The following is a 57671-nucleotide window of genomic DNA, read 5'->3' on the forward strand; positions in this document are numbered from 1 at the left end:
TCCGGTGCGATCGGCTGCGCGTCGTGGGTCGCGCCCGTGGTGCTCGCCGGCGACCTCGCCGGCCGCCTGTGGGTGACCGATCCGCGCACCGCCCCCGAGCCGCTGCAGCAGCGCGTCATCGAGCGCTTCGCCCTTGTCGTGGGACTCGAGCTACTCAAGTGCCGGCACGTGGTCGATGTGGAGGCGAGGCTGTCGGGGGATCTCATCGGCGACCTCATGCGCTCGGAGGGACCGCAGCACCGCCCCGGCGTGATGGACCGGGCCGCAGCGCTCGGCATCGACCTCGACACGCCGAACGTCCTCGCGGTCCTCGTCGCCGACCCGCCCGAGGGCGTGGCGCGGTGGCCGGAGCTGGTGCGTGGAGCCGTCGAACCCGGCGCGCGAGCCCTGGTCGGCCGCTACGACGACGTGCAGGTGCTGCTCCTTCCGGCGGAGCCGGACCCGCACCCGCGGCTGCAGCGGGTGCTGCGGCAGGTCCAGCAGTCCGTCGGTGAGCGCGCGGTGGTGACGCTCGTTGAAGGGCCCGAGGCGACACGGCCGGGGGAATACGCGGCGGCGTACCGGATCGCGGCCGGGGCCGCCCGCCTGCGCCGCGCGCACCGTTCAGGCGGGTTTGTGGACGTGCGGGACCTGGGGCTGTCGGCGCTGCTGCTGGAGGCGGGCACCCCGGAGGCCCTGCGCCGGTTCGCGGATCGCCTGCTGGAGCCGGTGGTGGCCCACGAGGCCCGCCGCGGCGGTGACCTGCTCGCAACTCTGCGGAAGTGGTTCGCGACAGGGTGCGCGGCGCCGGATGCAGCGGCCGCTCTCGTCATCCACCCGAACACGGTCACCTACCGCTTGACCCGGATCGAGCAGCTGACCGGGCGGAGCCTGCGCCGGCCCGACGCGCGGCTGGAGCTGCAGCTTGCGCTCACCGTGCGCGACATCGTGCAGCTGGACGATCTGTAGCGCCAACGCACCCGACTTTGTCACCGCGACCAGGGAACGCCCGGTGTTCCTGGCTCCTCCGACATGGTTCGTCCATCGCGACCACATCAGGATCGATCGGCAGTGGTCGAGCCTGCGCCTGGCTCGACCCGTCGAGGAGGCCGCTGTGCAGTCACCGCCGTTCCCTTCCGCCACTGCGCGACGCACTCGAGGTGAGTGCGGGTGAGCGAGCGCGTCGCCGTCGTCACCGGGGCGAACCGGGGGATCGGGCGAGCCGTCGCACTGGCGCTGGCCGCGGACGGTTTCGCGGTGGCCACAACCGCCCGGGACCCGGGGACCCTCGCCGACACCATCGCTGAGATCGAGGAGCGGGGCGGGCGGGGCGTCGCGCTCGCCTGCGACGTCGGTGACGAGAGCTCGGTGGCGGCCCTCGCCGCGCAGGTGCTCGACCGGTGGGGCGGCGTGCACACGGTCGTCGCCAACGCCGGCGTCGCCGGCCCCACCGCGCCGATGCACGAGATCCCCCTCGCCGAGTGGCGGGAGTGCGTGGTCACCGACCTCGACGGCGTGTTCCTCACGTTCCGCGCGTTCGTGCCGTCGATGATCGCGGCCGGCGCCGGGGTACTCGTCGGGATCTCGTCGATGACCGGGAAGCGCCCGCTGCACGGCCGCACGCCGTACGCCGCAGCGAAGATGGGCGTGATCGGGCTGGTCCGCACGCTGGCGCTGGAGCTGGGGCCGCACGGGATCCGGGTGAACGCCGTGTGCCCGGGGGCGGTGGCCGGGCCGCGCATCGACGACGTCGTGCGCCGGCAGGCCGCGGCCCGCGGGATCAGCGAGGCCGAGGCGCTCGCCGCGTTCACCGGCTCCTCCCCGCTCGGCCGGCTCGTGGAGGCCGACGAGGTCGCGCGCGCCTGCGCCTTCCTCGCCTCCGACGCCGCGTCGTCCATCACCGGCGAGGACCTCAACGTCACCGCCGGTGTCGTCATGTACTGAGATCCAGGAAAGGAGCACGTTGCAGATCATCGATCTGTCACAGGACATCTACGAGGGTATGAAGGTCTACCCGGGCCACCTCAAGACCGTGCAGTTCGAGCACGTGACGCACGAGGAGACCGGACCGCGGTTCGACAGCGGGTTCTCCTTCCAGACCACAGGGTTCTTGCTCAACGACAACGGCCCGACGCACGTCGACTCGTTCTCGCACCTGGACCCGGACCCGGAGGCGGAGACGATCGAACGCATGCCACTGGAGCTGTTCTTCGGCGCTGCGGTGTGCCTGGACGTCACCGAGTTCAAGGCACAGACCGACATCACGGCCGAGGACCTGGATCGCGTGGAGGCGGACTCGGCGGTAGAGGTCCGGCAAGGCGACATCGTGCTGTTCCACACCGCGGCGTGGAACCGGTACGCCGGTGACAAGCGGTACCTGACCGACTTCCCGGGGCTGGGGGAGTCGGCGAGCGAGTGGATCGTGCAGCGCGGGGTGAAAACATTCGGGGTGGACAGCCCGACGCCGGACAACCCGGTGAGCACCAGCTATCCCTGTCACATGATGTGCCGGCGTGAGCACATCACGCACTACGAGAACCTGGCCCACCTGGACCAGGTCGTGAACACGCGGTTCACCTTCGTCGGGTTCCCGCTCAAGGTGCGCGGGGCGCACGGTGGCCCCACCCGCGCAGTGGCGCTCGTCGACTGAGCCGAGGCGGCGCCAGGAGCGAGACAGTGGGGGCGTCGCACAATCCGGCGCCCCCGCCCGCTCACCGCTCGCCGCGGCGCAGCGAGCCGACGACGAGGCGGTCGACGCTCGCGTCGAGGGCATCGTCCTCCCCGAGCGGCGCGAACGCGCGCAGCATGTCGCGGATCTCGGCGTGCACCCGCGGGTCGCCTGCACGCAGCATCGCGACCCGGTCATCGACGTCGCGCCGCAGGTCGTCGGGGGACTCGACGACTGAGCTGAGCAGGCCGAGCTCCATCGCGCGGGTTGCCGGCAGCGCCTCCCCGGTGGCCGTGAGCCAGAAGGCCTGCCGCTCGCCGACGACGCGTGGCAGCCAGGCCAGCACGAGGGCGGGTGCCAGGCCGATCGTCACCTCCGGGAAGGAGAAGCGTGCGCCGGCCGTGGCGACCGCGACGTCGCAGGCTGCGACGACGCCCACCCCGAAGCCCGCGGCGTCGCCCTGCACCTCGGCGACTGTGACCATCCGCGTGCGGCGCAGAGCCCGCTGGACCGACACCAGGACCCGTGCCTCGGCCTGCAGATCACCGGGCGTGGAGCCGGCGCGCTCGCGGCCGAGGCAGAACACCTCGCCCCCGGAGCGCAGGCGCAGCACGTGGGCCCCGCCGGGTGGGTGGTCGAGCAGCGCGACGAGCTCGTGGCAGAGCTCGATCGTCCACAGGTTGGCCGGTGGCCGGTCGAGCTCGGCGACGATCACGCCGTCCGCGACGGCGGAGATCTCCAGGCCGCCCATCAGTTCAGCCGTCCCGTCGCGCGTCCGCCGTACCAGTCGACGTCGTCGGGGGCCGTACGGACCGTGATTGCGCGGACGTGCGTGAAGTCGTGGAAGGACTCCCAGCCGCCCTCTCGACCGATGCCGCTGTCCTTCAACCCACCCCAGGGAGAGGAGGGATCGAGTCGGTGGTGGTCGTTGATCCACACCATGCCCATCTCCAGCTGCTCGGCCACCCGATGCGCCCGAGCGACGTCGCGGGTCCAGATCGCCGAGCCCAGCGCGAACGGTGAATCGTTGGCCAGGCGCACCGCGTCGCCCTCGTCGTCGAAGGGGATGGCGACGACGACCGGGCCGAAGACCTCCTCCCGGGCCACCTGCATGTCGTTGGTGACGTCCGCGAGGACCGTGGGCTGCACGAAGTAGCCCCCGGGGAGGCCGGGGACCTGCGCGGCCTCCCCGCCGGTCACGAGCCGGGCGCCCTCGGCCACGCCGTCGCGGATGCGGGTGAGGATGCGGGAGCGGGCACGTTCGGAGATGACCGGGCCGAGCTGGGTGTCCGCGGCCGCCGGATCGCCGAGCCGGATCTGCTCGGTGATCCGGGCCAGCGCGTCGACCACCTCGTCGTAGCACTCCCGCTGCACGAGCAGGCGGCTGCCGGCGATGCAGGTTTGGCCGGCCCCGATGAAGGCGGCGAACGCCGCGCCGCGGGCGGCCACCTCGACCGGTGTGTCGGCGAAGACGAGGACGGGCGACTTGCCGCCGAGCTCCAGGGTCGCTTTGGCGAACCGCCGGGCGGCGGCGACGGAGATCGCGCGCCCCGGTTCCGTCCCGCCGGTGAACACGACCTTCCCGACCCGGGGGTGCTCGGCGAGTGCGGCGCCGGCCGTCGGACCCAGCCCGGTGATGACGTTGAGCACACCGGGCGGGACCCCGGCGTCCGCGGCGATGTCGCTGAGCAGCAGCGCGGTGAGCGGAGTCTGCTCCGAGGTCTTGAGCACCACGCTGTTGCCGGTCGCGAGGGCGGGCGCGAGGCTCTTCGACGCGATCATCATGGGGTGGTTGAACGGCGCGAGGATGCCGACGACGCCCAGCGGGAAGCGGCTGGTGTAGGAGTGGTAGTCGCCGCGAAGTGGCACGACCGCGCCGCGGTCGGCGAGCAGCAGCGAGGCGTTGTAGCGGTACCACTCCGGCAGTCGCGTGATCTGCGCCCTCGTCTCGGTGATCGGGCGCCCGTTGTTCGTCGTCTCGAGCGTGTACAGGTCCTTCATGCGCGCCTCGATCCCGTCCGCGAAGCGGTGCATCACCCGGGCGCGGTCGTGGGCGGCGAGCCGGCTCCAGGTGCCGGACCGGAAGGTGTCGGCGGCGGCGTGGACGGCGCGGTCGACATCGTGCTCGTCGGCGCTCGCGACCCGGACGATGACCTCGCCGGTCGCGGGGTTGATCACGTCGATCGGGGCCGCGCTGCCCTCGAGTACCTGGCCGCCGATCCGCAGACCGGTTGCGAGCGGGGCGGCGGACAGGTCCAGAACGGACGGTGGCGGGGTCGTGAGGCTCACAAGCCCTCCTCGGGTCGGGGTGTGGGGGAGTACGTGCTCGCCCGAGACGCCGCGGCGGCCGTCACAGCTGCCCGCCGGTCTGCGCCAGGATCTCGCGGACGCGCCGCTTCGCCAGGTCGGTGTAGCGGTAGACCCCGGCCCGGGCGCCGGTGGCGGCCCCCTGCTCGATCCCTTCGGTGAGCTGTCGTTGGGCGTCGATGAACGCCTGCGACGTCACCGGGGTGACACCGAAGCTGCGGGTCATGACCGTCTTGATGCTCAAGCGGCCGAACGCGGCAGTGAGCGCTGGATTGTGCGCCAGCGAGACCAGGGCCTCGTGGAACGCGTAGTTCGCGTCGAGGTAGCGGTCGAAGTCGACGAAGCGGTCCCCGACGAGCAGCGCCGCCATCTCCTCGAACCTGCTGCGCAGCTCGGCCAGCTCGGCCGGCACCACGCGGCCGACGACCATGTCGATGACCCCGAGCTCGATCGCGCAGCGCGCCTCGAACGTCTCGTCCGATGTGCGCGTGTCGAACGGCACGATGACGTAGCCGCGGTCGGGGTCCCGGCGCACGAGCCCGTCGGCCGTGAGCCGGGTGAGGGCGTAGAAGGCGGCCGGCCTCTCGACCTGCAGCTGATGGGTGAGGTCGTCGAGCTGGATCACGGTGTCCGCGCCGTACATCCGCTCGAGCAGCTGCTGGCGTGCCCGCTGGTAGACGGCGTCGTCGCGGGCGAACTCGAAGCGACCGAAGCCGCCGCGGAAGTAGGTGAGCGGGGTGCCCCTCGCCGCGGTGGCACCTACCACGCGGCCGAGGAAGACGCGGTGTGTCCCGCCCGTCACCTCCTCGACGACCTCGCACTCGATGTGCGCCAGCGCGTCGGCCAACAGCGGCAGGCCGAGGGCGCCGTCGACGACCTCGACCCCAGCGAACTTGCGGTCGCTGCGCACGGCGAACTGCTGGGCCAGGTGCTCGTGGCCCTGACCGAGCACGTTCACCGCGTAGGCGCCGGCCCGCGCGACGGCGGCCGAGGTCGGGGAGGACTTGTTGAGACAGGCGAGCATCATCGGCGGGCTCAGCGACAGGGAGGTCACCGAGCTCGCCGTCATACCGAATGCGGCCTGCGGAGTCCGAGTCGTCACGACCGTCACGCCGCTCGGGAGGTGTCCCACGACGTGGCGGAAGGTCTCCGCATCGCACGCCGGGAGATCCGGCGTCGGTGAGGTCGTCATCGGGAGAACCGTCCTTCCGGTGAAGTGTCGGTCGCCCGCCAGTACACCCGCTGCCTCGGGCCCGGGGGATGGCGGACGGCGTGAGACGAGCGGGCTGCCGATGGCGGTCGGCGTGAGCCGGGGCCGACGCGTTGGCCGTGACTCACGGGTGCCGTCATCGGCCGAGGGCCAACTTCACCGGCGCAGACACTGCCGCTGGGCCCTGATCGGCCTTGACTGGGGCGACCGCGGAGCCGATGCCAGAGGAGGCCGTCGTGAGACTGGGCTACTTCGCCATGCCGATGCACCCGCAGGGACGGGAGTGGTCGGACACGCTGCGGGAGGACCAGGAGGCGGTCGTGCTGGCCGACCGGCTGGGGTTCCACGACGCGTTCATCGGCGAGCACCTCACCGACCGCCACGAGAACATCACCAACAGCCTGCTGTTCCTCGCGACGCTCATCCCGCAGACCACACGGATCGCGCTGGCCACCGGCACGACCAACCTGTCGCACATGCACCCCGCGCTCGTTGCCGTGCACACCGCGATGTTCGACCACCTCTCGGGTGGCCGGTTCATCCTCGGGGTCAGTCCGGGGGCGCTGCCGTCCGACGCGGAGCTGCTCGGGCTGCTCGACGAGGACCGCAACCAGATGTTCGCCGAGGCGATCGACGTCATCCTGCGGATGTGGGAGCTGGACCCGCCCTATGACATCGACCTGCCCGGCAACCGGTTCCGGGTGACGACCGCGAGCACGTACGACCCCGAGCTCGGGGTCGGCGTCGTCGGACGCCCGCTCCAGCAGCCGCGACCCGAGGTTGTCGGAACGGTCGTCGCCCCCTTCTCCAAGGGCGTCGTGGCGATGGGGGAGCGCGACTTCCACCCGCTGTCGGCAAACTTCCTACTGCCGCAGTGGGTCGCCACCCACTGGCCCAATTACCTGGAGGGCAAGCAAGCGGCGGGAGCAGCGATCACCACTGCCGACTGGCGGATCGCGCGGACCGTGTTCGTGTCCGACGACGACGCCGTGGCCCAGCGCTACGGGCGCTCCGATCCCCGCAGCCCGTACCGCTACTACTACGAGAAGATGCTGACCAAGATGGCCAAGCTCGGCCGGCTCGGACTGTTCAAGTCCTCGCGGGAGCAGCCCGACGAGGAGGTCACGCTCGACGGCGTGCTCGACGACCTGGTGATCTGCGGTACGCCGGACTCCGTGGCGGAGCAAGTCCTCGCGTTTCGCGAGCAGACCGGCGACTTCGGGGAGCTCGTCTACGCGGGTCTCGACTGGGTCGAGCCCGACCTGGCCCGCAAGTCGATGGACCTCATGGCCACGAAGGTGATGCCGCAGGTCAACGACGCCCTCCGGGCGAGCGGCGGCGCGGTCACCGGCGGGACGGGGGCCTGACGTGGGGGTACCGACCGAGAACGGCGCCGGGAGCGCGCACCACGACCGGCTGCCGCCGGTGCCCGAGGACCGGCTGGCGCCCGAGCAGCGCAGGGCGCTCGCGGACATCACCGCGGGCCCGCGCGGCGCGGCGGTCGGGCCCTTCGTGCCGTTGCTGCGCAGCCCCGAGCTTATGACCCGGCTCCAGCACACGGGGGAGTACCTGCGCTTCGGCAGCCCGCTCGACCGGAGGCTGTTCGAGATGACCATCCTGTTCGTAGCCCGCTGGTGGGACCAGCGGTTCGAGTGGGGCTTCCACCATCCGCTGGCGCTCGCCGCCGGGCTCGACCCGGCGGTCGCCGACGCCATCGCCCACGACCGGCGCCCTGACGAGACGGACGAGGCGGCTGCGGTCGTCTGGGACCTGCTCGACGAGCTGCACCGCACGAAGGGCGTCACCGACGCCACCTACGGCCGTGCGCTGGCCGAGCTGGGCGAGGCCGGAGTCGTCGAGCTGGTGGCCACGGCCGGCTACTACACGACGCTCGCGATGGTCATGAATGTGGCGCGCACGCCTGCACCCGATGGGCCTGCCTTGCCGGACCGGGACGCGGTGCGCGAGGGCAGGCGATGACCGGCGCGCCGCTGCCGGCGCCGGTGCTGCACGCGACCGGCGAGGGCCCGCCCGTGCTCCTCCTGCACCCGCTGGGGGTGGATCGATCCTTCTGGGACGGGGTGGTGCCCGCGCTCGCCGGGTTCGAAGTGCTGAGCTACGACTTCCCCGGGCACGGGGAGGCGCCGGTTCCCGAGGACGCGTACACGGTCGAGGACCTGGCAGCACAAGCGGCCGCGCTCATGGGCCGGGACGGCCGCAAGCCGTTCGACGTCGTCGGGGTGTCCCTCGGCGGCCTCGTCGCCCAGCGGCTCGCGGCCTGCCATCCCGAGAGCGTCCGGCGTCTCGTCGTCGTCGACGCCGTCGCGGTCTACCCGCCGGTACTCCGGCGGCAGTGGCGCGACCGGGCCGTCCGCACGCCCGTCGACGGGCTCGAGCCACTGCTCGAACCGACCCTCGGACTGTGGTTCACCGCCGGCCTGCTCGCTCGAGGCGGGCCGGCGGTCGAGCAGGTGCGCCGAACGTTCCTCGCCGGGGACCCGCGCGGATACGCGCGCGCCTGTGAGGCCCTCGAGGCGGTCGATCTGACCGGCGAGCTCGGCCGCATCACGGCTCCCACGCTGGTCGTCTGCGGCGACGACGACGCCCCTCCCTTCCTCGCGGCGGCAGGCGAGCTGGCCGAGGCGCTCCCCGACGCGCGGCTCGCCTGGCTCTCGCCGGCCCGGCACGCGGGCGTGCTCGAGCAGCCTGAGCAGTTCGTGCGGGCCTTGCTCGGGTTCCTGGGTGAGGAGAACGGGCTGTGAGCGGCGACCCGGTCGGTCTCGTCGGTCTCGGGGTCATGGGTTCGGCGATGAGCGCGCACCTGCTCGCCGCCGGTTTCCCGGTGGTGGGCTTCGACATCGATCCCCGCCGTCGTGCCGAACACGCCCAGCGCGGTGGGACGGTCTGCGACAGCCCAGCCGACGTGGCCCGGGGAGCCGACGTCGTGGTCACCTCGCTGCCGAGCGCCGCCGCGCTCGTCGCGGTGCTCGACGGGGAGGGCGGCCTACATGCGGGGCGTCGGTCCGGCCTCGTCGTCGTCGAGACGAGCACCCTCGCGCCGGAGGCGAAGCAGGACGGACACGACCGGGCACGGGCGTGGGGCGCGACGCTGCTCGACTGCCCGATGAGCGGGACGGGGCAGCAGGCGCGCGACGGCGACCTCGTCGCGTACGTCAGCGGCGACGCAGCGGCCACGCGGCGGGCGGCGCCGGTGCTGGCGGCATTCACCCGCGCGCAGCACGACCTCGGCGCGTTCGGCCGGGGGACGACCATGAAGCTCGTCGCCAACCTGCTCGTCGCCGTCCACAACGTGGCCGCGGCCGAGGCACTGCTGCTCGCCGAGCGCGCCGGGATGGACCTCGACCAGGTTCTCACCGCGGTCGGCGACGGGGCAGGCGGGTCCCGGATGCTGGCGGTGCGTGGTCCGCTCATGGCGGCCGGCCGCTACGCCGAGGCGACCGCGACCGTCGCCACCATGCGGAAGGACAACGAGCTGATCGCGGCGTTCGCCGCGGAGGTGGCCAGCCCGACACCGCTGTTCTCCGCCGCCGCCGTGCTCTACCAGGCCGCCGTCGCGCAGGGTCGGCTGGACGAGGACACCGCGTGCGTCTTCGGCGTCCTGCAGCGGCTAGCCGGGCGATGACCGGCGTCGGCTCGGCGCGCTCCTCATGGAGCGGGGTCCAGCAAGCGCAGCAGGCGCAGGGCGACCTGCAGCTCGGTGCGCCGTTCCGGCAGAGGGTGCCCGAGGAGTTCCTCGGCCTTGTGCAGCCGGTTGCGGACCGTGTGCTCGTGCAGCTGCAGGTGCTCGGCGGCCGCGACGTGCGTACCCAGGCGGAAAGACGCGTCCAGGGTCTCGCGAAGCCGCGCCGCCTCCGGGGTGTCGTGCGCGAGCGGACCCAGCGCGGCGCGGACGAAGCTGCGGGCCCGGTCCGGTTCCCGCATGAGGAGGATCTCGAGTGCCACATCACGGTGCTCGAGCACCTGGGGCGCCCGTGTCGGTTCCGCAGCCGTCCGGATCGCCTCCACGTCCTGCGCCTGCTCGAGGGCGTGGCGGAAGCCGGTCAGCCCGGGCTGGGGCTCGCTGAGCGAAGCCTCCACCCCCGCGGCGAGGAGCGCGTCGCGCAACCGCTGCGCGGTGTCGCGCGTCCACCCGCGCGTGCGTCCGAGCCACACCGCGGTCCGTCTGAGGTCGAGCGGGTGGACGAGGCTCTGCCGCACGCCTGTCGCGGCCCGCAGGCCGATGACGAGCCGACCGGCGAGCCCTTCGACCACTGCAGGCAGCACGACCGCGACGTGCGTGGCGGTCAGGTCGTAGTCGAGCGTCAGCAGGTCCGACGGGGGCAGCGAGAGGAGCTCGCCGCGCAGGATCTCGCGCACCAGCCCCTGGCGCACGTGCGTGCGCGAGCGGTTGAGGGCCTCGTCGGCCCGGGCGTAGTGCTCCGCCACCTGCGACGCCACGTGGTCCTGGTAGTCGAAGATCGTGACGGTCAGGTGGGCAAACGCGCGCAGGGCCTCGTCGCGCGGCACCCCCCTCGCGTCGGCGACCGCCCGCAGCCGGTTCGCCCACTCCTGCCACATCGTGAAGAAGCCGACCCGGTAGGAGCGCTGCAGCGCCGTCTGGGGGATCCGCAGCCGGGCCTGGACGCGCGCGAACTCGAACGGCTGCTCGAGACGCACCTGCGCCGGCGCGAGCTGCCCGCACAGCACCTGCTGCAGAGCGTGCAGGTTCGCCCGCACGCTCGCCCGGAGGTGGTCGGCGAACTCCGCGTCGTCGGCCAGGCTCGGGAACGCGACCGCGATGTCCCGGCCGACCACCCGCTCGCAGAGCTCCTGCAGGTCTACCCCCGCGGCCATCTCCCGGACCCACTCGGGCAGCGGTTCGCGGGCGCGCTCAGCGAGGAAGAGGCCGGCGTCGCTGACCATGGCGCACCTCCTCGGTCCCCCGTTCCCCCATCCCTTTGGAGGTCGTGCCCGTGATCCCGAGCGACGGATGGACGGTCGGCTCATGACCGTGCCGGGGATGGGGAGGCTCGCCGAGACGCGGCGACCGAAGGTCGCGGTGCTGGGCGGATCGCTGATCGGGCTCACCGCCGCGCTGGTGCTCCGAGACGTCGGTTGCGACGTCGACGTCTACGAGCGCTCCCGTGCGCCGCTGGAGGGCCGGGGCGTGGGCATCGTGCTGCACCCCATGACCGTGCGTTACCTGCTCGACCACTCGCTGCTCGACCTGGGCACTGTGAGCACGTCGGCGGCGTGGCACCGTTACCTGGACAGGGACGGGGCGGTGCTCTCCGAGGACCGCCGCCGTCACCACTTCACGGGCTACAACACGCTCTACGGCAGCCTGCTGGCCGCGTTCGGCCGTGAGCGCTACCACCTCGACCACGAGGCGACCGGCATCGCGCAGGACGACGACCGGATCGAGCTGACCTTCGCCGACGGTACGAGCGCCTCGTGCGACCTGCTCGTCGCGGCCGACGGCGTCTCGTCGTTCGCCCGGCGCGCAGTGCTGCCCACCGTCGAGCAGCGCTACGGCGGGTACGTGGCCTGGCGGGGAGTCGTCGACGAGCGCGAGTTGACGCCCGCGACGTCGGCGGCGCTCGACGACTCGCTGACCTACCACGTGGGCGCAGGAACGCACGCCCTCACCTACCCGATCCCGAACTACCACGGGGTGGTCGACACCGGCCGGCGGCTGATGAACCTGGTCTGGTACCGCAACGTGCCCGAGGGCGAGCCGCTGGCCGACCTGCTCACCGACCGGGCGGGCCGGCGCCGCGACGTGTCCTTGCCCCCCGGTGCCGTCCGCGACGAGTACCTGAAGGAGCTGCGCGAGATCGCCCTCTCCGACCTGCCGCCGCCCGTCGCGGAGGTCGCGACCCGCAGCGCGACACCGTTCGTGCAGGTGATCCTCGACGTCGAGGTACCGCACATGGCCTTCGGCAGGGTGTGCCTCGTCGGCGATGCCGCCTTCACCGTCCGCCCGCACGCCGCGGCGGCGACCGCGAAGGGAGCGGCCGACGTCTGGGCGCTGGCCGCAGCGCTGGTCCGTCACGACGGCGACGTCGAGGCCGCACTGGGTGACTGGGAGCCTCCGCAGCTCGAACTCGGGCGAGCCCTGCTGAGGCGCAACCGCGACCTCGGCGAGGGCGCTCAGTTCCGCGGCGACTGGGTGTGTGGCGACCCGGCGCTCACCTTCGGGCTGCATCGGCCGGGGGACTCTGCCGACATGCACCTCTCGTGACTCCCAGGCGATGGGCCGCCCCGTCGACGTCCTGTTGATGACGTCCCCTCGATTCCTCCGGGCCTTCGCCGAACTGTGGAACAACAAGCACCGGCAGTTCTTCGGCTGTCACTTGATCGCCAGCGCGTTCAGCGGGGAGCCCGCAGCCCCCGTGATGGGAAGCGTGGGGGCGGTGAGCATGAACTCGTAGACGCCGTCTGCGGCGCAGTCCGCCCCGATCGCCTGGAGGTCCCAGATCTCTCCGAACGGGATGCCCATGTGGACCAGGGCGACGACGTGCAGCGGCTGGAACAGGTCGATCTCGTTCGGCCGGACCTCGCAGCCCCAGGTGTCCGTCGCGAGGGCCGCGACGTCATGGGCGTGCAGCCACGGCGCGGTGTGCAGAGACAACCCGGGCGCCGGGCCGCCATTGTAGTCGCCCCAGTCGCCGCGTCGCGTCTCCGTCATGCCGGTACGCACGATGAGGGCGTCCCCGGTGCGCACCTCGACGCCCTGCCGGGCCGCCGTCGCGTCGAGGTCGTCGGCGGTGATCGTGTACCCGGGGTCCAGGCAGTCGACGCCCTTGTGACGGGCCACGTCGAGCAGGACGCCGCGCATCACGAAGCTCGTCTGCGTGACCTCGATGCCGCAGCGGCCGGCGCCGCTCGCGGTGACGTGCCCGGCGTCGAAACCGTTGTACATCTTCCCCTTCCAGAAGATGTGGGCGAGACCGTCCCATTGGCTGCCGGCCTGGTTGGGGGCGACGAGCACGTCATCGGCGAACCCGAATCCCTTCGACGGGCCGAAGCCACCGGGCAGCGGGTCCTGCTTGCCGGCGACGTAGTCGGTGCCGGTCGCGGTCATCATGTTGAGCGGGTTGGCGCGGAAGCCGCCGGACTGTGGCCCCTTGAGGTCCAGCGGCAGGGTCATCGAGACGACGCGGCCCTGGCGCACCAGCGCGGCGGCCGCCCTGACCTGCTCCGGGCCGACGTGGTTCAGGGCGCCCAGCTGGTCGTCCTCGCCCCACCGCCCCCAGTTGGAGTACTTGTCGATGTAGTCGTGGATGATGCCGTCGCCGTCGAAGGGGACGTCGTCGGTGGGGGGCATGGATCCTCCTGGGATGGGATGGCGGGTCTCGGGAACGGAGCCGGCCTTGTACTCACATCTCGTGGGCCACGGGGAGCACCTCGCGTGCGAACAGGTCCATCGACGCCATGATCTTCTCGTGCGGCAGCCCGCCCATGTGCATGAAGAGCATGACGCTCTCGATCCCGAGCTCGCGGATCGCTTCCAGACCGGAGATGATCGTCTCCGGGCTGCCGAAGAGCACGCTGGAGCGCAGGTCGGCGTCGAGGTCGAACGGGCTGCGGCCCCCCGTCTCGCGGCCCTCCGTCCCGCGCTGCCGCAGCCGGTCGGCGTATCCGAGGAACTCCCGGTACGGGCCCTCGGCCTCGGCCCACGCCTGCGCATCGGTGGGCGCGAGGTGCGTCGCGCGGGCCAGGTAGGCACGGGCCCGCTCGGGCCCGCAGCCGGCGTCGGCCAGCGCGTCGGCGTACCGCTTCATCTGCCCCTCGGTGACGGTCAGCGAGGTGCCCTGGGGCAGCAGCACTCCCCAGTCCTGGGCGGCACACATCGCGAGACCGCCGGGGCTGTCGGTGGCCACCCACAGCGGCGGGTGCGGCTGCTGGAAGGGGCGCGGCTGGGGTGCGGCGTCCTCGAAGGAGAAGTACGTCCCGGAGTGGGAGGCCGGACCGTCCGCGGACCAGACCAGGCGGAGCACCTCGAGCGCTTCGTCGAACATGGCGTTCTTCTCGGCGATGTCGACCCCGAACCCGCGGAACTCGCCCGGCTGGTAGCCGCGCCCGATGCCGAGGTCGATCCGGCCGCCACTGAGCTGGTCGGCCGTGGCGGCCGCTTCGGCGAACCGCAGCGGGTGGTGCAGGGGAAGGACCGAGACCGCCGTTCCGAGCCGCACGTGGCTGGTCCGTGCGGCCAGGTGCGCGAGGACCATGAGGCTGTCGGAGACGATGCCGTGCCGGCTGAAGTGGTGCTCGGTCAGCCACACCGAGTCGAAGCCCAGCGCGTCGGCGTGGCAGGCTTGCGTGAGTGCCTGCGCGTACCGGTCGCTCTGGTCGCTGCCCTCCGGCCACTGGATCGAGTGGAACAGGCCGATCTGCATGGCACCTCAGCTCTCTCCGGGCGGTCTTCGGCCGCGTGTGAGCACCGGCACGGGCGGGCGCGCGGGCCGAGGCGATGACAACACGACGGCGCACGCTTCTAGCTTGTGCTGGGCCACAAGTTTTCCGCCGCCGATCTGTGGCTTCTCCGTACCCTTCTCTCCCGCCGTCTCTCGTAGGGTCACCGCACCGGAAACGGCGAGAGGTGGATCACATGCGGGCAAAGGTGCTCGTCATGGCATGCGCGGCACTGCTGCTGTCCGCTTGCGGCGGCTCGGTCGCCGGTGGCTCCGACGGCGGGGGCGAGGCCGCGTCGGGCGAGCCGCTGAGGATCGGCGTGCTCACCGGCGTCACCGGTGCCTACGTCCAGCTGGGGGAGGAACAGCGCAATGGCGCGGAGCTGGCCGTCGAGCTCCTCGGTGGCATGGCCGGTGAGCGCCCGATCGAGCTCTCGGTGCGCGACACGCAGCTCAAGCCCGACGTCGCGCTGCGCGAAGCGCAGTCCCTGGTGCAGGAGGAACGGGTCCACTTCCTGACCGGTTGCGTCTCCGCCGCCACCACGCTCGCCATCAACCAGGTCGCCAAGCAGGCGGGCGTGCCCTACCTCGGCGCCTGCCAGACCGAGCAGCTCAACCGGCCGCCGAACTTCGATCCGGCCGTTACCTACCACCTGGCGCCGACCCCGTCGCAGGCGATCAAGGCCGCGTCGCCGTTCCTGTGCGAGCAGCTCGGCAAGCGGGTCTTCCTGCTCCTGCCCGACTACGCGTTCGGCCATGAGCAGGAGGCCGCCTACGCCGACGCGATCCCGGCGCAGCCCGGCTGCGGCGTTGCGGGCACGGCGTTCTTCCCGCTCGGCACCACGGACTTCAACCCCTTCATCCCCACGATCGAGGGCTCGGGTGCCGACGTGCTCGTCTTCGGGGGCGTCGGGCGCGACCAGGTGAGCTTCCTGCGGCAGGCCGCGCAGTTCGGCCTGACCGAGCGCATCAGGACCTTCCTCACGCTGGAAGATCTGACCTTCGACGAGGAGCTCGGGTTCGACCTGATCGACGGCACCTACGCCATGGCCGCCTTTTACTGGAACGTCGACGATCCGGGTGTACAGGAGTACGTCGAAGCGTACCGCTCGGAGTTCGGGCGCCCGCCCGGCGGTTACGGCGTCTACCTCTACAACGCGGTGCACATCATCGCGGAGCAGGTCGCGGCCGGGAACGAGGCGCCCGAGGCGTTCCGCGGGGCGCTCGAGGGACTGGAGGTGAGCCTCGGCCAGGGGGACATGACGATCCGCGAATGCGACCACCAGGCGCTCGCCCCCGTGTACATCCTCGAAGGGCTGGGCGCCGACGAGGCCGAGAGCCGCGGCGGCGACCCGACTTTCGGCCTGCGTGCGGTCGCCGAGACGGTGCCGGGCACCGAGGAGTTCGCACCGACCTGTGACGAGGTCTCGGTGGAGTTCAAGCGGTCGTCCTGACCGGCGCGCCCCGACTTCGGCACCGCCCACCACCTGGAGACCATCCGATGGACCAGCTGATCTCCCAACTGATCCTGGGCCTGGTCAGCGGAGCGCTGCTCGTTCTGCTCGCGCTCGGCCTGAACCTGATCTTCGGACTGCTCGAGTTCATCAACTTCTCGCACGGCGCGCTCTACATGGTCGGCGCCTACATCACGTCCTACCTGACTGTGGCGACCGGGAGCATCTGGTTGTCGCTGCTGGTCGTGCCCGTCGTCATGTTCCTGCTGGGCGTGGTGCTCGAACGCACGCTCATCCGGCCGATGTACGCGCGGGACCAGATCGACGCGCTGCTGCTGACCTTCGGCCTCACCTACGTGATCATCGAAGGGATGCGGATGATCGCCGGCTCCGGCGGCCGTCCGGTGTCCGCGCCCCGGATCCTCGACTTCCAGGTCGACCTGGGGGTGGGTCGCCCCGTCCCGGCCTACCTGCTGTTCGTCGTCGTCGCCGTCGGGCTGGTCGTCGGCGGGCTCTGGCTGTTCCTGCAGCGCACGAACGTCGGCCTCATCGTGCGGGCGGGCATCCGTGACCACGTGATGATCCGGGCGCTCGGAGTCCGGTTCGGCCGCTACCGCACGCTCGTCTTCGCGCTGGGGATCTCCGTCGCGGGCATCGCGGGCGTACTCACCGGGCCGATCACGGGCGTTTACCCGGAGATGGGGGCGGACGTGCTGATCCTCGCGTTCGTCGTTGTCGTGGTCGGCGGCATGGGCAGCTTCTGGGGCGCGGTGGCGGCCGGTCTCCTGATCGGTCTGCTCGTCTCGGTGACCACGCTCTACGCGAGCATCTACGCCGGGATCGTGCCATTCGTCCTGATGATCCTGGTGATGACGTTCCGTCCGCGCGGCCTGCTGGGGGCGACATGACCGACGTGACCCCGCGGACGACCGGCGGCGGGCCCGCCGGGAGCCCCGCGCCGCGCGCTGCCGCGCGGCGCACCGGTGCCGTCCCCCGGCGGTGGGCATGGGGGCAGCTCGGACTGTTCGTCGTCCTGGCCGGGGTCGTGATGTTCACGGTGCCCAACCCCAGCCTCGCCATCGGGATGCTGATCTACGGGCTCTGGGCCTCCGGGCTCAACCTGCTCGTCGGCTACGGCGGTCTGGTCTCCTTCGGCCATGCGCTGCCTTTCGCGTGGGGCGGCTACGCCGCTGGGCTGGTGCTGCTGAACCTGACCACCAGCGCCTGGGTGGCCCTGATCGTGGCGGCGTCCGCGATGGCGCTGCTCTCGGTGTTCGTCGGCGCCGTCTGCCTGCGACGCAGCGAGATCTACTTCTCGATGCTGACGCTGGCGTTCGCGCAGCTCGGCTTCTTCGTCGCGCTCCAGTGGAACACCGTGACGGGGGGTGATGACGGCCTGGCCGGCATCCCGGTGGCAACGCTGTGGCTGCCCGGCACGACGCTGCAGCTGAACGCGCTCGCCGACCCCTTGACGTTCTTCCTGTTCACGGCGGCCGTCGTCGCCGTGGTGTTCGCCGGTCTGATCCTCTACACCGAGTCCCCGATGGGACGCGTCCTGCAGGCCATCCGGGAGAGCGAGGAGCGAGCGCGCGGATGTGGCTATAACACGAGGCTGGTCCAGCTCGTCACGTTCGTCGTCGCCGGTGCGGTCGCCGGACTGGCCGGCGGCCTGTTCGCGATGCTGAACAACTTCGTCGGCCTCCAGCCCTACTGGCTGCTCTCGGGCATCGTGCTGGTGATGGCGATCCTCGGGGGGCGCGGATCGCTGTTCGGGCCGTTCCTCGGCGCGGTCGTCTACCTGCTGCTCGAGAGCACCCTCAGCAGGAACTTCGCGTCCTGGCAGCTCGTGGTGGGAGCCGTCTTCGTGGTGTGCGTGCTGGCGTTCCCGCAGGGCCTGTGGGGGATCATCACAGCGATGCTCCCGCGCATGCGGTCGGCGAAGCTCCGGAGGGCACGATGACGGACCTGATCCTGCGGGCGGCGGGCCTCGACAGGTCGTTCGGCGGTATCCATGCCATCAACGACGTGACCCTCGAGATCCCGCGGGGCAGCCTGCATGCCGTCATCGGTCCGAACGGCTCCGGCAAGACGACGTTGTTCAACCTCATCACGGGGCACACCCGTCCGGACGCGGGGCGCGTCGAGTTCGACGGGCACGACATCACGGGGATGTCCTATGCCAAGGTCGCTCGCAAGGGGCTCGCGAAGTCGTACCAGATCACGACGGTCTTCCCGCTGCTCACGGTGTTCGAGAACGTCCGGATCGCGGCGCAGACGGCCACCCACTCATACGTGTTCTGGCGGCCCGCCGACGGCATCACGTCCGTGGTGCGGCACACGGAGGAGGTCCTCGAGCGCATCGGGCTGGCGCACGAGCGGGAGACCGTCGCAGGCAATCTGTCCCACGGGGACCAGCGCAGGCTCGACCTCGCGATCGCCCTCGCGACATCACCCCGGCTGCTGCTGCTCGACGAGCCGACCGCCGGCATGAGCCCGACGGAGACCGACGCCACCATCGAGCTCGTCCGCGAGCTCAACCGGGACCTGACCATCCTGATGATCGAGCACAAGATGGACGTCATCCTCAGCATCGCCGAGCGGATCACGGTGCTGCACCAGGGCGAGACGCTGTTCGAGGGCGATCCGGAGGCGGTCAAGGCGCACCCCGAGGTCCAAGAGGTCTATCTGACGGGCAGCCTGTGAGCGCCGCCGCGCCGCAGGGCGCTCCCGAGCATCCGCCACTGCTCGACGTCGAGGACGTCCACGGCTACTACGGGCTCGCGCACGTGCTCCAAGGCGTGTCGCTCTCGGTACGCCCCGGAGAGCTCGTGGCCCTGCTCGGCCGCAATGGGGCCGGCAAGACCACCACGGTCAAGGCGGTCATGGGCATGGTGGCGGTGCGTGCCGGGCAGATCCGCTTCTCCGGGCACGATTTCGTCGGCCTGCCGACCGAGCGGGTGGCGCAGCTCGGCGTCGGCTACGTGCCGGAGGACCGGCGGATGTTCCCCGGCATGACGGTCCGGGAGAACTTCCGGCTCGCGGCGCTCGGTGCGCGCGTGCGGAAGGCGGAGCAGCAGGCCGCCCAGGACCGGGCGCTACAGGTGTTCCCGCAGCTCACCGACCACCTGGACCGTGTCGCCTCCCGCCTGTCCGGGGGGCAGCAGCAGATGGTGGCCGTCGGCCGGGCCCTCATCTGTGGCAGGAAGCTGCTGCTGGTCGACGAGGTGACGCAGGGTCTCGCGCCCAACATCGCCACCGAGATGGGACGCACCTTGCGTCGCGTCGCCGACGAGGGGCGCGGCGTCCTGCTGGTGGAGCAGAACAGCCAGATGGCGCTGGAGCTGGCCGATCGCGTCTACGTGCTCGACCAAGGCGTGGTCGTGGCGTCCGGCGAGGCGGCGCAGATCCGGTCGGACCCGACGTGGCTGGAGCAGTTCCTCACGTTGTGACGAACCCGAGGGGACGGGACGACGCATGGCCGAGCTCGGGGTCGCCCTACTCACGTTCGCGGCGGGAACGCGCGAGCTGGTCGGCCTTGGTCGCCGCGCGGAGGAGCACGGCTACGTGGCGTGCTACACCACGGAGTCGCTGACCGACACGTTGTCGATCGATCTCGCCATCCTGCTGCGTACCTCGCACATCCGGGTCGGCAGCTTCGTCGCCGTCACCTACCTGCGCCATCCCGTCGTCGCGGCGCAGATGGCGGCGACCGCAGCCGACCTCTCCGGGGGGCGCTTCGTGCTGGGCCTCGGACTCGGGCACAAGGTGCGCGTCGGCGCGTTGGGCGTGACGGCCGGGAGGGCGGCGACGGACCTCCCGGCGTACGTCCAGGACGTGCGGGCGGTCCTCGACGGGCGCGGCCGCGAGCGGTACCCGGACCTGCCGGCGCAGGTCTACCAGGGGAGCGTGCTCGACTTCCCGACGCCCGAGCACGCCGTGCCCGTCCACACCGCCGCGGTCGGTCCGCGAATGGCGGAGGCCGGCGCCGCCGTCTCGGACGGCCTGATGCTCTGGCTCGTCCCGGGAGCCGGCATCGCCGAGCTCGTCGCCGCCGGCGCCCGGGGGCGGCGGGGCGCGGGGCGCGACGGCTCGTCCCCGGTCGAAGTCGCGGTCCACACCTTCGTCAGCGACGACGTCGCCGCCGCGCGCGAGTCCGCACGCGCCTCGCTCGGCTACTGGCTCGGGCTGCCCGCCTACAACGCCGCGCTCGCCAGGGCCGGCTATGAACGCGAGGCGGCAGGCGTTGCCACGGCGTTCCGGGCCGGCGACCAGGCCGGGCTGCATGCCGCCATCACAGACCGGCTCGTCGACGAGTACTGCCTCGTGGGGCCGCCCGCCCGGTGCCGCGCCCAGCTGGAGAAGTGGCACGACGCCGAGGTCGCGACCGTGGCCCTGGTGCCCCATCCCGTCGTGCGCGGGGAGACCTACGCCGAAGGCGTGTACCGCAGCCTCGCGGCGCTGGCACCGCCCTGAACCTGCAGTGCTACGCGAACTCGTCCCGCAGGATGTACAGGCCGCCGCCCGATCGGTCCGTGACGAACACGAGCCCGTCCTCGGTGACCGTCAGGTCGTTCAGCTGGATGGCCGTGGCACCGGGCGCGGGTCGTGGCACGTAGTACCCCACCTCGGCCGGGGCCGCCGGATCGGACACGTCGATCACACGAAGGCCCGCGTTGAAGTACGTCAGGTGCACCCGGTTCGGGGACCGGTAGGTGCCCGGCCGCATCTCGTGGACGTTGTGCGGGCCGAACCGGCCGCCCCGGCCACAGAAGTCGCCGGCCGGGACGGGGAACGTCGACAGGACGGTCGGGTTCTGCTCGTCGGAGATGTCGACCACCCGGACGTGCTTCGGGAAGATCCCGGCGCACCCGTCGTCCACGGACTCGTCGGTGACGACGAGGAGGTCCCGCCCGGGTAGCGGCAGCGCCGAGTGGGTCGCGCCGCTCTCCGCGGGATCGAACGGGAGGTGGCTCACCAGCTGGGGTGCGCTCACGTCCGAGATGTCGAGGATCACCAGGCCGGCGTCCCACCAGGTCGCGTAGGCGCGGTCGCCGCGCAGGTTGGCGTGGTGGTGGGCGTAGCGGCGCCCGGCGTTCCAGCTCGGCTCCTCCCCGGCTCCCGTCCGCATCCCCGGGAACCACCACCTGCCCACTTCCACGGGACGGGCCGGGTCCGAGGCGTCGGCGATGATCAGGAACTGGTCGGAGTAGCCCCGGTCGCTCCCGCTCATGTAGACGTAGGGCGGGTCGTAGGTCATCCGGTGCGTCCCCTTGCCGGGGGTCGGGAAGAAGCCGACCTCCCTGGGCTTGCGGGGGTCGGAGATGTCGAAGAACGCGAGGCCGGCGCTCCACTCCTGCGCGTCCGGCTCCGCCGGGTTGCGCTCGTGGTTGACGACGAGGACGTCGTCAGCCACCTGGACCTTGTGCGAATGCGTCCCGGGGGGCGTCTCCAGCTGGGCGACGACGGCCGGGTGGGCCGCATCGGAGACGTCGACCACGGAGGTGCCGATGCGGTCGCCGCCCATGTGAGCGACGTACGCGTAGTCCCCCTGGACGTTCACGTGCATGCAGTCCCCATGGCCGTTCAGGTCGGTGTGCCCGACGGCCTCGATGTTCCAGGAGTCGTCCTCGAGCAATGTCGGCTGGGTACTCACGGCTGGGCTCCCTCGACTGGAGTGCGGGTATGTGCGGGTCGGCCGGGCTGTTGCTGCTGCCGGTCGGGCGCGTCGTGGACCAGGCCGGTGACTCGGCTCTCGAGTTCGGTGAAGTCCGTTCCGAACACGTTCCGAGGGCGCTCGAGCCCGACCTCGAGAACGTCCTTGATGCGCCCCGGGTTGCCTTCGAAGACCACGACCCGGTCCGCCAGGAAGACGGCTTCGGAAATGTTGTGCGTGACGTAGACGACGGTCTTGCCGGTTTTCTGCCAGATGTCCGAGAGCAGCTGCTGGAGCTCGTCCCGGGTGAAGGCGTCCAGCGCGCCGAACGGCTCGTCCATCAGCAGCAGGGGAGGGTCGTAGGCGAGCGCACGAGCGATTGCCACACGTTGCTTCATGCCGCCGGAAAGCTCGTGCGGATAGGCGTGGGCGAACGTGTCGAGGCGCACGAGGGCCAGGAACTCCATGGCTCGCTCGTGACGTTCCGGCTTGGGTGTGCCGGTCACCTCCATCCCGAACTCCACGTTCCGCAGGGCCGTCCGCCACGGGAAGAGCGCGTACTCCTGGAATACGACTCCTCTGGCCAGGGTCGGCGAGCGGGCCGGCTCGTCGCCGACCCTGACGGTGCCCGTCGTCGGCGCCACGAAGCCGGAGATGACGTTCAGCAAGGTGGTCTTCCCGCAGCCGCTCGGGCCCAGCAGGCAGACGAACTCCGACGGCTCTATCTCGAGGTCGACCTGCGACAGCGCCCTGAAGGTCTTGCCTTCGGTGTCGTAGTCGACGCTCAGCTCGCGGATGGAGACGCCTTCAGCCTGTCCGTGCCGGCTTCGGGCCTTCTGTTTCCTGGCCACCATACCCCCCTCGTTCGGGTCCTTCCCGTACCGGTCACTGGCCGCCGGCTTCTTGCACCATTCCCCAGCGCACCACCGTGTATCGCTCGACGCGCTGGATGAGAACCCGCTCCATCAGGAACCCGATCAGGCCGATGATGAATATCCCGGCGAACATGATGTCGGACTGCAGAAACGCGATCGAGTTGAAGATGAGCCAGCCGAGACCGAGCTGCGTGTTCGCCACGAATTCCCCGGCGACGACGGCGCGCCATGCCTGGGCGAGACCGATCCGGAGGCCGGACAGGACGGAGGGCATGGCTGCCGGCGAGATCACCTTCCAGAACAGGAAGAGGCCGCGGGCGTTCATCGAGGTCGCCGCGCGCAGCCAGATTGGGTTGGCCGAGCGCACCCCCATCCAAACGTTGGAGGCGATCGGCATTGCCGACACGAATGCCACAAGCATCACCGTGGGCAGGTTCCCGAGCCCGAACCAGAGGATGAACAGCGGCACCCAGGCCAGGCTCGGAATCGGCATGAGAAGGCTGAGGATCGGGGCGAAGAAGCGCTCCGACCACTTCCAGTAGGCCATCGACATCCCGAGTGCGCTTCCGACGACGGCAGCGATCGCGAAGCCGCCGAACATCCGGGCGAGGGTCGTCCCCACATGCGCCCACAACGTTCCCTGGTTCTCCAGCCGCAGGATCGCCCCGGCGATGTCGCCCAGGGTCGGGGTGAGGATCCGGGGAACGATGTCGGACATGGCGAACAGCTGCCAGGCGAGCGCGACCACGAGTACCGGCCACACGTTGTGGAACAGTGCCATCCAGTTCTTGCGCTGCCGGCGCCGCCCGGACGGCCCCCGCGCCCCGGTCGCGTCCTCGCCGGGTGGTACGGGCTCGGGTGCGGGCCGGGCCGCGCCCACGGTCGACGACCGACCTCTGCCTGGCTCTACCGCCATACGTCCTCAGTCCTTTCCCGACATGGCCGTCGCTGCCGACGCACCGGTCAACGGCAGCCGGCCGCCTCGGTGGTGGTGTCGGTCGCCTCGCGCAGTAACTCGGTGTTCAAGGTCGTGGACCAGTCCGGGACATCGCTGATCTGGCCCAGCTCCACCTGCCGTTCGGCGAGCCCCTGCATGTACTCCTGGACGCCGTCGAAGTACTCCACCTGGACATTCATCCGGGATGCGGCGTCCTTGATCACTTCAGGCGGGACATCGAAGCCGATCGAGCTGTAGTACTGGGTGATTGTGGCGTAGGCGGCATCGGGGTCAGCACGCCATTCGCGGGCGTTGGTGAGAAGTGCTCGAACGATCTGTACGGCCTCTGCGCGATGGTCGTCGATGAATTCCTGACGCATCCCGATGAACACCGGCAGCGGGTCGTAGTCGGTGAAGTCGGCGATTCGCCGCCCGATACCTTGGGAGACGGCCACTGCGTTGTACGGCTCGACGTTCACCATCGCGTCGACCTGCCCCTGTGTCAACGCGGAGACCATGTTGTTGACCGGGATGTTCACGAGCTCGTAGTCGCCCTGCTGCAACCCGATACTGGGCAGGATCTGCCCGACGGCGACGTCGCCGATGCTCGATCCCGCCTGAATGGCAATCTTCTTGCCGCGCAGGTCCGGAAGCCCCTGCACAGCGGAGTCCTCTCCAGCCACGATCGCGGTGGTGCCCGCCACGGTGCCGACCATGCCGACCGCGACGATGTCGGACTTGTCCGCTCCGGTGTTCAGGGTGGGGCCCGCGAAGGTGCCGACGTCGGCCTGCTCGGCGACCATGAGATCTCGGACCCGGTTCCCGGAGTCGACCTGGATCTCCTGCAACTGCAGGTTCTCCTGCTGGAAGCAGCCGTTCTGCACAGCGGTGTAGACGGGCATCCCCCACACGTTGGTCTGGTAGCCGAGCCGTACCGCCCCGGTGTCGGAGCCGGAAGTCGATCCGGAGCAGCCGCACGCGAGGACGGCCACTGCCGCCAGGGCGTAGAGCACGCGGCCGATGGGCGTTCGTCGGACGGGTCCCGAACTGTTCCGGTAGCGCAACGTCGTGCTCCTTCTCGCTGGCGCCGGTGGAACTCCCGAGCCGGCGGCGTCATAGGTGCGGACAGATGTCGGGTGGCTACGCGCCGCGCGACGGGAGCGGCGTGCGGTAGCGGCGCCGTTCGACCCTGCTCCGTCGAACGGCGTGAGTCCTCCGCCAGACCCTGCTGAGACCGCGGATCGAGGGCGGATGCGTGGTCGTCGTGCGGTGTTCGGGCCGGTGCGACATCGATCGCGGGATGCCCTACTGGTGCCTGGATACTGAATACGCCTGCGCATGTCAAGCACAGCTCAGCACCCGACAGTCCGAACGGTGACCTCGCAAAATGCCTGAAACGTGCATGCGCATCTCGAAGCGTGCGACACCCTCCGTCGGAGCTGCGAGCAGTCAAGAGGGTCGCGAACAGGGTCTGCCCGCCTCGGTTGTGGCGAGGAACATTGATGGGCCGCCCCGCCCCGCCTCTAATGCGGGGTGAGCCGAACCCGATGGAGGGCGGTGGACGTGCCGGGTACCGCCGAGAACGACCGGAACGAGGCGCGCGTCCTGCGATGTCTGTTGTTCCGTCGCCAGACGCTGGACGTGCTGTGCGACAGCCTCGGGCTCCAGTGCCACGAGGTCCGGGACGCGCTGGACGTCCTCGAGGCGGCCGGTCTCGTGCGACCGCGGGGCCGTGTCGGAGCGGGGATGCTCGCCTTCGACCTCACCGAGGCCGGGCAGACGCGTGCGTTCGACGGCCTGACCGAGCGTGAGCGCGGTCTCGCCGAGCACGGTCTCGCACCGGACGACCTCGAGTGCCTCCGGCGCCTGGCCGGCGGCGGCGCGCCCGCGCGGCGCCCGGAGTGCGAATGGGGCGTCGGCGCGACGCGGCAGCGGCTGTGGGAGGCGGGCCTCGTCGACGTGCTCGGGTTCATCCGCCCGCGCGTCGTGCTGACCGACCGTGGTCGCTCGCTGCTCAGCACGATCGGTGCCGGCCCGGGATGATCGCCACGGTCTGGATCTGGGCGTTCCTGGTCGTCTACACGGTCGGCATGATCGGCCTGGGGCTCTGGACGCGGCGCTGGATCGACGACGACGAGGACTTCATGGTCGCCGGTCGCGGACTGTCCTGGCCGCTGCAGGGCATCGGCATGACGGCGATCATCGTGGCCGGGACGACCGGCGCGACGGTCGGCGCGATCGGGTACGCGAGCGGCTACGTGGCGCACTGGTGGATCACGGGATGGATCCTGGCGGTGCTACTGGGGGCGTTCACGATCGGGCCCTTCGCGCGGCGCACCGGTGGTGTCACCCTCACCGAGTGGTTCGAGGCGAACTTCGACAAGCGGGTACGCGTCGTCGCCGGGATCGCGCTGGCCATGGGCCTGCTGTTCTCGCCACTGGCGAACATCCTGGGCGGCGGTCTGATCCTGTCCGGGCTGATGGGGATCTCACCCGAGTCCGCCGTACTCATCCTCGGCGTCAGCGGCGTCGTCTACCTCTACCTCGGGGGCATGTGGGCGACGGTGTTCTCGGACATCGCGCAGTTCGCCTTGTTCGCCGTCGCACTACTGGGCGGCACGCTGTGGCTCGTCCTGCGCGACGGCGGTATCGGGATGCTGTCGGCGAACCTGCCGCCGGACTTCTTCAACCCGCTTCCGCACGGGCGGTTCGCCGGCATCGACTGGACGGCGGGCAGCGCGTTCGGGCTGTTCTTCCTGATGCTGTGCCTCACGTTCGGCGGGACGTACTGGCACCGCGGCGCCGCCGCCCGATCACCCCGGGAGGCGACGAAGGGCTGGCTGCTCGGCGTCGCGCTGGCGCTGCCGTTCGCGATCATCATGCCGCTGTCCGGCATGTACGTCCGCGCGACCGGTGTCTCGCTCGACGACCCGCAGCAGGCGTTCGGCGTCTTCATCGCCGAGCTCCCGCCGGTCGCGGCCGGGGCGATGTTCGCCGGCATCGTGGCCGCCACCATGTCGACCGTCGAGGTCGGTGTCGTGGCCGGGGTCAGCGTGCTGTTCCGCGACGTTGTCGAGCGCGGCTCGGGACGCAGGTTCGGCGCGGAGCAGAGCGTGCGCTGGATCAGATGGCTGACCGTGGTCTACGGAGTGGTGGCGATCTTCGGTGGCATTCTGCTCAACCGCGTCAGCCCCGGAGTCGGCGCGCTCGTCGGGATCGCGTTCCTCAGTGCGTTCTCCGCGGCGCTGCTGCCTTCGGTGTTCGCGACCATGCTCGGCCGCCGATTCTGCGGCAAGGAGGCCTCGCTCCTCAGCATCGTCGCGGCGACGCTCTACACGGTCTACAGCCTCGTCTCCGGCACGTACGCCGAGGTGCACCCGATGTTCGTTGCCGCGCTCATCGCGACAGGGGTGTACGTCGTGGTCATGGTGGTGGTCAGGGTGACGGGCCCGTGGTGGGGGCGCGGCGCGCACGCACGTCGGACCACATCCGCCCATCCATGAGGAGCAAGACCCACTGGGTCAGTCCCCGAGAATTGCCTCGATCATGAGGGCGAGCTGGACGTGGAGCAGGACCTGCGGGTCGGCGAGCTCGACGTCGAGCAGCCGCTGGATCCGCCGCAACCGGTAGCCCACGGTGTTTGGGTGCACGTGGAGCTTCTTGGCCGTGAGAGCCGCGTTGCAGCCGTGTGACATGTAGGTGCGCAGCGTCAGGCCCAGCTTGGCTTGGTGCTGCACGTCGTAGTCGTGCACCCCGCCCAGCACGGCCTGCGCGAACGACTGCAGCTCGCGTGGCCGCTTGACCTGCAGCAGGAGGCGGTAGGCGCCGATGTCGTCGAGCACCACCACCCGATCGCCGCGATCGGACTGCTGCACGAGGTCGAGGACGCTGCACGTGAGCCGGTAGGCGTCGCCGTACTCCTGGACGTCGGTGCACCTCGGGCCGACGCTGATGGTGGCCGTCCAGCCACCGGCGTAGGCCAGGACCTCCCGGCGCAGGTGGTGGGCGAACTGCGCGGCGGAGCGACCCTGCACGTCGCGCCACAGCACCACGACGTGGTCGCTGCGGGTCGCGGTGAGCGTGGCGCCCTCGCAGGCCGCACCGGTGCGCTGGACGAGCGAGAGCAGCGAGCGCTGGGCGTAGGCCTCGCGGTCCGCGTGCACGGCGTGGGGGTCGTCGCCATGTGCCGCATCGCGGCGGATGACGAGCACGGTGTGCGGCTCGGCGAGATCGGCGCCCAGCTGGCGGGCGCGGGCGTGGAGCGCCTCGCCGAGCGGCCCTTCCACCTCGAGCAGGTCGTCCAAGAAGTCGCGGGACAGCCGCCATTCCACCTCCTGCGCCGTCCGTTCCTTGAGCAGCGCGAACGCGACGACCGCGGCGGCGCGGACGAGTGCCTGGCAGTGCCGGTCCCCGAACGGCACCCGCGGGCAGAGCGCCCACAGGTGGCCGGCGACGTCCTCGTCGACGACGACGGGCACGACGAGCCCCTCGGGCTCGAGCGGGTCGTGGCCGGGCCCGATCACGACGGTCCTGGCATCGGCCGCGGTGCCCGCGCGCGTCCTGGCCCGGCGGTGGACAGCGGCGACCGACCCGTCCCGCGCGCCGGCACCTCCCGGGCCAGCGGCCGCCGCGAGCAGGTGACCGGTCGCATCGTCGATCGCCACGGTGCACCGGAGCATCGCGGAGAGCTTCTCGGCGATGGCGGCCAACCCACCGCCTTTCAGCACGACGCGCAGCAGCTCGCCGTGCTTCGCGTTGGCGTGCTCGATCGCCTCGAGCTCGGCCCGCAGGGCCGCCGACGTGTCGTGGTGCCCCTCCACCTGCTCGTACGCCTTGGTCAGCCGTCGGGTCGTCTCGATGGCGAGCCCGGCCTGGTTCGCCATGCTCTCCATGAGCATGATCTCGCGAGCGGTGAAGTCGTGCTTCTCGACCGTATAGCAGTTCAGCAGGCCGAAGGGGATCTGCCCGACGACGAGCGGGACGGAGAGCAGCGATGCGTAGCCCTGCTGCGCGGCGACCGCCTCCCAGGCCCGCAGGGCTGCGTCGTCGAAGATGTTCAACACCGACGTCGGGCGCTGCGAACGGAAGGCCCGGCTCGTCGGGCCCTCGCCCGTGTCGCCGGGCCCCACGGGGATCGGGGTCTGGGCGTTGATGGTGTCGACGTACTCCTGCGACAGTCCGTAGGACCCCTTGATCACCAACGACTCGCGCTCCGGGTCCTCCACGAAGACCGCGCAGAAGTCGTAGCCGGTCAAGCGCGCGGTGGCGCCGGCGATGAGGTCGAGCAGCTCTTTGAGCGGTGCGCCACGGTTGGCCGCCCTCGTGATCTCCGCGATCGCGTCGAGCCACGAGCTGAGCTCGGCCGATGTCGGTTCGCCCGCGAACAGGACGGCTGCGTCGGGCGGCTCCTGGTGCACCACGACGCGACCCCCCTCCGACGACGACGGCGTGCCGGTCTGGTCGCAGGGCACCCTAACTCCTGGCCCGGGGAGCGGCGTCGGTTCGACCACGATTCACCCGGCTGCAGCCCCCGTCGCCCGCGGCCACGGCCCGAGGACCGAGGGGTCTTCCAGCGACGTCAGGTCGCCGGGGGGCAAGCCGAGGTAGGCCGTCCGCGCGATCCTCCGCAGGACCTTGCCGTTGCGGGTCCTGGGCAGGGCGTCCACCACGTGCACGGCACGGGGAGCCATCGCCTTGCCGAGCGCGGCGCTGATCCGGTCCCGCAGCGCGGCCGCCGCGGCTTCACGGTCCTCGCCCTCGCGCAGGACCACGAAGCAGACGAGGGCCTCGCCCTTGACGGGATCGGGCACGCCGATCGCCGCCGCTTCGACCACGTCGCGTTCGGCCACGAGCAGCGACTCGACCTCGGCCGGCCCCAAGCGTTTGCCCGCCACCTTGATCGTGTCGTCCGAGCGGCCCAGCAGGAACCAGTAGCCGTCCTCGTCCACGTAGGCCAGGTCGCCGTGGTGCCAGACCCCCGGGAACCGACGCCAGTAGCTGTCCAGGTAGCGCTCACCGCCGTCCTGCCAGAACCCCGCCGTCATGCCCGGCCACACCGACCGGACGACGAGCTCGCCGACCTCGCCGCGGACCGGTCGGCCCGCGCCGTCGACGACGTCCGCGACGACTCCCAGGGTGGGGCCCGCGAAGGACGCAGGCTTGACCGGCAGGTAGATCGAGCCGGACACCAGGGATCCGCCGACCTCGGTGCCGCCGGAGATGTTGACGATCGGCGTGCGGGCCTTGCCGACGTGCTCGAAGCACCAGTTCCAAGGCTCGATGTTCCACGGTTCGCCGGTCGAGGCGATGGCCTGCAGGCTCGGCAGGGCGTGCGCGTCGGCCCAGGTGTCGTCGTTGCCCATGAGCGCTCGGATGACGGTAGGGGAGACGCCGAGCACGGTCGTCGCGGTGCCCTCCGCCACTGCCCACAGGCGATCCGGGTTCGGCCAGTCAGGCACGCCCTCGAAGAAGACAGCGGTTCCGCCGTTCACCAGGGCCGCCGCGATGAGGAACGACCCCATGATCCAGCCCATGTCCGTCAGCCACAGCACCGCCGAGGTCGTCTCGACACCGAGGGCGTGCCGGGCCTCGAGGGCGACCTTCAGCGGCAGGCCGGCATGACTGTGGACACACCCCTTCGGCTTGCCGGTGCTGCCGGAGGTGTAGAGCAGCAGGCAGGGAGCGTCGGAGGCCATCGGCTCGGCCCGCCGCACCGGCTCGGCGACCGCACACTCCTCGTCCCACCAGTGGTCCCGGCCCGCAGCCATCGCCACGTCGGCCCCGAGCCTGCGCACGACGAGGACCGTCTCGAGGGTGTCCAGACCATCGACGGCGCGGTCGACGACGTCCTTGAGCCGGACCGGACGGCCCCGGCGGGGGAAGGCGTCGCACGTGACGAGCAGCGTGGCGCCCGAGTCGACCAGGCGTTCCCGCACCGCGTGCGCGCCGTACCCGCTGAACAGCGGCACCACGACGGCGCCGATCTTGGCGGCGGCGAGCACCGCCGCGGCGGCCTCGGGCACCATCGGCAGCAGCACGGCGACCACGTCACCGATTCCCACGCCGTGCGCTCGCATGGCGCCGGCCGCGGCGTCGATGCGTTCCTGCAGGTCGGCGTAGGTCAGCGTCCGGATCGCGCCGTCGTCGCCCTCCCACCGGAGAGCACAGGAACCGCCCCGGCCCCGGCGGACCCAGCGGTCGACCGAGTAGTCGGCCCAGTTGAGCCGACCGCCCGCGAAGAAGCGCGGGTGCTCGATTCCCCGGGACAGGTCGACGACCTCGTCGTAGGGGTGCATCCACGTGATGCCGACGTCCTGCTCCCCGGCCTCCCAGTACCAGGCCGGGGCCTGCGCGGCCCGCTCGGCGAGGGCGCGGGGATCGTTGATGCCGTACCGGGCCGCCATCCGGCCGGCGGGCGATGCGGCGAACGCTCCGGTCGGGGGCGACCAGGCCACGCCGAGTCCTGCGAGCGCGTCGATGGTCATCGGCACCGTCCTTGTCCGTCACCCGTCGGGGTGGGGGCGGGAGGGTTCAGTGTGCGGCGCTCCCGCTGGTAGCCGGGTTGTTCGGGCACACAAAGCCCCGGGCTCAGACACTGTGTCCCGCTCAGGTGCCAAGGACGAGAACGATCCGTAGCGTCGTTCGCCAGCGGGGAGGGACAGCCCCGATGCCGACACACCGAGAGCGGAGCCGGCCCCCATGGTGAATGTGATCCTGCAGCTCTACCCCCAGATCGCGGCGACCCGCGAGGAGCGCATCGAGCAGCGCCCGATCGGCCGCGACGCGCAGCGGTACCAGGAACTGATCCGCGACTTCCCGAAGATCATCACGGCCGCCGACGAGCTCGGGTTGTGGGGCGTGTCCTCCATCGAGCACCATTTCCACAGCGAGGGATACGAGGTCGGACCCAATCCGGGGCTCCTGAACGCCCACTGGGCCGCGCTCACGAAACGGATCCGCATCGGCCAGCTCGGCTACACGATGAGCGCGCAGAACCCCTTCCGCGTCGCGGAGGACATCGCGATCCTCGACCACCTCGCGGCAGGCCGTTCGTTCTGCGGGTTCGCCCGTGGTTACCAGTCCCGCTGGACCAACATCCTCGGCCAGCACCTCGGCACCCGGGCGACTCTGTCGCCCTCGGGCACCCCGGACCAGATGGCGCAGCTCGACGAGGCCGGCCGCGCGGCCCGCATCTCCGACGACCAGATCAACCGCGAGATCTTCGAGGAGAACGTCGAGCTGGTCCAGCAGGCGTGGAAGCAGGACAGCGTGGAGTGGAAGGGCCGCTGGCAGGTGCCCTTCCCCTACGAGGAGGGCGTCGACTGGAGCATGACCGCGACCCGCGAGCTGGGCGCCGAGGGTGAGATGGACGAGAACGGCAGGATCCGTCGCGTCAGCGTCGTCCCCAAGCCACTCACCCAGCCGCACCCGCCCGTCTTCGTGTCCAGCAACGCCAGCAAGGCGACCGTGGAGTACTGCGGTCCACGCGGCTTCATCCCGACCTACTTCTCCAAGATCGAGAGGGCCGCCGAGTTCGGCGGAGCCTACGTTGACGCGGCCGCCGCTGCCGGCCGGACCTACGCGCTCGGCCAGAACCAGGCCCTCGTCCGATGGGGCCAGATCGCCGCGACAGCGGACGAAGCGCGCCGGATGGTCGCCGAGTACGACGGAGACATCTTCCGCGACCTCTACGCGGGCACGACGCCGATGACGTTCGACCCGGCCGACCCGGTGGGCTCGGTCCTCAACTCCGGCCTGTGGGTCGTCGGCACCCCGGAGCAGGTCCGCGACGAGTACGTGCGGCTGTGGGAGCAGCTGCCGGCCGAGTACGTGGTGCTGATCTACCACTACGCCCAGCAGCCCGCCGAGAGTGTCATCCGGCAGCTCGAACTGTTCATGCAGCACGTCAAGCCCGCACTCGACGAGCTGACGGACTACGGGCAGGCCTGACATGGACGGCAACGGCGGGCGCACCGGGCCGTACACCGGGTTCAGCACCATCGAGCAGGCCCTGCAGGAGATCGCCGACGGCGGGATGGTCGTCGTCGTCGACGACGAGGACCGCGAGAACGAGGGCGACCTGGTCATGGCCGCCGAGCACGTCACACCGGCTGACGTCACTTTCATGGTGCGCTACACGTCCGGCGTCGTCTGCGTCGCGCTCACCGGCGAGCGTTGCGACGCACTCGACCTGCCGCTGATGGTCCCGACCAACACCGAGCACCAGCGCACCGCCTTCACCCACACCGTCGACCTCGCGGTCGGGACGTCGACGGGGATCTCGGCGGCGGACCGGTCCGCGACCATCGCCGCCCTCGCCGACGAGACGCTCACCGGTGCCGCCTTCAACCGTCCGGGGCACGTCTTCCCCCTGCGCGCGCGGGCCGGGGGTGTGCTCGAGCGCCGCGGACACACCGAGGCAGCGGTGGACCTGCCGCGGATGGCGGGTCTACGGCCCGCAGGGGTGTTGTGCGAGGTCGTGAACGACGACGGGACCATGGCCCGCCGCGGCGACCTGGCGCGCTTCGCGGCACGGCACGGCCTGCCGATGATCACGGTCGTCGATCTCGCCGCGTACCGCCGCCGCGGCGGCGGCCTCGTCGAACGCATCGCCGACGCGCGCGTCCCCACTCCGTGGGGGGAGTTCCGCTGCATCTGCTACCGCTCCCTGCTCGACGGCACGGAGCACGTCGCCTTCGCACTGGGCGACGTCTCCGCACCCGGGGAGCTGCTCGTCCGGGTCCACAGCGAGTGCCTGACCGGGGACATCTTCCGGTCGCTGCGGTGCGACTGCGGGCCGCAGCTCGAGACGGCGATGACGCGCGTCGCCGCCGCCGGCCGAGGCGTCGTCGTCTACCTGCGGGGCCACGAAGGCCGGGGGATCGGTCTTGGCCACAAGCTGCTGGCCTACGGGCTCCAGGACGCAGGCCGCGACACCGTGGACGCCAACATCGAGCTGGGCATGCCGGTCGACGGCCGCGAGTACGGCGTCGCTGCGCAGATCCTCGTCGACCTGGGCGCCAGGGCGCTCCGGCTGCTCACCAACAACCCCGACAAGTACGGCGGGCTCGAGGGCTACGGGCTCGAGGTCGTCGCGCGCGAGCCGTTGCAGATCGCGCCGAACCCCGAGAACCTCGTCTACATGCGCACCAAGAAGCGCCGACTCGGGCACCTGCTCGACGGCGTGGACGATGCCGCGGTACCCGCGGAGTTCCTGCAGGTCCGGGCCCAGCACTGAGGCCGTGCGCCAGTCGGTGTCATGAGTTGCGGTCTCTCGGGCGGTCGACCGTGGAGCGCTTCACCAAGCTCGTCGGGAACAGCTGCTCGCGGCCCGCACCGATGTCCTCGTTGTGATCGATGCGCTCGGCCAGCATGCGGGCGGCCGCCCGGGCCATCTCATCGAACGGCTGGCGCAGCGTGCTGAGCTGGAAGACCTCCCAGGCTGCCATGGGTATGTCGTCGAAGCCCAGTATCGACACGTCCTCGGGGATCCGGACGTCGAGCGAGCGGGCGGCATCGATGGCGCCGAACGCGACGATGTCGTTTCCGCAGATGATGGCCGTGGGCGGGTCTGGCAGGCGCAGCAGGCTGCGCGCATGCTGGTAGCCGCTCTGGTGCGAATAGGTGCCTTCCCGCACCAGCTCCGCATCGAGGGCGACGCCTTCGGCATCCAGCGCCTCTGTCAGTCCGGCCATCCGATCCCGGCTGGTCGAGGTGTTGGAGGGACCCCGGATCACCCCGATCCGGCGGTGCCCGAGCTTGAGCAGGTGCCGGCCGCCGACAAAGGCCCCTCCGTTGTTGTCGCTGATGACGCGGTCGACGTCCAGGCCATCGATGTATCGGTTCAACAGCACGAGCGGCAGGCCGCGCATCCGGAGCGTGTCCGCCAAGGCCGAGCGGAGCGTTGCCGTGGTGACGATGACGCCGTCGATCGACCGGTCGAGCAAGCGGTTGAGCGCGTCCTGACCGGTGGGGACGTCGGTGCGCTCGGCGAACAGCACGATGCGGTAGCCGAGGAGCTGCAACTCGTCGTGGATCAGATTGAGGAGGTGGGGGAAGAACGGGTTCGTGAGATCGGCGACCACGATCCCCACAGTGCGGGTGGACCGGGAGGCGAGGCTGCTCGCCAGGGAGTTCGGCACGTAGCTCAGGCGGCGTGCAGCCTCCTCGACCCGCCGCCGAGTCTGCTCCCGGACGCGCGGGTCACCGCGTAGGGCCCGCGAGACGGTCGATTGTGAGACGCCGGCCTCACGGGCCACGGTCCAGCTCGTGGTCGCCTCGACGCCCTGCGTCGGGCCGACCCGGCTCGGAGCCGGGGAGGGTTCTGCGGTCATCACGTCCGATCGTCACTACTCGCCGGCTGGCGGGTCATCCGTACGGCGCGCTCACTCCGATGGTGAGCCCGTCATCGCCGTGGCCCGCATCTGCTCGAGCCGAGCGAGCACGTCGGCCTGAAGCATCGCAACCGCGGCATCGGACTGCCGCCGCGGGCGGGGGAGGTCGATCGTGATGTCCTCGTAGATCCGGCCGCCGGGCTGCAGGACGATGATCCGATCGGACAGTTCCACGGCCTCGACGACGTCGTGGGTCACGAACACGACCGTCTTCCTGGACTGCGCCCAGATCTCCTGGAGCTCAGCGCGCAGTCCGCGAGCGGTGATGGCGTCCAGGTGGCTGAACGGTTCGTCCATGATGAGCAGGTCGGGCTCCACCGCGAACGCGCGGGCGATGCCCACGCGCTGCTGCATGCCGCCCGAGAGCTGCACGGGGAAGTAGTCGCTGTGCTCGGCCAGACCCACCATGTCAAGGTAGCGCTCGACCCGCTTCGTCGTCGCGTCGTCCGTGGAGTCCTGGACGTACAGCATGTTCTTCTGCACCGTGCGCCAGGGGAGCAGCCGCGGGTCCTGGAAGACGTAGCCCATGCGGGCCGGTGCACCGCTGTCGCTCGTGACCGAGATCTCGCCGGAGGTGTGGTCCTCGACCCCCGAGATGATGTTGAGCAGGGTGCTCTTCCCGCACCCCGACGGGCCGACGATCGAGACGAAAACCTGACCCCGGACGTCGAAGGAGATGTGGTCCAGCACGCGGTTTGCGCGCGCGGTGCCCGCGCCGAAGGTCTTGCAGAGGTTGTTCACCGTCAGGACGGCCATGTCGTGGTTGCCCTTCTGTCAGGAGGTCGTGTCCCTCCACCGGAACGCGTGCTGCGCAGCCCGGTTGAAGACAAGGCGGTCGAGGATGATGATCACGCCGACGAACAGCACGACCCAGGCGGCGAAGCCGGGGTACTGGTTGGCGTCATACCAGTAGCGGGCGCGGTGGCCTGCACCGCCCGACCCGCCGAACCACTCGGCGAGCAGCACGCCGTTCCAGCCCATGATGACGGCGAACCGCACGCCTGCCATGACATAGCCGGCGACCGCGGGCAGGTCGAGGTGTCGGACGCGCCGCCCAAGCGGCACGCCATACGACGACGACATGTCCCGCAGATCCCGGGACACCCCCTGCACGCCCTGCGCGACGTTGAGGATGACGAACGGGAGCGCGGTGAGGAAGGTCGTCACGATCGGCGACGTGTGCCCGAACCCGAACCACATCACCGTGAGGAATGCCCAGATGATCGCCGGGATCGAGAGGCCGACGATGACGGGACTCTCGAAGAAGGCCCGGGAGAGCTGGGAAAGCCCCATCACGACGCCGACGACGACGCCCACTGCGGTGGCGAGGAGTACCCCGGCTGCGAACCGGTACATCGTGTCTCCGAAGTTGCCGAACACCTCTTGACGGCTGAGCTCCTCGACAAGCGCCGCCACGACCTCGACCGGGCCGGGCACCCGCTCGAAGACCGCCGACAGCAGGATCCAGAAGAGCAGCGCGGCCGCGTAGAACGTGATGCGGGCGGCCCGGTCCGACGTGAGCGTGCGCCGCCAGGATGGCGTCGCGCTCTCGATCTCGCTGGCGGAACGGCGGCGGACCGTCGTGCTGTCGCTCATCTGAGGGTCACCCTCTCCTCGGGCCGCCACGCGAGCAGCCGGTTCTCCAGCTTCCGCAGCCCCAGGCGCTCGATGACGAGCATGAAGGCGATGAACAGCAGCATCCAGGCGAGCACCCCGGTGATGGAGAACAGCTGGTACTGGCTGCGAATCTGGAAGCCGACGCCGTTGCTGCCGCCGAAGACCTCGGTCAGGGCCTCTACCTTCCAGGCGACCGCGAACGACATCCGGACGGCCGCGAAGACGAACGGAACGATCGCCGGGACGAACACCTCACGACGAATCTGGCGGGGCGAGCGTCCGAAGGCCTCACTCATCTTGACGAGCGACTGGTCGGTCCCGCGAATGCCCTCCGCCACGTTGATCGCGATGTAGGGCGCCGAGACCAACGCAACGGCGAGGACCGGTCCCAGGTCGGAGATGCCGAAGATGATGAGCGACATGACCGCGTAGACGAGCGCGGGGATCGTGCCCGCCACTGTGACGCCGTCGTGGAAGAAGGCCCGCCAGTAGTCGTAGCGTCCCATGAGGTAGCCGACCGGGGCGCCGAACACAGCGGCCACACCGAAGCCGGCGAGCGTCTTGCTCACGCTGGCGAGGAAGTCCTCGAAGAAGTCGCCGCTCTCGACTATCGACCACATCTCCTCGCCGACCTCGGCGGGCGGCGGAAGGACGTCGGAAAAGACGTACGCGGAGGCGAGCTGCCACGCGGCCAGCATCGCCACCCAGCCGGCTGCCAGCATCCCCAACCTGCGCCACCTGCGTCGGGTAGCGGCCCGGCGGGCGAGGTGCTCGCCTTGCTGCCACGTGACCGCGGGCCCGGGCGACGAGCTCTCGAGGGTGGACGGTTCGGACACGGTGCACCTCCCTTCGTCGGCGCTGTGGGATCAGGACGGACGGTGGGATCAGGAAGCGATGGGGCCCGACTCGACGATGGTGAAGCTCGTCGGCGGCGCGTCCTCGTCCATGAAGCCGGTCTCCTTCATGAGGTCGAACAGCCGCGTCTCCTCTGCGACCCACTCCTGGTCGAGCTGCGCCGTCGGGGCGAACCAGTCGTAGCGGGTGTCCAACCAGTCCCTGAGGAAGGCTGCCTCCTCCTCGCTGCGCACAGCGAAGTCCTCCGGATAGGCCGCGATGATCTCGTCACGGTGTTCTTGCCACTTCGTGATGCCGCGATCCCACAGGGCGATGAGGAACTGGGCTTCCTCGGGGTTCTTCTCCACCCACGCCTTGCGGGCGACGAAGACGTTCGTCTGCGGGTGAGTCGTCGCCGCCTTGTCCACGGCGAAGTGCTCGGCGTACATCTGCGCCGCGGACATGCCGTCGTAGACCGGGCGCACCGCACCGCTCATGAGGTCCGGGATGGCGAAGTCGGGGAGGCACAGGCAGGCGTCCGCGTCGCCGCGCGCGACGAGGCTCGAGAGGTTCTGGACGTCGGTCACGATGAGCTCGTAGTCGCCGCCGCCAGCACGCAGGTCGGTGCCGCAGAACTTCTGGGCGTACATGCCCCAGATCAGGGTGATGGACACCGCCGTGTAGGTGGCGATCTTCTTGCCCTCGAGGTCGCAGAGGTTCTGCGCCGGGCTGTTCGCGCCGACAGCGAGGACGCTGCGGTCGCCGTTGTACCTGCCGAAGATCGTCGCCGGGTCCCCGGTCGCCTCTTCCAGGTCGGGGACCTCGTAGGTCGCCGCGGAGATGACGTCCGCGTGACCCCCGGCGTAGACACCGAACTCATCCCAGGAGGAGGAGGTAATGACCTGCATCCCCGCCTGCTGCTCCATCTCCTGTTTGATGCCTTCGCTCTCGAGCCACTTCCAGACCGGGTCCGGGGCCATGACCATCCGCACGGTTCCATTGGCGTCCGCGACCTCGGTCGCCTCGTCGGCGCCGGATCCCGATCCGCACGCCGCGCCGAAGAGGGAGACCAAGGCGACCAGTGCGAACCACCTCAGCCGGACTGCCCGGCTGCCTGTAGAAAGCTTGCCCATCTCGTTCGACCTCTCCTGGTCCGACGCGACGCTGCGTCCTGCGTGATGGATGTGGGTCGTGAGGGGACCGATGCGATGTCGGGCCGTGGAGGTCGAGCACCTGGTGCGCACATGATCAATGTGACCTGGGTCGCACCCTCCTGGATGACTGTGCCTGCCGCGCTATGCATTCGTCAAGCACGAACCCCGAGCAAGCAGGAACGAGAGACTGGCGGTCAGGTGCGGCGACGCGCAGGAACGTGATCGGGCTACTGCTGCGCGTGTGCTTGCTGACCTCGGAAGTTCGCGCCGTGCTCGAGTCTCGAAGTTCTCAGCTGAGCAGCACTGGCCGGCATGGCCCTTGACATGACTGCGGATGCATCCAACGATGCGGATCAGCGCACACCTCGCCCGGAGGCGGGCGGAGGAGACAACCTGCTCTCCCTGGACGGCGAGCCCCGCCAACGGGCGACGCCTGACATCGAACGCCCCGAGAGGACACGGAGATGAGCCGCTCACACGGTCGCACGGTGGACATCCACGCCCACGTCTTCACACCCGCCTGCCAGGAGCTCGTTGCGGGGTTGATGTCACCCGAGTACGAACCGTTCTCCTACTGGGCAGGCGCCGAAACCAACGAGTACCAGGCCGGCCACATGGCCGACATCCTCCCGAAGGCGACAGATCCGGCGGTGCGCATCGCGGACATGGACGCCATGGGAGTGGACGTGCAGGCCATCTCCGTCGCGCCGCCGCAGTACTACTACTGGACGGACGTGAAGCTCGGCCGGAAGCTGGCACGGATGCAAAACGAGAACCTGGCATCCATCGTCCACGACCATCCCGACCGGTTCGTCGGCCTGGCTACCGTTCCGATGCAGGACGTGTCCTCCGCGGTCGCGGAGCTCGAGTACTGCATCCGCGATCTGGACTTCCGCGGCGTCGAGATCAACACGAACATCTTCGGGCTCGACCTCGACGACCCGCGCTACCGGCCGTTCTTCGCAAAGGCCGAGGAGCTCGACGTGGTCGTGCTGCTGCACCCGAACGGCTTCACACACGGGGAGCGGCTGCAGCGGTACTACATGACCAACGTCGTCGGGAACCCGCTCGACACCACCGTGGCCGTCAACCGGATCATTCACGGGGGAGTGCTCGAGGAGCACCCCGCGCTGAAGATGTGTCTGGTGCACGGCGGCGGCTTCCTGCCCTTCTACTCCTCCCGGATGGACCACTCCTACGAAGTCCGTCCGGAAGGCCGCCACCACATCTCGCGTCCGCCGAGCACCTACCTCAAGCAGCTGTACGTCGACTGCCTGGTCTTCGATCCGGTGCACCTGGAGTTCCTGATCCAGCAGATGGGGGCCGACCGCGTCGTCGTGGGCACTGACTACCCCTTCGACATGGGGCACTACGACCCGCTCGGCCAGATCGACGGCGTCCCCGGCTTGAGCGACGAGGAGAAGGAGCTCATCCGCAGCACGACGGCAGCACGACTGCTCAACCTCAAGGCCTGACGCCTGGCGATTCTGCTTCGAGAGGGGGCTCGTTGATTCACGCGGCGATCGTCGGACTGGGGTGGTGGGGGCAGAAGATCGCCCGCGAGCTGAGCGCGAGTGACCGGATCCGGCCGGTGCTCGGCGTCGACCCCCAGCCGGCCGGGCGGGAGTGGGCGCACGACGCGGGCATGGCTGTGGCGGCGAGCCTGCAGGAGGCGCTGGACGATCCACGGATCGACGCGGTCGTCCTCTGCTCGCCCCATCGCTTCCATGCCGAACAGATCGTCGCCGCAGCAGAGGCGGGCAAACACGTCTTCTGCGAGAAGCCCTTCTGCGCGACATCGGCGGAGGCGGACGTCGCGATCACCGCCGTCGAGGCGGCAGGCGTGCAACTGGGTATCGGGCACGAACGCCGCTTCGAACCCGCGGTCATGGAGCTACAGGAGCGCTGCCGATCAGGTGATCTCGGGACGGCGCTGGTGTTCGAGGGCAACTTCAGTCAGGACAACTTCTTGGCGCTACCTGCGGACAACTGGCGGTTGTCGAGCGTCGAGGCGCCTGTCGGCCCGCTCTCTGCCACCGGTATCCACCTGGTCGACCTGGCCATCAGTGTCCTCGGCGAACCGAGCGAGGTGTGGGCACGGCTGAGCACCCGCGCCACGTCCTTCCGGAACGGCGACACCCTTTCCGTCACGCTCGCTTTCACGAGCGGAGCGACGGCGACGATCACGGCGATTCTCACGACACCGTTCATCGGCCGGGTGTGCGTGCTCGGATCCGAGGGGTGGATGGAGATCCGCGACCGCAGCCACCCGGAGAGCTCAGCCGGTTGGGATGTCACCGTGGCGCACCGCGGCGGCGTGAAGGACGAGCGGTTCGTCCCGCCGACGGCGGCCGTCCGCGACAATCTCGAACACTTCGCCGATGCGGTCGAGGGCGTCGCCGCCTATCCGGTCACGAGCGCGGAGATCCGCGCCGATGTCCGGGCGTTCGAGGCCATCACCCGTTCCGCACTGAGTGGCGCGGTCGAAGCGGTGCGGTGATCGGCCGGCACCCGCTGGCGCGGACCCGGCGGCCGGTGGGCTGATCGCCGAACGGCGGCGACCTACAGCAGCCCGTTCGCGTGCGCCTCCTCGATGACGGCCAGGGTCGAGCGCAGGTGCTGCACGGTCAACCCGATCGCGGCTTCGCGATCCCGCCGCCGGTAGATGTCCAGCAGCTCGTGGTGTTCCTCGTTGGCCTCGGCGACCTGGCGTGGGCGGGCGTCCAACGAGACGGCGACGTACCCCGCGGCGCTGTCGCGCAGTCCGGCCAGGATCTGGGACAGCCTGCTCTTCGCGTCGACCTCGCTGAACGCCGCGTGGAACTCCCGGTTGAGGTTCACCCAGATCGACATGTCGTTCTCGGTCGCCATCCGCCCGGCGAGCTCCTCGGCCCGCGTGAGTTGCTCCTCGCTGATCCGCTCGACGACCCGCGCGACCATGAGTGGTTCGAGGGTCATCCGCAGCTCGTAGATCTCCCGGACCTCGTCGATGTCCAGCCGGCGGACGATGGCGCCGCGGTGGGCGTCGAGCAGCACCAGCCCCTCGGCGGCCAGGTCGCGCAACGCCTCCCGCACCGGGGTGGTGCTCACGCCCAGCTGCCGGGCGAGGTCGGATTGCACGAGACGGGCTCCCGCGGGGAGCGTGCGGTCGAGGATGGCTGCGCGCAGGGTGGCGCGCACGTGCTCGTAGGCGGTGCGTGTGCGCGCTGGTGCGGCGAGTCGACCGATCGGCACGTGAACCTCTTGACGTCGTGTGGGGCGATCTGTGTGCGGCATCCGGCCCTCGAATCTAATCGGGTGGCCCGCCCGGCGCCCCGCCCCGGCGGGCGAACTCGTCGCGCACGCGCTCGGTGGACGCGCCGGTCGCGAGTAGTGACCACAGCAGCACCCGCGCCTTGAGAGGGTCGAGCCACCCGGCCGGCACCGCCCCGCGCGCGGCCAGGTCGCTCTCCGAGCCATCGAAGGCGTAGGTCGTGCTCAGCGTCGATCCTGCTCCGGTTCGCGTCGCGAATACGACCATCATCGTGGCGCAGGCCTCCTCGATGACGTCCGCCGTGGCGGCGGAGACATGGCCGGCGCCGAACGCCGCCACGACGGCACCGTGGTAGCCGTCTGCACGAGCGAGCCGCAGTAGCCCCCCGTCGTCGCCGAGGCAGGCGTCGATCATCGCCACGCGCGGACTGTCCCGGCGGCCGGGCGTGTGCAGGTGGGGCCAGCGGGAGGGGCGGTTCCCCCGGACGAGCATGCCCTCGCGCAGCACCGCAAGCGGCCCGAAGACCGGCGAGGTGAACGCCGCGGGATCGGAGGCGTGGGCCTTGCGCACGCGCGCCGCAGCGTGCACCTCGTCGTTCATCACCACCAGCACACCCAGCGATCGGCACTGGACCGCGGCCGCGGCCCGCACCGCCGCCAGGAGGTTGGCGGGACCGTCCGCTCCCGGTGCGCCGGGGGTGCGCATCGCAGCGGTGACGACCAGCGGCTCGGGGTGGCGCCAGTGCAGGTCCAGCAGGTAGGAGGTCTCCTCGAGGGTGTCGGTGCCCTGGATCAGGACGACGCCGGCCGCCCCGCCCGCGACGGCCTCCTCGGCCCAGGCCAGCGCGGCCAGAACGTGCCCGAAGGACAGCGACGCGCTCGGGAGTGAGGCGAGCGTCGTGGCCTCCAGCGTGGCCACCCGATCCAGGTCGGGCACGGCCGCGATCAGATCCTCGGCGCCCAGGGTCGGTACGACGCTAGCCCGGTCTCCTCCCGTGGTGGTCGTGGTGGTCGTGGTGGTCGTGGTGGTCGTGGTGGTCATCGTGATGGTCCCCCCGAGGGAGGCGACGGCAATGTCGGGCAGCGTCATCTCGTCTCCTTGCACCGTGCATCGTCGATTTTATAGGATGTGTGTCAGCAACGGAACCGGGAGTCGAAGGAGATGAACGGCATGAGCGAGCAGCCACCGGCGGCGGCGCGGGCTGCGCCCGGCTCAGGCCTCCCTCGGTTGACGCGAGCGGTCGCGATCACCACGCTCGTCGTCCTGGGGCTGTCCTACGTGCTCAATGCGATGGACCGGCAGGTGTTCCCGGTGCTCCTGCCGGCCATCCGCGACGACCTGGGCTTCACGCTCGGGCAGGGTGGGTTGCTCGCGACGATCTTCACCCTCGGCATCGGGGTGGCTGGCCTGCCCACCGGCTACCTTCTGGATCGCATCTCCCGCCGCGCGGTCATGGTGGTCGGCATCCTGATCTTCTCTGCCTTCACGGCGCTGACCGCCCTCGCCGTCGGCTACGCGGACATGTTCGTGTACCGGGCACTCTCCGGCGTCGGTGAGGCCATGCAGAATGCGGCGCTGTTCTCGGCTGTCGGCGCCTATTTCTTCGCCAGCCGCGCGCTCGCGCTGGGCAGCCTGAACTTTGCCTACGGTGTAGGCAGCTTCCTGGGGCCGCTGCTCGGAGCGCATCTCGCGACGACGTTCGGCGACTGGCGCGTGCCCTTCTACGTCTACGGTGGCGCGGGTTTCGTCGTTGTGCTGGTGATCGGGACGCTCGTGAGCAAGCGGTTCACCGAGCAGGTCGAGAACCCGGCCTCGCACCGCGGACCGGCGAGTCTCGACCACGTCCCGGCGCAGCTCTACAACCGCAATCTGCTGCTGCTCGCGGTGGTGGCGGTGGTCGTCGGGGTCGCGATGTACGGCTACATCGGCCTCTACCCGACGTTCCTGCAGGAGGAGCTCGGCTTCACCCAGGGCGACGCGGGCCTGGCGGCGAGCATGTTCGGCATCGGCGCCCTCGTGGGCCTGCCGGCCGGATGGCTGGGCGACCGGTTCAACCAGCGCACGATCATGATCGTTGCCTTGCTGGTGGGGTCCGTCGTCGGCTACCTGCTCTTCAACGGGCCCACCACGCTCGGTCCACAAGTGGCCCTGTCGTTCGCCGAGGGGGCCGTCGCGAGCGGCTTCCTGTTCGTCAACATCTACTCGTCCATGCAGCGGGCGGTCCGGCCCACGATGGTCGGGCGCGCGTCCGGGCTCTACGTCGCGAGCTTCTACATCCCTGCGGCGGTCGCCGGATACCTCTTCTCGGCGCTCGTCGACGGCACGGGTTGGGGCGGAGCCGCACTCTGGCAGCTCACCGTTCTCCCGCTCGTCGGGGTGGCCGTGCTGCTCTTCGTCGACGTCAGCCGGTTCTCCAACGCCCGCGTCTCCGCCCACCACTGATCGCTCACCGACCGTGCTGCCCACCGACCGCGAGGAGATCGAGCGCGTGAACGGCACCATCCACCAGAAGCCCGGCCCTCGCCGCTGGCACGAGCAGCGCTGGGTCATCGACTCCGTGCTCCGCACCGACGGCCTGGAGTGGGACCAGCCCCGCGTCGCCTACACCCTGCGGCCGATGGGCGTGGACGGCACTCCCGACTTCACCGTGGCCCGGTCCCGCATCACGAAGTTCGCCGACATCACACCCGTGTTCACCGAGCTGGCGCAGCTGCGCGAGCGCAAGGCGGTGGCCGCAGAGGCCGAGGGGCACGCCGTCACGGCCCGAGAGCACTTCTTCCACGCGGCACTGCTGTACGCCACGGCCGAGTGGCCGATCTGGGAGGACAGCGCCACGCTCGTCGATCTCGACGACCGCAAGAACTCCTGCTACGGCTGCTATGCCCGCCTCGCCGACCACCATGTCGAGCGGGTCGAGATCCCGTTCGGCGACGGGTACGTCCCCGCCTGGTTCCATCTGCCCGTCGGGTACACCGAAGGGCCGTTGCCCACCGTGATCGCCTGCGGGGGGATGGACGCGCCCAAGGAGCTCAACGTCAACCTGTACGGCGACAAGCTGCTGCAGCGCGGCTTCGCGGTGCTCTCCTTCGACGGTCCCGGCCAGGGGGAGGCGCCGATCCGTGGCGTGCACTTCACGCCGACGGCATGGGTCGACGCCGGCGAGGCCGTGATGCGCTGGTGCCGTTCGCGCGCGGAGGTCGACAGCTCCCGGATCGTCGGCTTCGGCCTGTCCTTCGGCTCGTACTGGATGTCCCAGATCGCGGCGACCCAGCCCGAGCTGCGCGGCTGCGTGGTCGGACTGGTCTGCCACGAGCCGGGCGGCCACATGATCTTCGAGATGGCGTCGCCGAGCTTCAAGGCGCGCTACATGTGGATGTCTGGCCTTGAGCACGACGAGGAGGCCTTCGACCGGATGGCGCAGGAGATCGACCTGCGCCCGCTGATGGCCGGCATGACGGTGCCGTGGCTGGTGGTGGCCGGTGACGAGGACGAGCTGTCGCCGATGCAGCACAGCTACGACCTCGCCCGGGAGTGCGCGAGCCCGTCGCCCATGCTCGTCTACCAGCAGGGCCGACACGCGCTGTCGCTGCCGACCCCGTCGGTGGCGCTCGGGCCGAACTGGCTGACCTACGCGGGGGACTGGTTGCTGGCGCGGGTCGCCGGCGTCCCCGCCGAGGACTACGTGGACCACGTGCTGCCCACCGGCGCGATCGAGCGCCGCCCGCACCCGAAGGAGCAGGGCCGATGAACACCCTCCCGGTCCTCCGAGACCGGCGCCCGGCCGTCGTCACGATCGACATGCACCGGGGCCACCTCGACCCGGCCGTCGCCACGATGCCACTCCCGGCGGAGACCGCCGCGCGGGTCACCGCGGCACACGCGGAGCTGCTGGCCGCTGCCCGCTCGCGCCGCATCCCGGTCGTCCACGTCGTCACCGGGTACCGGTCCGTCGAGGAGATCGCGTCCAACCCGTGGTGGTCTGCCGTCGCCGGATCCGACGCCAGCCGCGCGAACGTGCTGCACCACCAGTTGCCCGGCAGCCCCGGCCTCGAGCTGATGCCCGCGGTCCACGAGCCGGGATACGACCTGCTCGTCACGGGCAAGAAGCGCTACGACTGCTTCGCCGCGACGGACCTGGAACACGCGCTGCGCTCGCGGAACGTGGACACGCTGCTGCTGACCGGCGTCAACACGAACAGCTGCGTGCTGGCCACCGCCATCTCCGGGAACACGAAGGACTTCAGTGTCGTCGTGGTGGAGGACTGCGTCGACACGATGGACCCCGTGCTGCACGACGCGGCCCTGTCGGTGCTGCGGCAGGCGTTCGCGTGGGTCGCCCCGAGCGAGGAGATCGTGGCCGCGCTGTGAACGCTCGCTTGCATCTGCCGGGCCACGTCCTCGCCACCGTGGCGCACGGCAACGCGGAACGGCGCTTCGTGGCGAACGGAGTCCCGGGATGACCGAGAAGCTGCTGCTGCACATCGGTGGGCAGGACGTGCCCGCTGCCGATGGTCGTACGTTCGTCGTGCACAACCCGGCGACGGGCGAGCCCCTCCTCGATGTCGCCCACGCCGGCCGGTCCGACGTCGACGACGCCGTGGCCGTCGCACGGGCCGCCTTCGACGACGGCCGCTGGCGCTCGGTTCGGCCACGGGACCGGGCTCGGATCCTCAACCGCGCTGCGGATCGGCTGGCCGAGCGCGTCGACGACTGGGCGCGGTGGGAGACGCTCCAGATCGGACGGACGCTTCGCGAGATGCGGGCCCAGCTTGCGCGGCTGCCCGAGTGGCTGGAGTACTTCGGTGCCGTCGCCCAGACCGCGGAGGGCACCGTCCCGGAGTTCGGCGAGGGGTACCTGAACGTCGTGCGCCGCGTGCCGCTCGGCGTCGCCGGGCTCATCACGCCGTGGAACCACCCGCTGCTGATCACCATGAAGAAGCTGTCGGCGGCGTTGGCGGCCGGTAACAGCCTCGTGATCAAGCCCAGCGAGCTCGGCCCGGCAGTGCCGCACCGGCTCGCGATGCTGCTCGAGGAGGCCGGGGTGCCACCCGGCGTGGTCAACGTCGTCACCGGGTTCGGCGCCACCACGGGCCGGGCCCTGTCCGAGCACCCCGGCCTGGGCAAGCTCGACGTCACCGGTGGCACGGAGACCGGCCGCGTGATCGCGGCCAACGCGGGCCACGCGCTGATCCCGGTGACCGCGGAGCTCGGTGGCAAGGCGCCGGTCCTCGTGTTCGACGATGCCGACGTCGACCAGGCGGTGGCGGGCGCCCTGTTCGCCGCCTTCATCGCCTCCGGCCAGACGTGCGTGCAGGGCGCTCGCGTTCTGGTGCAGCGGGGCAGCTACGACGCGGTCGTCGAGCGGCTGGCCGCCCGTACCCGCGAACTGCGGTTGGGTGACCCGCTCGACCTGCAGACCCAGGCAGGCCCGCTGGTGTCCGCCGCGCAGCGGGACAAGGTCGCCGCCGCGGTCGACCGGGCCGTTCGGCAGGGGGCCACGGTGCTTTGCGGGGGCCGCGTACCTGGAGGTGAGGCCCTGCAGCGCGGATGGTTCTACGAGCCGACAATCCTCACCGACGTCGCGCACGACCACGACCTGTGGCGCGAGGAGGTGTTCGGCCCCGTCACGCTCGTGGCGCCCTTCGACGACGAGGCCGACGCCATCGCGCAGGCCAACGACTCGCCCTTCGGGCTCGCCGCCTCGGTGTGGACACGCGATGTCGGGCGCGCACTGCGGGTCTGCGACCAGCTCGACGTCGGCATCGTCTGGGTCAACGACCATCACCGCATCGACCCGGCGTCGCCGTGGGGCGGCGCCAAGGACAGCGGCCTCGGCTCCGAGAACGGGCTCGAGGCCTACCACGCCTACACCCGCCCGAAGAGCGTCGTCGTGAACACGGGCGCGGACCGATTCGACTGGTACGCCACCACCGGCGACCTGCGCTACTCCTGACCCGCCCCCTGAGAGGAGCTCCATGCCGGACGTCGACCTCGTGATCCGCGACGCCACCGTCGTCAGCCCGGACGGAACGCGCCGGGCGCATGTCGCCGTCGCCGGCGGCGTGATCGTCTCGGTCGGCCCGGAGCGACCTCCCGCGACCGAGACCGTGGACGCCGCAGGTCTCCTGCTGCTGCCGGGGGGCGTGGACACGCACGTGCACCTGATGGACCCGGGCAGCACGGAGCGGGAGGACTTCCCCACCGGCACCGCTGCCGCGGCCGCGGCCGGCGTCACCACGATCGTCGAGCATTCCCACGGGCAGCCAGTGCGCACCGTGGCCGACCTCGAGGCGAAGATCGACTACCTTCGCGGGCGGTCGCACGTCGACTTCGGGCTCGCCGCTCACGCCTGGCCGGGGAAGGCCGACGCCGTCGCACCGCTGTGGGCCGCGGGGGTCGCGTTCTTCAAGGTGTTCACGTGCACAACCCACGGCGTCGCGGGGCACGACGCCGCCGCTCTCAGGACGCACCTGCAGTCCACCGCCCGTGTCGGCGGCGTCAGCCTGATGCACTGTGAGGACGAGTCGCTCACCGCGGCGGCCGAGGAGGTGCTGCGCTCCCAGGGCCGTGACGACAACGGCATCCTGCTCGACTGGCGCGACCGTGACGCTGAACTCGTCGCCACCGCGGTCGCAACGTTGCTCGTGCGCAGGGCGGCCGCGCGGGCCACCATCGCGCACGTCAGCAACCCGGAAGCGGCGGAGTACGTAACAGGTGAGCGGCGCCGCGGGGCGCAGCTGGCCGTCGAGTCCTGCCCGCAGTACTTCCTCCTGCGGGAGGACGATGTGCACGAGCACGGCCCGCTGCGCAAGTTCACCCCGCCTGCCAGGGCGCGGATCGACGACGACGAGCACCAGATGTGGCGCCTGCTGCGAGCAGGCACCCTGACACACATCTCCAGCGACCACGCCCCGTCCACTCTGGAGCAGAAGCGCGCCGGCGACATCTGGAACGTGCACTTCGGGCTTCCTGGGCTGGACAGCACCTTTGCGCTGCTCCTGGATGCTGCCGCAAGGGGGCACCTGTCCTACTCCGACGTCGCACGCGTCTACGCCGAGGCTCCGGCGCGTGCGTACGGGATGTGGCCGCGCAAGGGGAGCCTGTTACCTGGGGCGGACGCCGATATCGTCCTGGTCGACCCCACAGTTCGGCGCACCCTGCGAAACGACGACGTCTTGTCGAAGGCGGGATGGACTCCCTACGACGGCCGTGCGGTGACTGGCAAGGTGGTACGTACGTATTTGAGGGGCGAGTGTGTCGCTGTGGACGGTGCGGCGGTGGGCGATCACGACGGCCGGTTCCGCCCCGGCGCCGGAGCGAGCTCCGCATATCCGAGCACGCTGACCGCAAGGCCCTGAGGGGATCCTGGTCGGTCCCCAGGACAACAATGCTGGCAGCTGGTGTAAAGCCCGTTCACTCCACGGGAGGTTCAGCCCCACCCGCCGCAGCGAGTCCTCCACATCACCTGGCGACACGGCGGAGCACGAACTGGCAGAACAGCCGCTCGTCGGGATCGTCAAGGTCGAGCCCGGACAGCTCCTCGATGCGCTTCATCCGGTAGCGGAGGGTCGTGTGATGAAGGCCCAGTCGTTCCGCGCTGGCGGCGACGTTCCCGGAATCCCGGAGGTAAGTGGCGAGCGTCGCCAGATAATCGGTGCCTCGACGATCGTCGTGCCGCACGATCCGGTCGAGCTTGTAGTAGTTCAGCGGGTCGAGCTCGTCCGCCGTCTCGCCGAGTGCGTCGAGAACGACGAGGGGGAAGGCGTCGCGGTAGTGCAGGATCCTCTGCACCGGATCCGCGCGCTGCCGTTGCAGAGCGGTCACGGCGTCGCACCGGCTGCGCAGCGTGGCGATCGACGCGGCGTCGGGGAGCGGTCCCGCGACGCTGACCGCGACGTCGACCTGCTGGTGCTGCTGCAGGTAGCCGGCCAGCCTCGTGGCGAGCGCCATGATCTGAGCCCGGTCCCGCTCGCCGTCGAGGGCGATGAGGGTGTACACGGTCGAGGAGACCGCAGCGGTCGCCGTCCGCCACGCGTACGACAGGCAGTACAGATCGACGGACTCGACGATGCGGGTTGTGGTGCGGCCAGCCGCATCGCCGGCGGACGCCCGCAGCGCCAGCAGGGCGAAGCCGTGGCACGACGTCATCTCCAGGTCGTCGAGCTCGTCTCCGAGCGGCCGGCCGGGTTCGAGGAGGCGGCGTAGCTTGCGGTGCTGGTCTGCGCGTCGGTCGCGGGTCTCCTCCTGGTGATGGAGGAAGTGGGGGACGGCGATCCGCGCGGCGCGGTCGAGCCGCTCGACAACGTCGCCGGACAGTGACGTGCTGCCCTCGGCGAGCCACATGATGCCGAGCGGCCGGTTGCCGTCCCAGATGGACTTCAGTAGCCGCCGTCGCGCGTTGAGTGGGCCGTTGGTGATGTCGACCGTCCGGTCCGACGTCAGCAGCGTCTCGAGAGCGCCCTCCCGTTCGAGATGGGCACGCCAGACCTCGGGCATCCGGCCGCCGAGGATCGCGGTGTCACGTCCCGTGTCCACCGCGGCGTCCTTCGTCGAGAACGCCAGCACGCGGAAGTCGACGTCCTCGAGGGTGACGGGCCCGCCGAGCATCTCCCCGAGGGCCTCGGCGAAGCCCTTGAGGTCGCCGCGGGGGATCGTCCCGATCAACTCACCCTCGAGCGGCTCCGTGCGGTGGGTCGCGGCCCGTACGGCGTCGGCCACCTGTAACCAACCGGCCCCGCGTCGGCGCCGGTGGACCGTGAGGCCGCGCTCCACGAGGCCCCCGACCAGCGACGGCGGCGGCTCGGGGGCGTCGAGCACCACCCCGATGCAGCCGCACGCGATCTCCTTGTCGGCGAGGTCCAGGATCTCGTCGGGCCGGGAGACCGGCAGGGTCATCAACACGACCACGCCGTCCTGCTGCGGCGTCGAGGTGTCCGTGGCGTCGGCGATCCGGATGTCGGACACCGCGTGCGCACCGTGTATGCCGGTCGCGACGAGCGACAGCACGCGGGGCTGGCAGAAGTCGGCGAGGCCCCCGACCGTGGGGCGTTCCCGTGGAGGAGTAGCGCTCATCCGGTTGCCTCACGTCCGTCCCCGTGGCAGGCGACGGCTCTACTTGATCGCCTGCGGGTTCGCGGGAGAACCTACCGCGCCGGGCACCGTCAGCGACGGCGGACAGACCAGGAAGAACTCGTAGCGGCCGTCGGCCGCGCAGTCGCGGGCGAGCTCGTCCATGTCCCAGATCTCCCCGACGAACATGCCCATCGACACGATCAGGATCAGGTGCAGCGGCTGGAAGGTCCCGGCGAGCTCGTTCGGGCGAACCTCGAGCCCCCACGTGTCGGAGGCGACGGCCGCCACCTCCCGCTCCGCCAGCCACGGCGTGGCGTCGATCGACAGGCCGGGTGCGTCGCCGGCCGAGTATCCGGCCCAACCCGGTTCCTCGCGCCGTGCCTGCATGTCGCCGGTCCGGATGAGGACAATGTCACCGGTGCCGACCGTGACGCCCAGCTTGTCGGCGGCACCCTCCAGGTCGGCCGCCCGGATCGCGTGGCCCGGTTCGAGGTGGTCGACGCCGAGGTAGGCCGGCATGTCGAGCAGGACGCCCCGCGAGGCAAGCGTGGGAACGTTCTCGATGCCGCCCTTCTCCGCGCCTGAGCTGGACACGGCGGCCGCACTGAACCCGTTGTACATGGATCCGTTGCGGAAGATGTGGGCGAGTGCGTCCCACTGGGTCCCGCCCTGCAGGAAGAGGAACAGGCTGTCGTCTGCGAAGCCCCAGCCGAGCGGGTCCTTCGAGTAGGTCTGCGTCGCCGACACGTGGTCGGTCCCGGTGGCCACCATCTGGTGTACGGGGTTGACCCGGCCGAACGCACCGGTCTGCGGACCGTTCCCGTCGAGCGGGAGCTGGAGGGAGATGCACCGGCCGCTCGCGACGAGCCGGGCGGCTTCGGTGATTTTCTCCCCGGAGATGAAGTTCAAGGTTCCCCGCTGGTCGTCCTCACCCCAGCGCCCCCAGTTCGACAGGCGTTCGTACAGCTCCTCGAACAGCTCGAGGGTCACCTCGCCGGAACCCGTACCGATGACCCGCTCCGACTCGACATTCCGCGTCAACCCAACCGCCTCCGGTGATCAGGGGCGAAGCACGCGCCATCGCCCTGCCGGCGTTCGACCGTAGGGTGACCTTGCCGGCTGGGCTTCCGTCGATCCAAGGAATCGACCTCGCAACATTTCGAGGAACCGATGATGAGTGGCGCACCGGAGCCGCCCTAGCCTGCGACGAGCACCACACCCCCTTCTCGCTCCGCCCCGATCTGCGGAGCCAACCACGGCAGCTCTCCCGTCGTTCCCGCCCGGCGTCGACTGCGCCCGGCGTCCATTCAAGAACCGGATCCTCGCGGACCGGCAACGTCGCCGACGACCCCACCAAGAGGTTCACAGATGACCCCCGGCACACCGCGCTCCGCATCGGAGCGACCACCCGTCACCCGGACACAGTGGCTCACCCTGCTTCTGGCCACCCTGGCATGGTTGCTGGACGGCTTCGACGGCAGCATGTTCGCGCTGATCAACGGGCCGATCATGGCCGACGTACTGGCCGACGGCACGACCGCGCCTGAGGCGGGACAGATCGCACTGTACGGCGGTATCGCGGTCAGCCTGTACCTGTTCGGGTGGGCCGTCGGATCGATCGTCCTCGGCAGCCTCGCCGACTACCTGGGTCGTGTCCGGATCCTCGTCGCCGGCGTGGTGGTCTTCTCGGTGTTCTCCGGGCTCACCGCGTTGTCGACGGAGTTCTGGCACGTCGCCGTGATGCGCCTGCTCGCCGGCATCGGTTCGGGGGTTGCGTACCCGGTCGGCGCCACCCTCATCGCCGAGGTGTGGAACAACAGGTACAAGGCCCGTGCCATCAGCGTGATGGCCTCGGGGTACGCGGCCGGCTACTTCCTCGCTTCCGTCGTCTACTGGCTTATCGGCGACCTGGGGTGGCGGGTGTCGATGCTCAGCACGCTGGCGCCCGTCGTGCTGGTGCTGGCCATCGTCCCGTTCGTCAAGGAGCCGCAGGTGTGGCGCGACGTCCGGGAGGCCCGGCGCCACGGTGCGGACGACACGTCCCGGGACCGGGGACGAGACCGGTTGACGATCGTCCAACTGTTCCGGCCCGACCTGCGGCGCACGACCGTCCTCGCCGCCGTCATCTCCACCGGCGCGCTGGTCGCGTTCTGGTCGATCACGACCTGGGTGCCCCAGATGGTGCGTGGCCTGGACGCGGTGCAGGCGCTCGGTACCGCGGAGGTCACCTCCCAGGTCGCCCTCGCCACCGCGGCCCTCAACCTCGGCGGGTTCCTGGGCTACATGAGCTGGGGGTCGATCGCCGACGCCATCGGCCGGAAGTGGGCGTTCACGCTCAGCATGTCCTGCATGTGGCTCGGCTCGCTCGCGCTGTTCCCGTGGAGCAGTTCCTTCGGCCTGTACCTCGTGCTCCTGCCGGTGATCGGGTTCGGTGTCTTCGGCGCCTTCTCCGGCTGTGCGGTCTGGTTCCCGGAGCTGTTCCCCGCGGCCGTCCGGGCGACGGCGCTGTCGTTCACCAACGGTCTCGGTCGGATGCTGACCTGTGGCGGGCCCCTGTTCGCCAGCGCCATGGCCGTCTCGTGGTTCGGCGGGAGCCTGCAGCTCGCGGTGATGGCGATCGCGAGCGTCGGGCTCGTCGCCTTCATCGGGATCATCGCGCTCCCCGAGACCCGTCCTCGTCGCACGGCGGCTGCCCCCGCTGCCGACACCTGATCGCCGATCCGGCGCCCGCCCGGCCGGACGACGAGCGGATCCGGTCGGAATGCACGGGCTCGTAGACCAGTACACGAAAGGAACGACCAACCCATGGCTGAACGGCTCGGAATGGTGATCGACGGCCGCCGCGTCACCGCGGCGGACGACCGTTGGCTCCCGGTCCGGAACCCGTCGACCGGTCAGGTGCTCGCCGAGGTGGCGGCCGGCTCGGGGCCGGAGATCGACATGGCCGTCGCCGCCGCGGCGGCCGAGGCACGAGACGGTGCATGGTCCCGGTTCTCGCCGATCGAACGCTCGAAGGTGCTCAACCGGATCGCCGACCGCATCGAGGACAGCATCGCGGAGATCAGCGAACTCGAAGCCCGGAACAACGGGCGTCCGGTGGCCGAGACCCGGGCGCAGATCGGTACGGTCCCCGACTTCTTCCGGTACAACGCGGCACTGGCGCTCTCGCTCCGCGGCGAGACCGTGCCGCTCGGCGACGGCTACTTCCAATACCTCCATCACGTCCCGATCGGCGTCGCCGCGGTGATGACGCCCTACAACCACCCGATGCTGATCGCCGCACGCGGTGTCGCGCCCGCGCTGGCGGCCGGCAATGCGGTCGTGCTCAAGCCCTCCGAGCTCACCCCGCTCACGTCGCTGATGCTCGCCGACCTCGCCTTCGACGCCGGCCTTCCCCCAGGCGCTCTCCACGTCGTGAACGGGAACGGACCGGAGGCGGGTGCCGCGCTCGTCGCTCACCCCGGCGTCGCGCGCGTCGAGTTCACCGGCGGCACCGAGACCGGGCGGCGGATCGTCACGACGGTCGCCGAACGCTTCGCCCGGTCCACCGCGGAACTCGGCGGCAAGTCCCCGGTGCTCGTGTTCGAGGACTCCGACCTCGCCGACGCCGCGGCCGGGATCGCCTTCGCCGGGTTCGTCGCCAGCGGTCAGTCGTGCATCGCAGGCGCGCGGATCATCGTGCAGCGGGAACGCGTGGAGGAGCTCACCGCGAGGCTGGTCAAGATCGTCGACGGTATCCGGCTCGGCGACCCGCTGGACCGGGCGACGCAGATGGGTCCCGTGATCTCCGCGGCGGCTCGCGAGCGGATCCTTGCCCACGTCGACCGTGCGGTCGGTGACGGTGCCACGGTGCTCACCGGGGGCAAGGCGGCCAGGATGGACGGCGAGCTGTCCGGCGGGTTCTTCCTGGAGCCCACGGTGCTGGGCGGCGTTACGGAGGACATGGCGATCTGCCAGGACGAGGTGTTCGGGCCGGTCGTCTCCATCGAAGCGTTCGACGACGAGGCCGACGCCGTCCGCAGGGCGAACGCCACGCAGTACGGCCTCGGCGCGGCCGTCTGGACCCGCGACGTCGGCCGTGCGCACCGCGTGTCGCAGGCGGTGCGGGCGGGGATGGTGTGGGTCAACGACCACCACCGGCTCTCACCCGCCATGCCGTGGGGCGGCTTCAAGGACTCCGGTCTCGGCAAGCAGGCCGGAGAGGAGTCGTTCCGCGGATTCCTGGACACGCAGAGCGTGATCATTCGAACGGCACCGGGGGCGCCGCAGTGGTTCACCACCGGCGACGACCGCCTGAACTGACACCGCCTGAACACGAGGAGTACCTCCCATGACCTCGATCGACTCCGCGACGCTGCGTTCGGGCAACGTCGACATCCACGCCCACCTGCTTCCGGCGGAGTGCTACCGGATTCCCACCGCCGACGGGAGCGTCGACGTCGCGGAGATCGAAGGTGAGCTGCACCTCGGCTGTACCCCCATCGCCGTGTCCGGACCCCAGCTGTCCGACGTCTCCCTGCTGTTGCGCGACATGGACGAGCACGACATCGGCGTGCGGGTCGTGTCGGCACCCCCCTACGCGTTCGCAGTGGGTGCCGACGCCGCGCGCGCCGCCGAGTACGCGACGCACACGAACGACCGGTTGCTCGACCTGCTCGCGCCGTACCCGGATCGGCTGCTCCCACTGGGCGTCGTGCCCGTGCAGGATGCGGACGCCGCTGCCGCCGAGATGCAACGGCTGGCGGCGGCAGGCGTCACGGGCATCGCCGTCCCACCGGTCGTCGGCGCTGCGGCGCTCGGCGACCACGAGTTGCGGCACGTGCTGCACTCCGCGGCGGCCGCGGACCTGTGCGTCCTGGTCCACCCGATGCAGCAGCCCCGGCCCGGCTTCACGGCTCACTACCTCCAGAACCTGATCGGGAATCCGGTGGAGACGGCGTCCGCGATCGCCTCGATCGCGCTCGGTGGCCTGTTCGATATCCACCCGGATCTGCGGATCGCTTTCGTTCACGGCGCGGGCGCGGCACCCGCGTTGCTGGGCCGGTGGGACCACGGATGGCGGGAACGCGACGACGTGTCCGCCGACTGCGCCACCGTCCCGAGCGAGGTGGTCCGGTCGCACGTCTACGCCGACTCGCTGACCCACTCCGACGCCGCGGCGGATCTGCTGCAGAGCGTGCTCGACCCGGATCGGCTCCTGCTCGGCTCCGACTACCCGTTCGACATGGCTGACCCGGACCCGGTCGCTTCGGCGAGGTCCCGGGCGTTCGATCTCGACAGGCTGCGGGGCAACGCTCTCCGGTGGCTCGGCCTCACCCGCGAACCCCGGAGCGAGGGCACCACCTGACCACGGGTTCGACGGATTCCACGCCGGTTTCGCGCCTGCCTCGGACTGCCGCAACTCGGACGAACACGACGTCGCTACGCGAGGCGCTGGTGGCACGACGTCGCAGCCCACGAGGAACTGAGTTCACAGGTCGGTTACCTGAAGTGGTCCTCGACGGCGGCGCACGACGGGGAGCAACCTCCCGTGCGCGGAGGTTCCCTTCCGACGTCTCCGTGGGCCAGGGGCACCGGTCGCCCGACTACGGCGACTGTGAGACGGCCCGGACGAAGCTCGACACGTGTTGGATGGCTATCTCCCTAGCGCCGTCCGCGTCGCGGTCCACGGCTCGAGCAGGGGGATGAGCTCGGAGACGTGGCTCGACATCTCCGGCAGTCGGTCGGTCCAGAGGTGCCAGATGCGGATCGTGAGGTTGTAGTAGGGCTCGAGGGTGGTCCCGAGGTACGGGTTGTGCTCAACGTGGTAGATGGAGCGGTGCACGCGGCTGTCGAAGTCGATCTCCTCGATCGTCTCGTGACTGCGCTTCTTCGCCTCCGCGAGGAGCTGCTCGAACAGCGCGCGTTCGCCGCGTGACACACGTCGGGCGGTCTGGTACGCGACCTCGCCCTCGAGGTGGACTCGCACCTCGGTGAGCAGGGTGAGATCGGACAGCGCCACCTGGGTCGCGAAGATCCCCCGTCGCGGGTAGACGGTCACCAGCTGCTCGGCCTCGAGCCGCTTGATCGCTTCGCGTACAGGTGTTCGTCTCATCTGCAGCTTCTTGGCGAGCTGGTCCTCGTTGACGGGGGAGCCCGGCGTGATCTCCGTCGCTCGGCCTCGAATCAACGGACGTCGACGGCACCTGCCGGGTCAACTCACATTCGAGTAGCCCGGCAGGTTGTCGTGCTCAAACGCCCATCATGTTCCGCTGAGCTCGCTGACTTGCTCACCGAGGTAGGCGCCACCGATCAACAGCCTTCTCTGCAGTGCGCCGATGTCGATCTTGCGGGCTGTCACTGCCGCCTCCACCGCGAGCGCCGCGGCTGCGCCGGCCGCTTCGCCCATGGCGAAGGCCGGAGGCATGACCCGGATCGCGGCCATCGCCTCGTGCGACGCGGAGGCGCAACGCCCTGCCACCAGCAGCTGGTCGATGTCGCGGGGGACCAGGCTCCGGTACGGGATCTCGTAGGCGTTTGCGGTGCCCCACTTCTCGTCGGAGCCGCCGCCGCTGCCCGCCGGGTCGTGGATGTCCACCGGGTAGGCGCACATCGCGATGACGTCATCGAAGTGCCGACCGGTCTGGAGGTCCTCGAGGGTGAGCACGTACTCGCCGGTGACGCGGCGGGTCTCCCGGACGCCGACGGTGGCCGCCGTGTCCAGCAGCTCGCATTTCTCGAAACCGGGAAGCTCGGCCCGGAAGAAGTCCAGCAAGCGCAGCGCCTGCTCGCGGCCCTCGATCTCGGCGGCCGTCAGATCTGCGGTGCTCGTGCCGTCCTTCCCGAGTATGCGTGTGGTGTTGATGCGC

At 70.5% G+C, this 57671-nt stretch carries 51 protein-coding genes (2 of these 51 cut by a window edge); 28 read left to right on the forward strand and 23 right to left on the reverse strand.

The window, feature by feature from the left end:
* The 3 genes from CFP66_RS37555 to CFP66_RS37565 all read left to right on the forward strand — a co-directional run.
* Positions 1-948, forward strand: the 3' portion of a protein-coding gene (locus tag CFP66_RS37555) for a helix-turn-helix domain-containing protein (RefSeq protein ID WP_158228365.1). 849 nt of this gene lie to the left of the window's left edge; only the last 948 of its 1797 coding nucleotides appear in the window; the start codon falls outside the window, past its left edge; it ends in the stop codon at positions 946-948.
* A gap of 201 nt (positions 949-1149) precedes the next feature.
* The gene (locus tag CFP66_RS37560; protein WP_158228366.1) at positions 1150-1923 is read left to right on the forward strand and encodes an SDR family NAD(P)-dependent oxidoreductase; all 774 of its coding nucleotides are present in this window, start codon (positions 1150-1152) and stop codon (positions 1921-1923) included.
* Between the two features lie 19 nt (positions 1924-1942).
* Positions 1943-2629, forward strand: a complete 687-nt coding sequence (locus tag CFP66_RS37565; RefSeq protein WP_094930125.1) for a cyclase family protein — start codon at positions 1943-1945, stop codon at positions 2627-2629.
* Between the two features lie 61 nt (positions 2630-2690).
* Here CFP66_RS37565 and CFP66_RS37570 read toward each other — a convergent pair whose 3' ends face one another.
* The 3 genes from CFP66_RS37570 to CFP66_RS37580 all read right to left on the reverse strand — a co-directional run bounded on the left by CFP66_RS37570 (position 2691) and on the right by CFP66_RS37580 (position 6146).
* Positions 2691-3398, reverse strand: a complete 708-nt coding sequence (locus CFP66_RS37570; RefSeq protein ID WP_094930126.1) for an enoyl-CoA hydratase/isomerase family protein — start codon at positions 3396-3398, stop codon at positions 2691-2693.
* The gene (locus tag CFP66_RS37575) at positions 3398-4936 is read right to left on the reverse strand and encodes an aldehyde dehydrogenase (protein ID WP_233160036.1); all 1539 of its coding nucleotides are present in this window, start codon (positions 4934-4936) and stop codon (positions 3398-3400) included. Before CFP66_RS37575 ends, CFP66_RS37570 begins: the two co-directional genes overlap by 1 nt.
* A 61-nt stretch (positions 4937-4997) precedes the next feature.
* Positions 4998-6146 (reverse strand): flavin reductase, encoded by a 1149-nt coding sequence (locus tag CFP66_RS37580; RefSeq protein ID WP_094930127.1) that lies wholly within the window; start codon positions 6144-6146, stop codon positions 4998-5000.
* A gap of 254 nt (positions 6147-6400) precedes the next feature.
* Between CFP66_RS37580 and CFP66_RS37585 the strand changes: the two genes are divergently transcribed.
* Genes CFP66_RS37585 through CFP66_RS37600 form a run of 4 tightly spaced genes read left to right on the forward strand, consistent with a single transcriptional unit; the run spans position 6401 to position 9807 of the window.
* Positions 6401-7531 carry an LLM class flavin-dependent oxidoreductase gene (locus CFP66_RS37585; protein WP_094930128.1) on the forward strand — a complete coding sequence of 377 codons (1131 nt, stop codon included), beginning with the start codon at positions 6401-6403 and terminating at the stop codon, positions 7529-7531.
* A gap of 1 nt (position 7532) precedes the next feature.
* A complete protein-coding gene (locus CFP66_RS37590) occupies positions 7533-8144 on the forward strand; it encodes a carboxymuconolactone decarboxylase family protein (RefSeq protein ID WP_094930129.1) in 612 nt (203 codons plus the stop codon).
* Entirely contained in the window at positions 8141-8926 is a 786-nt protein-coding gene (locus CFP66_RS37595; protein WP_094930130.1) for an alpha/beta fold hydrolase, read from the forward strand. Before CFP66_RS37590 ends, CFP66_RS37595 begins: the two co-directional genes overlap by 4 nt.
* Positions 8923-9807 (forward strand): NAD(P)-dependent oxidoreductase, encoded by an 885-nt coding sequence (locus tag CFP66_RS37600; RefSeq protein WP_094930131.1) that lies wholly within the window; start codon positions 8923-8925, stop codon positions 9805-9807. The genes CFP66_RS37595 and CFP66_RS37600 overlap by 4 nt, the downstream gene beginning before the upstream one ends.
* Before the next feature lie 23 nt (positions 9808-9830).
* Here the strand turns inward: CFP66_RS37600 and CFP66_RS50180 are convergent, their stop codons facing one another.
* On the reverse strand, positions 9831-11087 hold the full coding sequence (locus CFP66_RS50180) for a CdaR family transcriptional regulator (RefSeq protein WP_094930132.1): 1257 nt from the start codon (positions 11085-11087) through the stop codon (positions 9831-9833).
* A gap of 82 nt (positions 11088-11169) precedes the next feature.
* On the opposite strand from CFP66_RS50180, the gene CFP66_RS37610 reads away from it, so the two are divergent.
* Positions 11170-12408 (forward strand): FAD-dependent monooxygenase, encoded by a 1239-nt coding sequence (locus CFP66_RS37610; RefSeq protein WP_233160038.1) that lies wholly within the window; start codon positions 11170-11172, stop codon positions 12406-12408.
* Between the two features lie 108 nt (positions 12409-12516).
* On the opposite strand, the gene CFP66_RS37615 is transcribed toward CFP66_RS37610, so the two are convergent.
* Both CFP66_RS37615 and CFP66_RS37620 read right to left on the reverse strand, forming a co-directional pair.
* A complete protein-coding gene (locus tag CFP66_RS37615) occupies positions 12517-13494 on the reverse strand; it encodes a cyclase family protein (RefSeq protein ID WP_094930133.1) in 978 nt (325 codons plus the stop codon).
* Between the two features lie 52 nt (positions 13495-13546).
* Positions 13547-14566 (reverse strand): LLM class flavin-dependent oxidoreductase, encoded by a 1020-nt coding sequence (locus tag CFP66_RS37620; protein ID WP_094930134.1) that lies wholly within the window; start codon positions 14564-14566, stop codon positions 13547-13549.
* 212 nt (positions 14567-14778) lie between these two features.
* Between CFP66_RS37620 and CFP66_RS37625 the strand changes: the two genes are divergently transcribed.
* The 6 genes from CFP66_RS37625 to CFP66_RS37650 are packed head-to-tail and all read left to right on the forward strand — an operon-like array spanning position 14779 to position 20508.
* Positions 14779-16035: an ABC transporter substrate-binding protein gene (locus tag CFP66_RS37625; RefSeq protein ID WP_158228367.1), complete on the forward strand. Its 1257-nt coding sequence runs from the start codon at positions 14779-14781 to the stop codon at positions 16033-16035.
* A gap of 47 nt (positions 16036-16082) precedes the next feature.
* Entirely contained in the window at positions 16083-16943 is an 861-nt protein-coding gene (locus CFP66_RS37630; RefSeq protein ID WP_094930136.1) for a branched-chain amino acid ABC transporter permease, read from the forward strand.
* The gene (locus CFP66_RS37635) at positions 16940-17995 is read left to right on the forward strand and encodes a branched-chain amino acid ABC transporter permease (RefSeq protein WP_094930137.1); all 1056 of its coding nucleotides are present in this window, start codon (positions 16940-16942) and stop codon (positions 17993-17995) included. The genes CFP66_RS37630 and CFP66_RS37635 overlap by 4 nt, the downstream gene beginning before the upstream one ends.
* On the forward strand, positions 17992-18738 hold the full coding sequence (locus tag CFP66_RS37640; RefSeq protein WP_094930138.1) for an ABC transporter ATP-binding protein: 747 nt from the start codon (positions 17992-17994) through the stop codon (positions 18736-18738). The genes CFP66_RS37635 and CFP66_RS37640 overlap by 4 nt, the downstream gene beginning before the upstream one ends.
* Positions 18735-19484: an ABC transporter ATP-binding protein gene (locus tag CFP66_RS37645; protein ID WP_198961936.1), complete on the forward strand. Its 750-nt coding sequence runs from the start codon at positions 18735-18737 to the stop codon at positions 19482-19484. The genes CFP66_RS37640 and CFP66_RS37645 overlap by 4 nt, the downstream gene beginning before the upstream one ends.
* A gap of 25 nt (positions 19485-19509) precedes the next feature.
* Positions 19510-20508 carry an LLM class flavin-dependent oxidoreductase gene (locus CFP66_RS37650; RefSeq protein ID WP_094930139.1) on the forward strand — a complete coding sequence of 333 codons (999 nt, stop codon included), beginning with the start codon at positions 19510-19512 and terminating at the stop codon, positions 20506-20508.
* A 10-nt stretch (positions 20509-20518) separates the two neighbouring features.
* Here the strand turns inward: CFP66_RS37650 and CFP66_RS37655 are convergent, their stop codons facing one another.
* From CFP66_RS37655 to CFP66_RS37670, 4 genes are all read right to left on the reverse strand, one after another.
* The gene (locus tag CFP66_RS37655; RefSeq protein ID WP_143517505.1) at positions 20519-21688 is read right to left on the reverse strand and encodes an LVIVD repeat-containing protein; all 1170 of its coding nucleotides are present in this window, start codon (positions 21686-21688) and stop codon (positions 20519-20521) included.
* Positions 21685-22542, reverse strand: coding sequence for an ABC transporter ATP-binding protein (locus tag CFP66_RS37660; protein ID WP_094930141.1), 858 nt, complete (start codon positions 22540-22542; stop codon positions 21685-21687). Before CFP66_RS37660 ends, CFP66_RS37655 begins: the two co-directional genes overlap by 4 nt.
* Positions 22543-22573: 31 nt before the next feature.
* Complete coding sequence (locus CFP66_RS37665) at positions 22574-23443, reverse strand: ABC transporter permease (protein ID WP_158228368.1); 870 nt, start codon at positions 23441-23443, stop codon at positions 22574-22576.
* A gap of 83 nt (positions 23444-23526) precedes the next feature.
* The gene (locus CFP66_RS37670) at positions 23527-24513 is read right to left on the reverse strand and encodes an ABC transporter substrate-binding protein (RefSeq protein WP_158228369.1); all 987 of its coding nucleotides are present in this window, start codon (positions 24511-24513) and stop codon (positions 23527-23529) included.
* A 544-nt stretch (positions 24514-25057) separates the two neighbouring features.
* On the opposite strand from CFP66_RS37670, the gene CFP66_RS48255 reads away from it, so the two are divergent.
* Both CFP66_RS48255 and CFP66_RS37680 read left to right on the forward strand, forming a co-directional pair.
* Complete coding sequence (locus CFP66_RS48255; RefSeq protein ID WP_158228370.1) at positions 25058-25543, forward strand: hypothetical protein; 486 nt, start codon at positions 25058-25060, stop codon at positions 25541-25543.
* Positions 25540-27003, forward strand: coding sequence for a sodium:solute symporter (locus CFP66_RS37680; RefSeq protein WP_158228371.1), 1464 nt, complete (start codon positions 25540-25542; stop codon positions 27001-27003). The genes CFP66_RS48255 and CFP66_RS37680 overlap by 4 nt, the downstream gene beginning before the upstream one ends.
* Positions 27004-27021: 18 nt before the next feature.
* On the opposite strand, the gene CFP66_RS37685 is transcribed toward CFP66_RS37680, so the two are convergent.
* Positions 27022-28971: a GAF domain-containing protein gene (locus CFP66_RS37685; RefSeq protein ID WP_143517506.1), complete on the reverse strand. Its 1950-nt coding sequence runs from the start codon at positions 28969-28971 to the stop codon at positions 27022-27024.
* 42 nt (positions 28972-29013) lie between these two features.
* On the reverse strand, positions 29014-30984 hold the full coding sequence (locus CFP66_RS37690; protein ID WP_094930147.1) for an AMP-binding protein: 1971 nt from the start codon (positions 30982-30984) through the stop codon (positions 29014-29016).
* A 214-nt stretch (positions 30985-31198) separates the two neighbouring features.
* Here CFP66_RS37690 and CFP66_RS37695 point away from each other — a divergent pair, with 214 nt between their 5' ends.
* Together CFP66_RS37695 and CFP66_RS37700 are read left to right on the forward strand one after the other, a co-directional pair.
* The gene (locus tag CFP66_RS37695) at positions 31199-32449 is read left to right on the forward strand and encodes an LLM class flavin-dependent oxidoreductase (protein ID WP_094930148.1); all 1251 of its coding nucleotides are present in this window, start codon (positions 31199-31201) and stop codon (positions 32447-32449) included.
* Position 32450: 1 nt separating this feature from the next.
* Positions 32451-33737, forward strand: a complete 1287-nt coding sequence (locus CFP66_RS37700) for a bifunctional 3,4-dihydroxy-2-butanone-4-phosphate synthase/GTP cyclohydrolase II (RefSeq protein WP_094930149.1) — start codon at positions 32451-32453, stop codon at positions 33735-33737.
* Between the two features lie 19 nt (positions 33738-33756).
* On the opposite strand, the gene CFP66_RS37705 is transcribed toward CFP66_RS37700, so the two are convergent.
* The 5 genes from CFP66_RS37705 to CFP66_RS37725 are packed head-to-tail and all read right to left on the reverse strand — an operon-like array spanning position 33757 to position 38417.
* Complete coding sequence (locus CFP66_RS37705; protein ID WP_094930150.1) at positions 33757-34833, reverse strand: LacI family DNA-binding transcriptional regulator; 1077 nt, start codon at positions 34831-34833, stop codon at positions 33757-33759.
* A gap of 51 nt (positions 34834-34884) precedes the next feature.
* Positions 34885-35649, reverse strand: coding sequence for an ABC transporter ATP-binding protein (locus tag CFP66_RS37710; protein ID WP_094930151.1), 765 nt, complete (start codon positions 35647-35649; stop codon positions 34885-34887).
* Positions 35650-35667: 18 nt separating this feature from the next.
* On the reverse strand, positions 35668-36489 hold the full coding sequence (locus CFP66_RS37715; RefSeq protein ID WP_094930152.1) for an ABC transporter permease: 822 nt from the start codon (positions 36487-36489) through the stop codon (positions 35668-35670).
* Positions 36486-37346, reverse strand: coding sequence for an ABC transporter permease (locus CFP66_RS37720; RefSeq protein ID WP_143517507.1), 861 nt, complete (start codon positions 37344-37346; stop codon positions 36486-36488). The genes CFP66_RS37715 and CFP66_RS37720 overlap by 4 nt, the downstream gene beginning before the upstream one ends.
* 48 nt (positions 37347-37394) lie before the next feature.
* The gene (locus CFP66_RS37725) at positions 37395-38417 is read right to left on the reverse strand and encodes an ABC transporter substrate-binding protein (RefSeq protein ID WP_158228372.1); all 1023 of its coding nucleotides are present in this window, start codon (positions 38415-38417) and stop codon (positions 37395-37397) included.
* Positions 38418-38962: 545 nt separating this feature from the next.
* On the opposite strand from CFP66_RS37725, the gene CFP66_RS37730 reads away from it, so the two are divergent.
* Positions 38963-39973, forward strand: coding sequence for an amidohydrolase family protein (locus CFP66_RS37730; RefSeq protein WP_094930155.1), 1011 nt, complete (start codon positions 38963-38965; stop codon positions 39971-39973).
* A 32-nt stretch (positions 39974-40005) separates the two neighbouring features.
* Positions 40006-40998 (forward strand): Gfo/Idh/MocA family protein, encoded by a 993-nt coding sequence (locus tag CFP66_RS37735; RefSeq protein WP_094930156.1) that lies wholly within the window; start codon positions 40006-40008, stop codon positions 40996-40998.
* A 62-nt stretch (positions 40999-41060) separates the two neighbouring features.
* Here CFP66_RS37735 and CFP66_RS37740 read toward each other — a convergent pair whose 3' ends face one another.
* Both CFP66_RS37740 and CFP66_RS37745 read right to left on the reverse strand, forming a co-directional pair.
* Complete coding sequence (locus CFP66_RS37740) at positions 41061-41732, reverse strand: GntR family transcriptional regulator (RefSeq protein WP_158228373.1); 672 nt, start codon at positions 41730-41732, stop codon at positions 41061-41063.
* A gap of 55 nt (positions 41733-41787) precedes the next feature.
* The gene (locus CFP66_RS37745; protein ID WP_094930158.1) at positions 41788-42840 is read right to left on the reverse strand and encodes an asparaginase; all 1053 of its coding nucleotides are present in this window, start codon (positions 42838-42840) and stop codon (positions 41788-41790) included.
* An 81-nt stretch (positions 42841-42921) separates the two neighbouring features.
* Here CFP66_RS37745 and CFP66_RS37750 point away from each other — a divergent pair, with 81 nt between their 5' ends.
* The 5 genes from CFP66_RS37750 to CFP66_RS37770 all read left to right on the forward strand — a co-directional run bounded on the left by CFP66_RS37750 (position 42922) and on the right by CFP66_RS37770 (position 49109).
* Complete coding sequence (locus CFP66_RS37750; protein ID WP_158228374.1) at positions 42922-44193, forward strand: MFS transporter; 1272 nt, start codon at positions 42922-42924, stop codon at positions 44191-44193.
* 46 nt (positions 44194-44239) lie between these two features.
* The gene (locus tag CFP66_RS37755) at positions 44240-45499 is read left to right on the forward strand and encodes a S9 family peptidase (protein ID WP_143517509.1); all 1260 of its coding nucleotides are present in this window, start codon (positions 44240-44242) and stop codon (positions 45497-45499) included.
* Positions 45496-46119, forward strand: a complete 624-nt coding sequence (locus CFP66_RS37760) for a cysteine hydrolase family protein (RefSeq protein WP_094930161.1) — start codon at positions 45496-45498, stop codon at positions 46117-46119. Before CFP66_RS37755 ends, CFP66_RS37760 begins: the two co-directional genes overlap by 4 nt.
* 88 nt (positions 46120-46207) lie before the next feature.
* Entirely contained in the window at positions 46208-47704 is a 1497-nt protein-coding gene (locus CFP66_RS37765) for an aldehyde dehydrogenase family protein (protein WP_094930162.1), read from the forward strand.
* Positions 47705-47726: 22 nt separating this feature from the next.
* Positions 47727-49109: a dihydroorotase family protein gene (locus CFP66_RS37770; RefSeq protein WP_094930163.1), complete on the forward strand. Its 1383-nt coding sequence runs from the start codon at positions 47727-47729 to the stop codon at positions 49107-49109.
* Between the two features lie 103 nt (positions 49110-49212).
* Here CFP66_RS37770 and CFP66_RS37775 read toward each other — a convergent pair whose 3' ends face one another.
* Together CFP66_RS37775 and CFP66_RS37780 are read right to left on the reverse strand one after the other, a co-directional pair.
* On the reverse strand, positions 49213-50823 hold the full coding sequence (locus CFP66_RS37775; protein WP_094930164.1) for a CdaR family transcriptional regulator: 1611 nt from the start codon (positions 50821-50823) through the stop codon (positions 49213-49215).
* 39 nt (positions 50824-50862) lie between these two features.
* Positions 50863-51864 carry a cyclase family protein gene (locus CFP66_RS37780; protein WP_233160039.1) on the reverse strand — a complete coding sequence of 334 codons (1002 nt, stop codon included), beginning with the start codon at positions 51862-51864 and terminating at the stop codon, positions 50863-50865.
* Positions 51865-52191: 327 nt separating this feature from the next.
* On the opposite strand from CFP66_RS37780, the gene CFP66_RS37785 reads away from it, so the two are divergent.
* The 3 genes from CFP66_RS37785 (at position 52192) to CFP66_RS37795 (ending at position 56170) form a co-directional block, all read left to right on the forward strand.
* Positions 52192-53535 (forward strand): MFS transporter, encoded by a 1344-nt coding sequence (locus tag CFP66_RS37785; protein ID WP_094930165.1) that lies wholly within the window; start codon positions 52192-52194, stop codon positions 53533-53535.
* 93 nt (positions 53536-53628) lie between these two features.
* Entirely contained in the window at positions 53629-55125 is a 1497-nt protein-coding gene (locus CFP66_RS37790) for an aldehyde dehydrogenase family protein (protein WP_094930166.1), read from the forward strand.
* 28 nt (positions 55126-55153) lie between these two features.
* A complete protein-coding gene (locus tag CFP66_RS37795) occupies positions 55154-56170 on the forward strand; it encodes an amidohydrolase family protein (RefSeq protein ID WP_094930167.1) in 1017 nt (338 codons plus the stop codon).
* 288 nt (positions 56171-56458) lie between these two features.
* On the opposite strand, the gene CFP66_RS37800 is transcribed toward CFP66_RS37795, so the two are convergent.
* Together CFP66_RS37800 and CFP66_RS37805 are read right to left on the reverse strand one after the other, a co-directional pair.
* Positions 56459-56992: a GntR family transcriptional regulator gene (locus tag CFP66_RS37800; protein WP_198961937.1), complete on the reverse strand. Its 534-nt coding sequence runs from the start codon at positions 56990-56992 to the stop codon at positions 56459-56461.
* 72 nt (positions 56993-57064) lie between these two features.
* Positions 57065-57671, reverse strand: partial view of an FAD-dependent oxidoreductase gene (locus tag CFP66_RS37805; protein WP_094930168.1) — the end only. The gene runs 785 nt beyond the window's last position; 607 of the gene's 1392 nt are visible here — the last part of the coding sequence; its start codon lies off the right edge, out of view; the stop codon is at positions 57065-57067.

The sequence above is a fragment of the Pseudonocardia sp. MH-G8 genome (assembly GCF_002262885.1).
Taxonomy (GTDB): domain Bacteria; phylum Actinomycetota; class Actinomycetes; order Mycobacteriales; family Pseudonocardiaceae; genus Pseudonocardia.

Bases quoted from the DNA above. Each gene is read 5' to 3' on its own strand.
- CFP66_RS37640 (WP_094930138.1), top strand. From the start codon at position 17,992: ATGACGGACCTGATCCTGCGGGCGGCGGGCCTCGACAGGTCGTTCGGC.
- CFP66_RS37680 (WP_158228371.1), top strand. From the start codon at position 25,540: ATGATCGCCACGGTCTGGATCTGGGCGTTCCTGGTCGTCTACACGGTC.
- CFP66_RS37775 (WP_094930164.1), bottom strand. From the start codon at position 50,823: ATGAGCGCTACTCCTCCACGGGAACGCCCCACGGTCGGGGGCCTCGCC.
- CFP66_RS37630 (WP_094930136.1), top strand. From the start codon at position 16,083: ATGGACCAGCTGATCTCCCAACTGATCCTGGGCCTGGTCAGCGGAGCG.
- CFP66_RS37770 (WP_094930163.1), top strand. From the start codon at position 47,727: ATGCCGGACGTCGACCTCGTGATCCGCGACGCCACCGTCGTCAGCCCG.
- CFP66_RS37580 (WP_094930127.1), bottom strand. From the start codon at position 6,146: ATGACGACCTCACCGACGCCGGATCTCCCGGCGTGCGATGCGGAGACC.
- CFP66_RS37595 (WP_094930130.1), top strand. From the start codon at position 8,141: ATGACCGGCGCGCCGCTGCCGGCGCCGGTGCTGCACGCGACCGGCGAG.
- CFP66_RS37570 (WP_094930126.1), bottom strand. From the start codon at position 3,398: ATGGGCGGCCTGGAGATCTCCGCCGTCGCGGACGGCGTGATCGTCGCC.
- CFP66_RS37615 (WP_094930133.1), bottom strand. From the start codon at position 13,494: ATGCCCCCCACCGACGACGTCCCCTTCGACGGCGACGGCATCATCCAC.
- CFP66_RS37745 (WP_094930158.1), bottom strand. From the start codon at position 42,840: ATGACGCTGCCCGACATTGCCGTCGCCTCCCTCGGGGGGACCATCACG.
- CFP66_RS37795 (WP_094930167.1), top strand. From the start codon at position 55,154: ATGACCTCGATCGACTCCGCGACGCTGCGTTCGGGCAACGTCGACATC.
- CFP66_RS37715 (WP_094930152.1), bottom strand. From the start codon at position 36,489: ATGAGCGACAGCACGACGGTCCGCCGCCGTTCCGCCAGCGAGATCGAG.
- CFP66_RS37710 (WP_094930151.1), bottom strand. From the start codon at position 35,649: ATGGCCGTCCTGACGGTGAACAACCTCTGCAAGACCTTCGGCGCGGGC.
- CFP66_RS37625 (WP_158228367.1), top strand. From the start codon at position 14,779: ATGCGGGCAAAGGTGCTCGTCATGGCATGCGCGGCACTGCTGCTGTCC.
- CFP66_RS37650 (WP_094930139.1), top strand. From the start codon at position 19,510: ATGGCCGAGCTCGGGGTCGCCCTACTCACGTTCGCGGCGGGAACGCGC.
- CFP66_RS37690 (WP_094930147.1), bottom strand. From the start codon at position 30,984: ATGACCATCGACGCGCTCGCAGGACTCGGCGTGGCCTGGTCGCCCCCG.
- CFP66_RS37790 (WP_094930166.1), top strand. From the start codon at position 53,629: ATGGCTGAACGGCTCGGAATGGTGATCGACGGCCGCCGCGTCACCGCG.
- CFP66_RS37635 (WP_094930137.1), top strand. From the start codon at position 16,940: ATGACCGACGTGACCCCGCGGACGACCGGCGGCGGGCCCGCCGGGAGC.
- CFP66_RS37705 (WP_094930150.1), bottom strand. From the start codon at position 34,833: ATGACCGCAGAACCCTCCCCGGCTCCGAGCCGGGTCGGCCCGACGCAG.
- CFP66_RS37760 (WP_094930161.1), top strand. From the start codon at position 45,496: ATGAACACCCTCCCGGTCCTCCGAGACCGGCGCCCGGCCGTCGTCACG.
- CFP66_RS37660 (WP_094930141.1), bottom strand. From the start codon at position 22,542: ATGGTGGCCAGGAAACAGAAGGCCCGAAGCCGGCACGGACAGGCTGAA.
- CFP66_RS50180 (WP_094930132.1), bottom strand. From the start codon at position 11,087: ATGGTCAGCGACGCCGGCCTCTTCCTCGCTGAGCGCGCCCGCGAACCG.
- CFP66_RS37785 (WP_094930165.1), top strand. From the start codon at position 52,192: ATGACCCCCGGCACACCGCGCTCCGCATCGGAGCGACCACCCGTCACC.
- CFP66_RS37730 (WP_094930155.1), top strand. From the start codon at position 38,963: ATGAGCCGCTCACACGGTCGCACGGTGGACATCCACGCCCACGTCTTC.
- CFP66_RS37610 (WP_233160038.1), top strand. From the start codon at position 11,170: ATGACCGTGCCGGGGATGGGGAGGCTCGCCGAGACGCGGCGACCGAAG.
- CFP66_RS37765 (WP_094930162.1), top strand. From the start codon at position 46,208: ATGACCGAGAAGCTGCTGCTGCACATCGGTGGGCAGGACGTGCCCGCT.
- CFP66_RS37620 (WP_094930134.1), bottom strand. From the start codon at position 14,566: ATGCAGATCGGCCTGTTCCACTCGATCCAGTGGCCGGAGGGCAGCGAC.
- CFP66_RS37700 (WP_094930149.1), top strand. From the start codon at position 32,451: ATGGACGGCAACGGCGGGCGCACCGGGCCGTACACCGGGTTCAGCACC.
- CFP66_RS37695 (WP_094930148.1), top strand. From the start codon at position 31,199: ATGGTGAATGTGATCCTGCAGCTCTACCCCCAGATCGCGGCGACCCGC.
- CFP66_RS37750 (WP_158228374.1), top strand. From the start codon at position 42,922: ATGAGCGAGCAGCCACCGGCGGCGGCGCGGGCTGCGCCCGGCTCAGGC.